Annotated in this window: 38 protein-coding genes (1 of these 38 running past the window's edge); 22 read left to right on the top strand and 16 right to left on the bottom strand. The window is 67.1% G+C overall.

The genetic code is table 11. The features are described 5' to 3' along the window. Positions 1 to 36: 36 nt before the first annotated feature. Positions 37 to 2,034 carry a DUF222 domain-containing protein gene (locus ACFVWG_RS19865; protein ID WP_391544793.1) on the top strand — a complete coding sequence of 666 codons (1,998 nt, stop codon included), beginning with the start codon at positions 37 to 39 and terminating at the stop codon, positions 2,032 to 2,034. A 770-nt stretch (positions 2,035 to 2,804) separates the two neighbouring features. On the opposite strand, the gene ACFVWG_RS19870 is transcribed toward ACFVWG_RS19865, so the two are convergent. After that, positions 2,805 to 3,254, bottom strand: a complete 450-nt coding sequence (locus ACFVWG_RS19870; protein WP_391544794.1) for an Lrp/AsnC family transcriptional regulator — start codon at positions 3,252 to 3,254, stop codon at positions 2,805 to 2,807. Positions 3,255 to 3,412: 158 nt separating this feature from the next. Here ACFVWG_RS19870 and ACFVWG_RS19875 point away from each other — a divergent pair, with 158 nt between their 5' ends. Continuing rightward, on the top strand, positions 3,413 to 6,889 hold the full coding sequence (locus ACFVWG_RS19875) for an indolepyruvate ferredoxin oxidoreductase family protein (RefSeq protein WP_391544795.1): 3,477 nt from the start codon (positions 3,413 to 3,415) through the stop codon (positions 6,887 to 6,889). Here the strand turns inward: ACFVWG_RS19875 and ACFVWG_RS19880 are convergent. Next, on the bottom strand, positions 6,886 to 7,881 hold the full coding sequence (locus ACFVWG_RS19880; RefSeq protein ID WP_391545091.1) for a LacI family DNA-binding transcriptional regulator: 996 nt from the start codon (positions 7,879 to 7,881) through the stop codon (positions 6,886 to 6,888). The genes ACFVWG_RS19875 and ACFVWG_RS19880 overlap by 4 nt on opposite strands. Positions 7,882 to 8,030: 149 nt before the next feature. Here ACFVWG_RS19880 and ACFVWG_RS19885 point away from each other — a divergent pair, with 149 nt between their 5' ends. Next, positions 8,031 to 10,166 carry an RICIN domain-containing protein gene (locus tag ACFVWG_RS19885; RefSeq protein WP_391544796.1) on the top strand — a complete coding sequence of 712 codons (2,136 nt, stop codon included), beginning with the start codon at positions 8,031 to 8,033 and terminating at the stop codon, positions 10,164 to 10,166. Here ACFVWG_RS19885 and ACFVWG_RS19890 read toward each other — a convergent pair. Both ACFVWG_RS19890 and ACFVWG_RS19895 read right to left on the bottom strand, forming a co-directional pair. Next, positions 10,163 to 10,984: an FG-GAP repeat domain-containing protein gene (locus ACFVWG_RS19890; protein ID WP_391544797.1), complete on the bottom strand. Its 822-nt coding sequence runs from the start codon at positions 10,982 to 10,984 to the stop codon at positions 10,163 to 10,165. The two genes, ACFVWG_RS19885 and ACFVWG_RS19890, sit on opposite strands and share 4 nt — an antisense overlap. Before the next feature lie 10 nt (positions 10,985 to 10,994). Beyond that, positions 10,995 to 12,380 (bottom strand): hypothetical protein, encoded by a 1,386-nt coding sequence (locus ACFVWG_RS19895; protein WP_391544798.1) that lies wholly within the window; start codon positions 12,378 to 12,380, stop codon positions 10,995 to 10,997. 267 nt (positions 12,381 to 12,647) lie between these two features. On the opposite strand from ACFVWG_RS19895, the gene ACFVWG_RS19900 reads away from it, so the two are divergent. Together ACFVWG_RS19900 and ACFVWG_RS19905 are read left to right on the top strand one after the other, a co-directional pair. Beyond that, the gene (locus tag ACFVWG_RS19900; protein WP_391544799.1) at positions 12,648 to 13,907 is read left to right on the top strand and encodes a serine/threonine-protein kinase; all 1,260 of its coding nucleotides are present in this window, start codon (positions 12,648 to 12,650) and stop codon (positions 13,905 to 13,907) included. Between the two features lie 122 nt (positions 13,908 to 14,029). Continuing rightward, positions 14,030 to 15,565, top strand: coding sequence for a cytochrome bc complex cytochrome b subunit (locus tag ACFVWG_RS19905; RefSeq protein ID WP_391544800.1), 1,536 nt, complete (start codon positions 14,030 to 14,032; stop codon positions 15,563 to 15,565). Here the strand turns inward: ACFVWG_RS19905 and ACFVWG_RS19910 are convergent. After that, positions 15,492 to 16,409 carry a zinc-binding alcohol dehydrogenase family protein gene (locus tag ACFVWG_RS19910; protein ID WP_391544801.1) on the bottom strand — a complete coding sequence of 306 codons (918 nt, stop codon included), beginning with the start codon at positions 16,407 to 16,409 and terminating at the stop codon, positions 15,492 to 15,494. The genes ACFVWG_RS19905 and ACFVWG_RS19910 overlap by 74 nt on opposite strands. Positions 16,410 to 16,573: 164 nt before the next feature. On the opposite strand from ACFVWG_RS19910, the gene ACFVWG_RS19915 reads away from it, so the two are divergent. From ACFVWG_RS19915 to ACFVWG_RS19945, 7 genes are all read left to right on the top strand, one after another. Further along, positions 16,574 to 19,804 (top strand): discoidin domain-containing protein, encoded by a 3,231-nt coding sequence (locus tag ACFVWG_RS19915; protein ID WP_391544802.1) that lies wholly within the window; start codon positions 16,574 to 16,576, stop codon positions 19,802 to 19,804. Positions 19,805 to 19,817: 13 nt separating this feature from the next. Then, positions 19,818 to 20,540, top strand: a complete 723-nt coding sequence (locus ACFVWG_RS19920; protein ID WP_391544803.1) for a FadR/GntR family transcriptional regulator — start codon at positions 19,818 to 19,820, stop codon at positions 20,538 to 20,540. Further along, positions 20,537 to 21,577 carry an enolase C-terminal domain-like protein gene (locus ACFVWG_RS19925; RefSeq protein ID WP_391544804.1) on the top strand — a complete coding sequence of 347 codons (1,041 nt, stop codon included), beginning with the start codon at positions 20,537 to 20,539 and terminating at the stop codon, positions 21,575 to 21,577. Before ACFVWG_RS19920 ends, ACFVWG_RS19925 begins: the two co-directional genes overlap by 4 nt. 42 nt (positions 21,578 to 21,619) lie before the next feature. Continuing rightward, positions 21,620 to 22,510, top strand: coding sequence for an alpha/beta fold hydrolase (locus tag ACFVWG_RS19930; RefSeq protein ID WP_391544805.1), 891 nt, complete (start codon positions 21,620 to 21,622; stop codon positions 22,508 to 22,510). Positions 22,511 to 22,634: 124 nt separating this feature from the next. Next, a complete protein-coding gene (locus ACFVWG_RS19935) occupies positions 22,635 to 23,564 on the top strand; it encodes an ABC transporter ATP-binding protein (RefSeq protein WP_391544806.1) in 930 nt (309 codons plus the stop codon). Beyond that, positions 23,561 to 24,904, top strand: coding sequence for an ABC transporter permease (locus ACFVWG_RS19940; protein ID WP_391544807.1), 1,344 nt, complete (start codon positions 23,561 to 23,563; stop codon positions 24,902 to 24,904). The genes ACFVWG_RS19935 and ACFVWG_RS19940 overlap by 4 nt, the downstream gene beginning before the upstream one ends. Positions 24,905 to 24,907: 3 nt before the next feature. Beyond that, positions 24,908 to 27,637, top strand: a complete 2,730-nt coding sequence (locus ACFVWG_RS19945) for a phosphoesterase (protein ID WP_391544808.1) — start codon at positions 24,908 to 24,910, stop codon at positions 27,635 to 27,637. A 30-nt stretch (positions 27,638 to 27,667) separates the two neighbouring features. Here the strand turns inward: ACFVWG_RS19945 and ACFVWG_RS19950 are convergent, their stop codons facing one another. Then, positions 27,668 to 28,345, bottom strand: a complete 678-nt coding sequence (locus ACFVWG_RS19950; RefSeq protein ID WP_391544809.1) for a response regulator transcription factor — start codon at positions 28,343 to 28,345, stop codon at positions 27,668 to 27,670. A 323-nt stretch (positions 28,346 to 28,668) separates the two neighbouring features. Between ACFVWG_RS19950 and ACFVWG_RS19955 the strand changes: the two genes are divergently transcribed. Beyond that, positions 28,669 to 29,496: an undecaprenyl-diphosphate phosphatase gene (locus ACFVWG_RS19955; protein WP_391545092.1), complete on the top strand. Its 828-nt coding sequence runs from the start codon at positions 28,669 to 28,671 to the stop codon at positions 29,494 to 29,496. Here ACFVWG_RS19955 and ACFVWG_RS19960 read toward each other — a convergent pair whose 3' ends face one another. Together ACFVWG_RS19960 and ACFVWG_RS19965 are read right to left on the bottom strand one after the other, a co-directional pair. Beyond that, complete coding sequence (locus ACFVWG_RS19960; RefSeq protein WP_391544810.1) at positions 29,497 to 30,732, bottom strand: hypothetical protein; 1,236 nt, start codon at positions 30,730 to 30,732, stop codon at positions 29,497 to 29,499. Positions 30,733 to 30,795: 63 nt separating this feature from the next. Then, the gene (locus ACFVWG_RS19965; RefSeq protein WP_391544811.1) at positions 30,796 to 32,169 is read right to left on the bottom strand and encodes a condensation domain-containing protein; all 1,374 of its coding nucleotides are present in this window, start codon (positions 32,167 to 32,169) and stop codon (positions 30,796 to 30,798) included. A 374-nt stretch (positions 32,170 to 32,543) separates the two neighbouring features. Here ACFVWG_RS19965 and ACFVWG_RS19970 point away from each other — a divergent pair, with 374 nt between their 5' ends. Both ACFVWG_RS19970 and fusA read left to right on the top strand, forming a co-directional pair. Further along, a complete protein-coding gene (locus ACFVWG_RS19970) occupies positions 32,544 to 34,112 on the top strand; it encodes a cellulose binding domain-containing protein (protein ID WP_391544812.1) in 1,569 nt (522 codons plus the stop codon). A 634-nt stretch (positions 34,113 to 34,746) separates the two neighbouring features. Continuing rightward, on the top strand, positions 34,747 to 36,795 hold the full coding sequence (gene fusA, locus ACFVWG_RS19975; protein WP_391544813.1) for an elongation factor G: 2,049 nt from the start codon (positions 34,747 to 34,749) through the stop codon (positions 36,793 to 36,795). A 38-nt stretch (positions 36,796 to 36,833) separates the two neighbouring features. On the opposite strand, the gene ACFVWG_RS19980 is transcribed toward fusA, so the two are convergent. Then, entirely contained in the window at positions 36,834 to 37,187 is a 354-nt protein-coding gene (locus tag ACFVWG_RS19980; RefSeq protein WP_391544814.1) for a winged helix-turn-helix transcriptional regulator, read from the bottom strand. Positions 37,188 to 37,268: 81 nt separating this feature from the next. Here ACFVWG_RS19980 and ACFVWG_RS19985 point away from each other — a divergent pair, with 81 nt between their 5' ends. Next, positions 37,269 to 37,973 (top strand): SDR family NAD(P)-dependent oxidoreductase, encoded by a 705-nt coding sequence (locus tag ACFVWG_RS19985; RefSeq protein WP_391544815.1) that lies wholly within the window; start codon positions 37,269 to 37,271, stop codon positions 37,971 to 37,973. On the opposite strand, the gene ACFVWG_RS19990 is transcribed toward ACFVWG_RS19985, so the two are convergent. Beyond that, entirely contained in the window at positions 37,970 to 41,230 is a 3,261-nt protein-coding gene (locus tag ACFVWG_RS19990; protein WP_391544816.1) for an NPCBM/NEW2 domain-containing protein, read from the bottom strand. The two genes, ACFVWG_RS19985 and ACFVWG_RS19990, sit on opposite strands and share 4 nt — an antisense overlap. Before the next feature lie 11 nt (positions 41,231 to 41,241). Then, entirely contained in the window at positions 41,242 to 42,270 is a 1,029-nt protein-coding gene (locus tag ACFVWG_RS19995; protein WP_391544817.1) for a LacI family DNA-binding transcriptional regulator, read from the bottom strand. 448 nt (positions 42,271 to 42,718) lie between these two features. On the opposite strand from ACFVWG_RS19995, the gene ACFVWG_RS20000 reads away from it, so the two are divergent. The 4 genes from ACFVWG_RS20000 to ACFVWG_RS20015 are packed head-to-tail and all read left to right on the top strand — an operon-like array spanning position 42,719 to position 47,985. Next, positions 42,719 to 43,735: a UDP-glucuronic acid decarboxylase family protein gene (locus ACFVWG_RS20000; protein WP_391544818.1), complete on the top strand. Its 1,017-nt coding sequence runs from the start codon at positions 42,719 to 42,721 to the stop codon at positions 43,733 to 43,735. Positions 43,736 to 43,743: 8 nt separating this feature from the next. Continuing rightward, complete coding sequence (locus ACFVWG_RS20005) at positions 43,744 to 45,612, top strand: glycosyltransferase family 2 protein (RefSeq protein WP_391544819.1); 1,869 nt, start codon at positions 43,744 to 43,746, stop codon at positions 45,610 to 45,612. Further along, complete coding sequence (gene galE / locus ACFVWG_RS20010) at positions 45,609 to 46,664, top strand: UDP-glucose 4-epimerase GalE (protein ID WP_391544820.1); 1,056 nt, start codon at positions 45,609 to 45,611, stop codon at positions 46,662 to 46,664. Before ACFVWG_RS20005 ends, galE begins: the two co-directional genes overlap by 4 nt. A gap of 1 nt (position 46,665) precedes the next feature. Then, complete coding sequence (locus ACFVWG_RS20015; RefSeq protein ID WP_391544821.1) at positions 46,666 to 47,985, top strand: UDP-glucose dehydrogenase family protein; 1,320 nt, start codon at positions 46,666 to 46,668, stop codon at positions 47,983 to 47,985. On the opposite strand, the gene ACFVWG_RS20020 is transcribed toward ACFVWG_RS20015, so the two are convergent. After that, entirely contained in the window at positions 47,982 to 49,298 is a 1,317-nt protein-coding gene (locus tag ACFVWG_RS20020; protein WP_391544822.1) for a right-handed parallel beta-helix repeat-containing protein, read from the bottom strand. The two genes, ACFVWG_RS20015 and ACFVWG_RS20020, sit on opposite strands and share 4 nt — an antisense overlap. Positions 49,299 to 49,578: 280 nt before the next feature. Between ACFVWG_RS20020 and ACFVWG_RS20025 the strand changes: the two genes are divergently transcribed. Both ACFVWG_RS20025 and ACFVWG_RS20030 read left to right on the top strand, forming a co-directional pair. Then, positions 49,579 to 50,520: a universal stress protein gene (locus tag ACFVWG_RS20025; RefSeq protein ID WP_391544823.1), complete on the top strand. Its 942-nt coding sequence runs from the start codon at positions 49,579 to 49,581 to the stop codon at positions 50,518 to 50,520. 103 nt (positions 50,521 to 50,623) lie between these two features. Beyond that, a complete protein-coding gene (locus ACFVWG_RS20030; RefSeq protein ID WP_391544824.1) occupies positions 50,624 to 51,175 on the top strand; it encodes a hypothetical protein in 552 nt (183 codons plus the stop codon). A 30-nt stretch (positions 51,176 to 51,205) separates the two neighbouring features. Here the strand turns inward: ACFVWG_RS20030 and ACFVWG_RS20035 are convergent, their stop codons facing one another. The 4 genes in view from ACFVWG_RS20035 to ACFVWG_RS20050 are tightly spaced (at most 20 nt apart) and all read right to left on the bottom strand, a layout consistent with a single transcriptional unit that may run on beyond the window. Then, positions 51,206 to 52,147 (bottom strand): hypothetical protein, encoded by a 942-nt coding sequence (locus ACFVWG_RS20035; protein WP_391544825.1) that lies wholly within the window; start codon positions 52,145 to 52,147, stop codon positions 51,206 to 51,208. Beyond that, entirely contained in the window at positions 52,144 to 55,314 is a 3,171-nt protein-coding gene (locus ACFVWG_RS20040) for a hypothetical protein (protein WP_391544826.1), read from the bottom strand. The genes ACFVWG_RS20035 and ACFVWG_RS20040 overlap by 4 nt, the downstream gene beginning before the upstream one ends. Positions 55,315 to 55,334: 20 nt before the next feature. After that, on the bottom strand, positions 55,335 to 57,596 hold the full coding sequence (locus tag ACFVWG_RS20045) for a hypothetical protein (RefSeq protein ID WP_391544827.1): 2,262 nt from the start codon (positions 57,594 to 57,596) through the stop codon (positions 55,335 to 55,337). Between the two features lie 9 nt (positions 57,597 to 57,605). Next, positions 57,606 to 57,671, bottom strand: the 3' end of a protein-coding gene (locus tag ACFVWG_RS20050) for a hypothetical protein (protein ID WP_391544828.1). The gene runs 2,124 nt beyond the window's last position; the window shows 66 of its 2,190 coding nt (coding positions 2,125–2,190); its start codon lies beyond the right edge, outside the window — the gene reads right to left on this strand; it ends in the stop codon at positions 57,606 to 57,608.

The raw sequence follows: 57,671 nt of genomic DNA on the forward strand, positions 1-57,671 counted from the left end.
CGGAAACTGTCGGTGGGCGTGGCTATGCTTTTCGGTATGGAGATCTTGGCGATGCGCCCGGTGTGCATGCAGAGTGGCAGCGAACTGCTGACCAATCTCGACAACGTGCACGCCGCCAAGGCCCTGCTGAGCACCTATGAACTGCAGCTCGCGGGGCGGCTGGACGAGATGGGCACCGCCCAAGAACTCGGTGCTCGTGACACGGTCGAGTTGGTGTCGCAGCGGTACCGGCTGAACCCGGCCGATGTCCGCAAAGACCTCAAGTATTCTGGCGCCCTCGGCAAGTATTCGGCGGTGGTGGAGGCGCTGCCTGATCTCACCGACCCGTCACATCCGGCGGTTCTGGATCCGGCGCTGGCCAAGGTGATCGTCACGACCCTGGAGAAGGCACCCGCGTCGGTCCCGGTCGACGTACTCGAGGTCGCCGAACAGCAGATGGTCAACGCCGCACGGATCTCCAACCCCCGCGAACTGGCCAAGTTCGGTCAGGAGGTTCTGGCGCGGCTGGATACCGATGGTGCTGAGCCGGCTGAGGACGAGGCGCGGGCGAAGGAGTCTCTGCGGGTGCGGCAGGTCGATGGTGGGGTGAAGTTTTCCGGGTTCGTGGCCGGTGCCAGCGGCGAGACCCTCCTCACGCAGCTTCACGCCTTGTCCAAGCCGCACAAGACAGTCGATGGTGAGCGTGATCCGCGGCCTCTTGAGGTTCGGCAGGTTGACGGGTTCAAGACAATCCTGGATGCAGCCGCAGGCAACTCTGACTATCCCGGCGTACCGCACATCACCGTCACCATCGACTTCAACGACCTCAAGACCCAGCTCGGCACAGTCACTGAAGCCGCCAGCACCACCACCCCCACACCCACACCCACACCAGCCACGACCGATGGAGCGGCTGCGACGGGCTCGACCACCACACCCGGTACGACGGGTGGAGTAGATGCGCCGGGCGCGACAGCCAATACGACGGGTACACGCAGCACGTCCGGCAGCGCGAGGACGTCAGGTGTCCCCGGCGCAACGGGTGAGGCAGGAACGTCGGGTGTGCCCGGCGCAACGGGTGAGGTGGGCACCACCGACACGGCCGGTACGACCGACACGGTCGGCGCGATGGGTGCGGTGGGCGCGATGGGAACAACCGATACGACGGATGCGGTGGGCGTGCTCGGTTTGCCGGGCGCGGGCGGTGAGTTGGTGTTCGGGGGCAACTTGTCGGCCTCGGCGGTGCGGCTGCTGGCCTGTGATGCCGCGATCCTGCCGATCGTGCTGGGTGGCGATTCGCAGCCGCTGGATGTGGGGACCGAGCAACGGTTCGTGAACCGGTACATTCGCCGGGCTTTGAACAAACGCGACAAGGGTTGTGTGGTGTGCAAGGCGCCACCGTCGATGTGTCATGCGCACCATCTGATTCATTGGGCTGACGGCGGTCCGACGAGTCTGCAGAATCTGGCGTTGTTGTGTGCTGTCCATCATCGGGCGGTTCATGCGGGGCAGTGGAGCGTGTCGATCACTGACGGGGTTGTCCGGGTGACGCGCCCGGCATGGGCCGATCCGCCCTTGACCGATCCTGCTGCCCTGGCTGCGGTCGTTGCGTGGGTGACCCCTGCCCACAGCGAGGGCGACAGCATGGCCAATGCCCACACGAGCAACGCCAGCACCGTCAGTGCGAGCGCGAGCGTCACCAACGCACATGCCAGCTCCGCCTGTGCCGATACCGCCTGCACCGATACCGCCTGCACCGATACCGCCTGCACCGCTACGGCCGATGCCGATACCGCGAGTGTCGGCAGCGCCAGTACTGGCGGAGCCAGTGCGAACGCCGATAGCGGGAGCGCCAATGGCACTGCTGGCGCGGGCAGTGCGAGCGTGAGTAGTGATCCAGTGCACTGGCCGCCGAGCAGCCTCCCCACCGCCAGCACTCTGCCCACCCCGGAAGTGGCTGCTGCTCGTGAAGCCTTCCGGACTCGGCTGCGCTCGCTAGTGCCGAACTTCCGCGACCCCTGGGCGACCGACGCCACCCCAGGAGCCGGGCCGTAACCACCGCACGCCCCAGTGTCTGCGCGGTTGCCGTCTCGTCGTCGCGCAGTGATGCACGCATTTCGTGTACCTGCCTCGGTCACCATCGAGAAGTCTGCGATGGGGCCGGGGCAGGCGGCATGCTGTACGCCGGGCTGGGGCTCGGGTCCTGCCTGCTGCATTGCGAAGTTGCTGACGGGCCGTGACCAGGCAGCATCGGCTTCGTGGAGGCGGGCTCAGCTGTACGGCGACCTCTTGCCCGAAGCGCAACCACAGCCCAGCACCCCAAGCAACGGTAAGGCTGGTCGCGGCCTCACCATCCCCCTCAGCCACCGCATCGCTCAGCCACCCCGTCTTTGATCGGCCGCCGTGGCGATCAGCCACAGCAAGACGTAGCCGGCCGAGTCCCGGTCCCGAAGCCCGTGAGCCACTTTGAGCACCCCTCAACCACGTGGCGCCCGCGGAAACGGTTGAGCCGTGCTCAAGGTCGGATCGCCGGCTCACCTTGAGCACCGATCAACCACGTGGGGCCTGCTGAAGTGGTTGGGCCGTGCACAAGGTTGCGCGACTGGCCTTGAGCGCCCGTCAGGCATCGTCCGGGCCGGGGGCCGGGGGTGTGCACCTGCTGTGGTGGGGGTGAACAAGTTATGACCTGTTCGCGCCCACCGCTTCTTGTTCAAGCCCCCGACTTCTTGTTCAAGCCCCCGACTTCTTGTTCAAGCCCCCGACTTCTTGTTCAAGCCCCCGACTTCTTGTTCAAGCCCCCGACTGGCGGGGTGGGGTGGGGTGTATTAGCCGCGGCGGGTCCAGCGTTCTAGGACTACGAGGGTTTTGGTGCTGGCTACGGCTTTGGTGGAGCGGAGGGCGCTGACTACGCGGCGGAGGTCTTCGACGCCTTCTACTTGGATGCGGACGAGGGCGTCGGGGTCGCCGGCAAGGGTGAGGACTTCCTTGACCTCGGGGATCTGGGCGACGAACTCCATGATCTGGGCGAGGTCCAGGTCGTCGGCGAAGTGGAGCTCGGTCATCGCCTCGATGCCGGTGGCGATCCGGCCGTGGTTGATCTGGACGGTGTAGCGCTCGATGACGCCGAGCTTCTCGAGGCGCGCGATCCGGCGCTGGACCGGCGCGACGGTGAGGCCGACGGCGGTGGCGATGTCGCGCAGGGGGCGGCGGGCGTTTTCCTGGAGGAGATCGAGGATCGCGCGGTCGGTCTGGTCCAGTGTCGCTTGATCGGGCACGCAACAAACAGTACCTGGTACGGCGGATATGTTGCGGGTGAGCGGGACAGAGCGTCGTACCGGTTGCGGATCGTCGCCAAACTCGACGACGTCACTTGTGACCCGGCGCACCCAGACCTCAGGCTCGGGGGAACCGCCGCGGACCCCCTGGAGAGCCGATGACTGCCATCGCCCCCGCCGAGATCACAGTGGAGCGGCTCGCCGCGCCGCCGTACGACCTCGACGATCGTTTCCGGCCGTCTGGTCCGCCGACGCTGCTGACCGGCGTCCAAGCGATCGCGCGGCTGTTGGTCGAGCATCGTGCGCTTGATCGGCGCCGGGGATTGCGGACGGCGTCGTTCGTCTCGGGGTATCAGGGCAGTCCGCTCGGTGGGCTCGACAAGCTGTTGGCCGACCTGCAGGACGTCATGAAGGAGAACGACGTCCGCTTCGTACCGGGTCTCAATGAAGAGCTGGCCGCGACGTCGGTGTGGGGGAGTCAGATCGAGTTGCCGCTCGGTACCGGCACCCACGACGGTGTCACTGGCTTCTGGTACGGCAAGGGCCCCGGCGTGGACCGCGCCACGGACGCGCTGCGCCACGCCAACATGTACGGCGTCAACCCGCGTGGTGGCGCTGTACTGCTCGTCGGCGACGACCCGGCGTCGAAGTCGTCGACCGTGCCGGCCGTGAGCGAGCGATCCCTTGCCGCGCTGGGCATCCCGGTCCTCTTCCCGCGCAACGCGGCTGAGATCGTGACGCTCGGCCTGCATGCGATCGAGCTGTCGCGGACGACGGGTTGCGTGGTCGCGCTCAAGATCGTGGCGGATGTCGCCGATGGCGCCTGGGCGGTTGGCCCCAGCGAGGTGCTTCCCGTGGTGCCCACGATCGAGTGGAACGGCAAGCCGTACGCCTACGCGCAGCGCCCGATGGTCCTCCGCCCTGACGCGATCGTCGCCGCGGAAGCGGACATGGTCGGCCCGCGGACCGAACTCGTTCGCCAGTACGCCGTTGCCAACCGGCTCGACGTGGTCGACATCGACCCGGCCCACGCCACCGTGGGTTTCGTTGCCTCGGGCAGTTGTTACGACTCGATGCGCCAGGCGATGACCGACCTCGGCGTCACTGACTCGGCACTGGCTCAGGCAGGCATCCGGGTACTGCGGCTCGGCCTGATGAGCCCAGTTGCCCACGGCACCGTTCACTCGTTCGCCGAGGGTCTCGACCGGATCGTGGTGATCGAGGACAAGACGGCGTTCGTCGAGACCCAGTTCCGCGAGATCCTTTACGGTACGCCGAACGCTCCGCAGATCCTCGGCAAGCGCGACAACAACGGCCGGCCGCTGGTCCCTGCGGACGGCGAGCTCACCTCGGGCCGCCTGCTGTCCCCGCTGCGGCACGTCCTCAAAGACCTGGTCACGATCACCCCGCCCGCTCCGAAGCGGATCCCGCTACCGATGCTGTCGACCAGCCGGTCGGCGTACTTCTGCAGCGGCTGCCCGCACAACCGCTCGACGGCGCTCCCTGAGGGGTCAATGGGCGGCGGCGGCATCGGCTGCCACGCCATGGTCACCATCTCCGACCGTGACGACAGCGCCGTCACCGGCGTCACCCAGATGGGTGGCGAGGGGGCGCAGTGGATCGGCCAGGCCTGGTTCACCGATGCCGGTCACATCTTCCAGAACGTCGGCGACGGCACCTTCTTCCACTCCGGACAGCTCGCCGTACAGGCTTGTATTGCCGCCGGGGTGAACATCACCTACAAGGTGCTCTACAACGACGTCGTCGCCATGACTGGCGCACAGGACGCCGAGGGCGCGCTCACCGTGCCGCAGTTGACGCACAAGCTGCGCACCGAGGGCGTGCAGAAGATCGTCGTCTGCGCCGATGAGCCGGAACGGCACCGCCGCCGCGACCTCGCGCCCGGCACCCTGCTGTGGAACCGCGACCGCCTCGACGAGGCCCAGCGGATGCTGCGCGAGGTCCCGGGCGTCACCGTGCTGATCTACGACCAGCACTGCGCCGCCGATGCGCGCCGCCAGCGCAAGCGCGGCACCCTGCCGGCGAGGACCCAGCGCGTCGTCATCAACGAGGCAGTCTGTGAGGGCTGTGGCGACTGCGGTGTGAAGAGCAACTGCCTGTCGGTGCAGCCGGTCGAGACCGAGTACGGCCGCAAGACGCGGATCGAGCAGACCTCCTGCAACACCGACTACAGCTGCCTGGACGGCGACTGCCCGTCGTTCGTGACTGTTGAGACTGCCCCCAGCCGCAAGCGCACCCCGGTTCGCAAGACCTTCCCGAAGCCGCCGTCGGTCCCAGCCAGCAGCGCCGAGGAGCGGGTGACCAGCACCCAGAACGTGTTCATGGCCGGCATCGGCGGCACCGGCATCGTCACGGTCAACCAGGTGCTCGCTACCGCTGCGCTCCGGGCCGGGTACGCCGCTGAGTCGCTCGACCAGACCGGATTGAGCCAGAAGGCCGGGCCGGTCACCGGTCACTTGCGGTTTGCCGCCGGCGACCTCGAGCCGGCCAACCGCCTCACCCCTGGGTCCGCGGACTGCTTCCTCGGCTTCGACCTGCTCACGCTCGCCGAGGACCGGAACCTCGCCTATGGCAGCGCCAAGAAGACCCGGATCGTCGTCTCGACCAGCCGTACCGCAACCGGCGCGATGGTCTACGACCCGTCTGTGCAGCACCCCGAGGAGGCCGGGCTGCTGGAGCGCGTCCGCACGGCCGGCGCCGAGCTGTTCGACTTCGACGCTCTAGAGGCAGCCGACCGCCTGTTCGGCAACACGATCGCCGCGAACTTCCTCCTCGTCGGTGCCGCCTACCAGACCGGCGCTCTCCGGATCCCGGCCGCGGCTATCGAGGAAGCCATCACCATCAACGGGACCTCGGTCGCAGCGAACATCGCCGCCTTCCGCTGGGGTCGCGTGGCCGTCACCGACCCGGCTGCCTTCCATAAGGCCGGTACGACGACCAAACCGGCTACCGTCCGCGTCGTACCGCCCTCCGTCGCGGCCGCTGGCCTGCAAGGTGAGCTGCTGCGCCTCGTGAGCCAACGAGCGACCGACCTGGTCGGCTACCAGAACGTCAAGCTGGCCAACCAGTACGTCGACCTCGTCGCCCAGGTCGCAGCCGCCGAACGTGCGGTCACCACCGAGACCCGGTTCAGTGAGGCCGTCGCCCGCAACCTGTTCAAGCTGACGGCCTACAAGGACGAGTACGAGGTCGCCCGCCTCCTCACCGACCCGGAGTTCCTCGACTCCACCGGCGAGTCCTTCCCCGGCGGCACCGTCTCCTTCAAGCTGCACCCACCAGTACTGCGAGCAATGGGCCGCAAGAAGAAACTGAGCTTCGGACCGAAGTCGCACGGCACCCTCCGCGCCCTGGCCCGACTGAAGCCGCTCCGCGGCACGCGACTCGACCTCTTCGGCTACGCCCACCTCCGCAAGGTCGAGCGCACCCTGCGCGACCACTACAGCACCATGGTGACCAACCTGGCCGCCGAGCTCGACTCAGCGTCGTACGAGCGTGCAGTGCAGTTGGCGGATCTGCCCGACCTAGTCCGTGGCTACGAGACGGTCAAGCTGCGCAACATCGACCGGTACGTCGAGGCTCTCGCCCAACTGGGTGTCGAAGGACCCCGGCTCTAGCGGCGTACAGGGCCGGTGCTGTCGCGGATCACGAGCGAGGTGCGTAGGAGCTGAGCCGAGTTGACCGGGGGCGCACCTTCGGTGATCGCCCGCAGCAGGAGAGAGGTTGCCTGCTGGGCCATCTGCCGGGCCGGTACGGCGATCGCGGTCAGCGCCGGGTGCGTCAGGGCCACGGGAGCGGTGTCGTCGAAGCCGATCACCGAGACATCGCCGGGGACCGACCGACCGGACTCCTTCACCGCCTCGAGTACGCCCAGCGCCAGGAGGTCATGCGAGGCGAAGATGGCCGTCAGTGACGGATCTGCGGCCAGCGCCGCCTGCGCCGCGGCGAACCCACCGGCCGGCGTGGCCTCGGTGGGCGTGAACACCCTGTCGTCGCCGATCCGCATCCGGTGCCGCGCGAACGCGGACCGCAGACCGTCCAGCCGCCGCTGGTGCGTCGGCAGCTCGACCACCGCGGAGACTCGCCGGTGGCCCAGGCTGCGCAGGTGTTTGCCGGCCAGGAAACCGGCGTGCTCGTAGCCGATGGTGACGACCGGCAGTGAATCGGGGATGTCGGTCTCCCAAGCGCACAAGGCGATCGGGAACCGCGGGTCCGGAAGCAGCGCGAGCGGATCGGTCAGATCCCGGTCGCCCGCGATCAGCAGGGCGTCGATCAGCCGGCTCGACAGCCCGGCCAGTTGCCGTTTGGCCCGGTCGCCGTCGGCCCGTGTGGTGGCCAGCACGAGGTGGTAGCCGTGCTGTTCCAGGACGTTCTCGACCTCTTCGACGATCTCGGAGTAGAACGGGCTGGCGACTGTCGGCACGATCAGTCCGACGGTCATCGTCGTACCGGTTGCCAGCGAGCGCGCCACCAGGTTCGGTTTGTAGCCCAGATCGGCGATCGCGGCCCGGACCCGGGCGGCTGTGTCGGGGCGGACCGCGGCTCGGCCGGTCACCACGTTCGAGACCGTCTGCTTGGTGACGCCCGCGCGCTCGGCCACGTCCTGCATCGTCACCACAGGCGTACCTCATCCTTTGGACCGGTCAACTGAATCTCCGAGTATCTGCCGCCCGCAGGTCAACGTCAATGAGGACTAGGTCTTGTTTACCGGTCAAATGGAACCTAAGGTTCCGGCAGCCCCCGATGTGAGGAGTTCCGATGCCACGTTCTCGTAAGCCGGCCGTCGTCGTGTTGCTGGCCCTCGGGCTCGCCGCCGGTGCTCTCAGCCCCGCTGCGTCGGCGGCGCCGCCGGACGCGTCGTACACGATCACTGTCGGGACCAAGGGCACGTGGACGACGCCGACCGACACCCCGGCAGCGCCGTACATCGACAAGGACGGGACGTTCTACTTCCAGCAGTCCGCAGCCCTGTACGGCGCCTCGGACCCGCGGAAATGGGATTTCTACACGGGCACGAACTTCGACACCGCGACCAAGTCGTCAGCCATCAGTAACGCAGTGAACCCGGCCAACGCGAGCGACAAGAACAACGACACCACGTGGCGCTGCAACAACAGTCCCACCGGGCTGGAGTCGACCTTCGCCCCGAGCGGTTCGGGGTATGCGCAGAAGAACTACTGCGATCTGGCCGGCGTGTGGGTCGACCCGGACACGGGGGACTGGTACGGCCTGGTGCACAACGAGTTCACGCCGCAACCCTTCGGTGATGGCCTGCACTACGACGCCATCGACTACGCCGTCTCCACCAACCAGGGCAAGACCTGGACGATCAAGAGCCACGTCATCACCTCGCCGTACAGCACGAAGCGCAATGACAGCACGGCGTTCCCGAACCAGACCTACTCCTACGGCGACGGTGACCAACGGCTGTTCGTCGACACCGCGTCAGGCTATTTCTACGTGTACTACGGCTCGCGAATCGTCGACAAGGCGGGCAGTTGGAAGAACTTCCGGGAGCATGTCGCGCGCGCCAAGATGTCGTCGAAGATGGCGCCTGCCTCCTGGCAGAAGTGGTATGACGGCGCCTGGTCCGAACCGGGTGTCGGCGGCCGCGAGAGCAACCTGGTGCCGGTCGACGCGAGCAACCCCGACGGCTACACGCCGCTGGCGAAGGACTACAAGCCCACCAACACCAGTACGGCGGACCAGCAGGTTGCCGCCGGCACCTTGTCCCCGACCTCGCCGTTGTTCGTGATGGACATCGCCTACAACGCCTACCTCGGCCTGTACATCGGCGAGCCGCAGGTCGTGGACCAGAGCGGCAACGCGCCGCAGCAGTTCTACGCCACCGACGATCTGACCAGCCAGAGGTGGTACCCGATCGGTGACACCGGCAACTACACCACGGCCTCCTGGTACCGCTGGTTCGTTGACTCCGGCAACAAGACCAACTCGACCATCATCGGCAAGGACTTCCGCACGTATTGCTCCTTCGGTTGCTCCGGCGGCAAGTCCGGCGAATACGTCAACCTGACGATCGGCTCGACCGCTCCCGCCGCTGCGCCGTTCGACCTGACCAAGGCGTACCGCATCGCCAACGCCGACGGCCGCGTCCTTCCGGCCTCCAACGGCTGGTACTTCGTTGCCGTCGGCGACGGTTCCTACCAGATCCGCGACGCGTCAACGGGTAACGCCCTGGGCGTTGACGCCGGTACGACGGCCAGCCGTGCCTGGGGTACCAAGCCGACAGCTACAGCACCCAGTACGACCGTGGGTCAGCAGTGGTGGCTGATCAAGAATGCCGGCGGTACCTTCCGTTTCGTCAACCGGCACAGCGGTCTCGTTCTCGGTCTGACGGCGGGCTCTGGAGCCGAGACCACGCCGACCCGGGACTGGACCAACGCAACAGGTAATGCCGTAGGCGGCAGCCGCACCGGGGGAGAGCAGACCCTCACTCTCACCGCGGTCGGAACCGCGCCGCAGAACCTCAATGGCATTCATACCGTCTCCACCGGCGGGAAGGCCCTCGACGATCCGGACCGCAGCACGGCGAACGGAACCCAGCTGATCACCTGGACCACCAACGGCTACACCAACCAGCAATGGGCCTTCGCTCAGCAGACCGACGGTTCCTACACCCTGAAGAACGGCTCCTCCGGTCTGTGCGCCGATGTCAACGGCGGTGCGACCAGCGCTGGCACGGCCATCATCCAATGGACCTGCACCAGCGGCGCCAACCAGCGCTGGACCGCAACCAAACTTGCCAACGGCAACTACAAGCTGAAGTCCGTCGGCAGCGGTCTGTTGCTCACGACCGCGGCCGCAATGGACGGTGCCAAAGTCACTCAACAAGCTGACACGAACTCCGCTCTGCAGCAGTGGACCATCGGCTAGGTCTTGATGACCCCCTGACTGCTGGTGCGGTTCCCGTCCCAGTCGCCGATCAGGGGGCGGTCGCCGGTGTCGCCGTACCGGATCTTTTCGGTGGTCTCGGTGGGGTCGATGCCGCTGACACGGAAGTAGAAGGTGGCGTTGGCGGGGTTGTAGAGGCCGGGCTCATCGCGGCCGTCGCCGTTCCAGTCGCCGGTCAGCGGCTTCCAGTAGGGGTCGCCGTAGACGAACGAGCGGGTGGTGCCGTCGGCGAGGCGGAGGTCGAAGGCGGCGTCGGCGGCTCGGTAGACGCCGACGTCGTCGATGCCGTCACCGTTCCAGTCGCCGACCACGGGCGTCCGGTACGGACCGCCGTACGCGAGGGTGGTCGTCGTACCGTCGGCTGCGCGTTTGGTGAAGGTGCCGGTGGACGGGGTGTAGGTGCCGACCTCGTCGGTGCCGTCGCCGTTCCAGTCGCCGACGATCGGGCGGTCGCCGGTGGTACCGAGGGTGATGGTGATCTGGCCGACGCCGCCGTTGAAGTTGTTGCTGAGGAAGAACTTGTGGTCGTCCGGGCTGTAGGCGCCTGGTGTGTCGCCGCCGGCGCCGTCCCAGTTGCCGGCCAGGGGCGTCATCGGAGTGTTGCCGTAGGCAAACGCCGGGATGGTTGCCGTGCTCAACGTTCTGCTGTTCGACAGGTACCAGTTGTAGGTGCAGATGGCAGTGGGCGCTGCGGTCTGAGCGGCTTCTTTGGAGAAGACGTGTGGGACCGCGATGACGGTCGCTGCGACGGCGGCCGCGACGCCACCGGTGATCAATTGGCTGAGGAGCTGGGTGCGCATCTCGTCCCCCTTACGCGTCGAGCCGGTACAGGGCCGCGGCCCCGGGTGCCAGGGTGGCGACGATCTTGGTCTTGTCGGCCTGAGCCGTGTACGTGCGGGTCGCCGGGTCGAAGACCGAGACCTTCGTGACCGTTGCCTGGTTCATCGACACCGTCGTGGTCGCGCTCGCACCGGCCTGCCGGTTGGCGATCAGCAGCCAGCGGGTCTTGGCCGCGTCCGTGGGCCGGAACCGCCCCAGCACCGCGGGACTGCCCGCCGTACCGCTGAGGTAGCTGTCCGGGGTGAAGCCGACCGTGCCGGAGGGTGGGGTTTCGTTCGCGTGGACGGCGATCTCGGAGATCAGCGGTTTGAGCTCGGCGCCGACCGGGCGGAGCCAACCCGTGTTGACCGACTTCGCGGCGTCGTACAGGGGAGTGTGCGTGCCGTCGAGGGTGGTGATGGCACGGCCGAAGCCCTCACCTCGGGCGATGTCGGGCTGCCAGTAGGTGAAGTACTGGATGCCCTTGCAGCCGTAGGCGAGGCTGGTGTTGATGTTCCACAGCAGGTCGGCCTGCGCCGGGAACCGGTGGCCGTTGTACTCGACGCTCTGCACGAACACCCACGACGGAATGTTCGCGCGCAGAGCCTCGGACCGGATGATCGCCCAGTTCTCGAAGTACTGCAGGTCCTGGCCGGAGCTGAGGATCGGGTACCGGTCGAACGACAGCATCGGCGGGTGGCAGGTGTCGACGTACTTGCGGACCACCGTCTGGTACCCACCGCCGCTGCCAGGGACGAGATTCGAGTACGGCGTGTACGTCGGAGCCTGCTCGCGGGCGATCGTGAACGCCTTGCCCAGTGAGGGAATCTGCCCCTCCGACGGCTCGTCACCGAGGCTGAAGCCGGCGAACGAATCGAAGCCGCGGTAGCTGTTCAATGCGTTGGTGAACAAGGTCCGGGCGTCCGCGGTGGTGATCGACATCGGGACCGACCGGTCGTCGCTGATCGTGAACCGGCGCGCCATGTTCTGTACATCGGGATCGCTGGAGACCAGCACCTTCAGACCGACCTGCTCGGCGGTCGCCAGGGTGTGCTTGATGATCGCCTGGTCGTCCAGGTAGTTGCCGGTGATCAGGAAGGTGAAGCCGGCCTCGCGGATCTCGCCGTACCGCTCGACCGTCGTCTGGTACGGCGGCGGTGGCCAGAAGACGCCGATCGGGAACTCGGTCCCACCGACCAGCGGCAGGTCCACACACGCGGCCGCCGGAGCCGTCACCTGCGAGTGGGCGGCAGCGGAGCCGGTGAGACGACTTGCGAACGGAACCACAGGTGCGGCGGCCAGCGCTCCGAGGACGGCTCCACGAAGACCCGCCCGCCGGCCGACCCCAGTGGCCGCCTTGTGTTCAGGAATCATCATGCTCCTTCTCTCTGGTCACGACGCAGACCAGAACAGCCGAAGCAGTGGCGCAGTGCAATCCTTTCAGCGCAGAACGTAGTGAGTCGGCCGTCCAATACCGGACAGCGAATGCACATCAGGGCCTGAGGACGATCCCGTCGGTTCGCGGCGCTCGTCATCGACGCGTTTCGCGCTTGATTCGCGGCGTGTTGATCGCTCCGAGTAACCTCGGAGTTTGGTGCCCGGACGAGCGGGTTGCCGTGTCGACGGGGTGGGTACGAGGAACGGATGCTGATCGCAGGGCGGTACCGGCTGGGCGCGTCTCTTGGGCGTGGCGGGATGGGAGAGGTGCACCGCGCCACCGACGAGGCCTTGGGCCGGGTGGTCGCGGTGAAGACGATGCTGCGCTCGAGGACGGAGCAGTCCGACACTGAGCGCTTCCGCCGTGAGGCGATGGCGGCCGCTCGGCTGAGCGACCCACACATCGTGGCGGTCTACGACTTCGGTCAGTACGAGGACTCGTTCTACCTGGTGATGGAGCTGGTCGAGGGCCGTTCGGTCGCCGGTGAGCTGGCCGAGGAAGGTCCGCTGCCGTGGGAGCGGGCGATCGACATCATCAAGCAGGCAGCGACCGGCCTCACGGCGGCACACGCCGTGGACGTCGTCCATCGCGACATCAAGCCCAGCAACCTGCTGGTCACAGCGGGTGGCACGGTCAAGGTCGCCGACTTCGGCATCGCGCAGTTACCTGGAGCAGAGGCCAGCGAACTCACAGTCACCGGTCAGATCCTGGGAAGCCCTTACTACCTGTCTCCGGAGCGGGCGCAGGGTCTGCAGGCTGGTCCCGAGGCCGACATCTACGCGCTGGGCTGCGTCCTGTACGAGCTGGTCAGTGGCCGGCCGCCGTTCACGGGTGACCATCCGACGGCCGTGCTCTACCAGCACGTGGATGCTGAGCCAGTCCCGCCGAGCGAGCTGCGGCCGGAGCTCGCCGGTCCGTCCGAGGCGCTGCTACTCCAGATGCTCGCCAAGGACCCGTCGCAGCGCCCGACAGCTGCCCAGCTCGCTGCCGGCACCTGGTCGGCGCCCACGCCGCTGGTCGTCGATCGCCCCACCGAGCCGCTCGTCCCGGCCGCGGTACCAGTTGCAGCTAAGCCGGCCCCGCGCCCGATGACCACCTGGCTGATCGCCGCGGGTAGTGCGCTCGTCATCGCGGGCGCGATCACCGCAGCCATCCTGCTGCAGAACCGCGGTACGGACTTGCCACCGACGAACGACGTGGGCCCACAACCGTCGTCAAGCATCAGTACGCCGAACATTCCCAGCAACACTGCGCCTACTCAGCCCACCACGGCTCCCACGACCAGGCCGTCTGCGACTCCGACTCCGACGCCAACCCCCACGCCGACGCCGACTCCCACCCCGACTCCGACGCCAACCCCCACCCCGACGCCGACTCCCACGCCGACGCCGACTCCCACGCCGACTCCCACCCCGACCCCGACACCGTCGGACACGCCTACGCCCTCGGACACCCCGACGCCGTAGATCCCGCCGGGAGCGTCCGCCCTGTCTGACAGGTCACATCCGGCCTGTGCACTGTCACGAAACGGCGTGCTGCGTTGTCTTGAGGGTATCCGCGTTGTGCGGGGCCCGAGAGGAGCGAGTCGATGCAGCGCTCGTGGAAAGACCTGCGGGGGAGGGCGTTCCCCGACCAGTGGTCGCTCATGTTCGGCCAGATCGCTTTCTACAGCTTCGTCGTAGTGCTGGTCACCGGCCTGATCCTGATGGTCCCGTACGACGCGTCGCTGGATCCTGTCGTGTACGACGGCCCGTATGCGCCGCTGCGTGGGGTGACGATGTCGAAGGCGCTGGATTCGACGCTGGCGATCAGCTTCGAGATGCGCGCCGGGCTGCTGGTGCGCCAGATCCATCACTGGGCGTCATTGTTGATGGTGGCAATGATCATGCTGCACTTGTTGCGGCTGTTCTTCACCGGTGGGTTCCGTCGGCCGCGTCGGCTCAGCTGGCTGGTCGTGTTCGGATTGTTCCTTGCCACGTTGGGCGCAGCCCAAACCGGTACGTCGCTGCCGGACGACATGTTGTCGGGTTCCAGCCTGGCTGTCATCGACGGGGTGCTGAAGTCGATCCCCTTCGTCGGGACCTACCTCTCGATGTTCGTGTTCGGTGGAGACTTCCCGGGTGACGTGATCAAGCTGTTCTATCCGTTGCACGTCTACGTTCTGCCTGCGGTGATCGTCGGGCTCTTCGTCGTTGCCGGGGTACTGGCCATCAAGCGCGGACCCGCGCAGTACCCGGGACCCGGTCGGACGAACGACAACGTCGTGGGACAGTCGGCGGCCGTTGCCGCGGTGAAGTCGGCCGGCCTCTTCTGCTTCGTGCTCGGCGTCTCTTTGTTGCTCGGCGCAACGGCAACCATCAACCCGATCTGGCTGTACGGCCCGGCCGACCCCGCAGACGCTTCGGCCGGAATCGGCCCAGCGTGGTACCTGGCGTTCCTGGATGGCGGCCTCCGCCTGACACCCGGCTGGGAAGTCGACGTCTGGGGGAGGACCCTCACGCTCGCCATCCTGCTGCCGGTCACCCTCTGCACGCTGTTCCTGGTCCTGTTCGCGCTCTACCCCTTCATCGAGGACTGGGTTCTGGGCGACCGGAGCGACCAGAACCTCCTTGAGCACCCGCGCAACAATCCGACCCGAACCGGTATCGGCGTCGCCGGCATCACCTTCTACGGCATCCTGTGGGCCGCAGCCGGCGCCGACACCATCGCCCTCAAGTTCAACCTGTCATTCAACGCGCTGATCCACGTCTTCCAGCTACTCTTGATCGTCGGCCCACCAGCGGCATTGCTCCTGACCCGCCGCATCTGCGTCAGCCTGCAGACCCGCGCCCTCGACGAGGCAGTCCACGGCATCGAAACCGGCCGGATCGTCCGCCTCCCCGACGGCGGCTACGTCGAGGACCACCGCTCGCTAGACCCCTACAAACGCTGGAATCTGGCTGGCTATACCGAAGCTCCCGCTGCTTCCCACGCGCACCGCCTACAGACCCGACTCGCCAACCTCTTGAACCTGGACCACGTGACTCCGCCCGTGTCCAGCAAAGCTGAGGTCAGTCGAACTGAAGAACGTAGCGGCCGCGCAGACCGCGCTGCTCGAGGGCGCGGTGAGCTTCCGAGGCCTTGATGGCCGGGAGCTCCCCGGCGACGCGGGTGGTGAGGACGCCACTCGCGGCGAGGGTGGCGACGCGTTGGAGAGCGTCAGCGTTTTGGGCGGCTTGGAAGACGAAGATGGGCGTGACCTCGACGCGGTCGGTGCCGTCACCTGCGTAGCCGCTCACGGTGATGACGGTGCCGCCGTCCTTCACTGCATCCAGTACGGCGGCCTCCTGGCGCGCGGTGTCGACCAAGCCGTCGACACCTGCCGGGTGCTGTTGCCGGACCGCGGCGGCGAAGTCGTTGCCACGGGCCACGATCTCGTCAGCCCCGCAGGCCCTGACGAAGGCCTCATCGGCTGGTGCAGCGTCCGCGATGACCGTGAGCCCGGCGTGCTTCGCCACTTGGATGAAGTAGCCGCCGACGGTCCCTGCCGAGCCGGTGACCGCAACCGTTGCGCCCGCCGGAAGGGCGAGTGTGTCGAGGGCGATCTGTGCAGTCAGGCCGTTCATCGGCAAGGTTGCGGCCTGCGCGGGGGAGAGGCCCGCGGGAAGCTTGACCACCGACAGCGCCGGTACGACGACCTCCGCGCGGTACCCACCGTGCTCACCGTCAGGAACGACGATCGCCATGACCGCATCTCCGACGGCAAACGGCAGGTCGCCGCCGAGCTCCTGGACGACTCCGGCAACCTCCATCCCAGGAACCCTTACGCCGTCGCCTTCCCGGGAGCGGAGCATTCCGTCGACGGGGTTCACGGTGGCGTGGGTGACGCGGATCCTGACCTCACCGTCGCCCAGTGGTTCGGGCGCGAGATCGAGCACGGTCAGTGCGTCCGCGTCGCCGGCTTCGGTCACTCCAATGGCCTGGACCACGATCAGTTACTCCTGTTCAGACCCGTCGAGCAGCAAGAGGTAGGACTGACAGGTTACAGACAGCTGAAGGATCAGATCTATGTGGTGGCCTTCCCAAAGCTGAGCGGCGATGCCAGAGTATGCGCACCGATTGATCTGATCTATCCGTCCAGATAGGTGCCGCCATGCCGCGTTCCGCCCGCCGGCTTCTTGCCGTCCTGGCCAGCCTCGCGCTGCCCGCAACCGTCGTTCCCGTCGCCTCAGCCGCCACTGTCACCACCCTGTACGTCGCTCCGTCCGGCGGCTCGGGTTCCGGGACACTGGCCCGGCCGTTCGGGTCACTCGAGCAGGCGCGTGACCAGGTCCGCAAGCTCACGAAGAACCAGCGCGCGGACATTCGCGTCGTACTGCTGGGCGGTGACTATGACCGGACCAGCACGTTCCAGCTGACGAGTGCCGACTCTGGGCGGAACGGGCATCAGGTGATCTACCAGGCGCAGCCTGGTGCCAAGGTGACGGTGGACGGCGGCCGGCTGGTGACCGGCTGGACGCTCTCCGATCCGGCCAAGGGCATCTACAAGGCGCACGTCGGCGCGATCGACTTCCGCCAGCTCTACGTGAACGGGGAACGCCAGCAGCGGGCTCGCGGTCCTGAGAATCCGCCCGGCTGGTCGAAGACCGCGACCGGCTTCACCGACAGCACGCGAAGCATGGTGGGCTGGAAGAACCAGGGCGACATCGAGGTCAACAGCCGGTGGGGCTGGATGCACTACCGCTGCCCGGTGCAGTCCGTCGAAGGTACGACGGTCACGATGCAGCAGCCTTGCTACTGGAACGCCAACCTGCACAAGGGCGAAGAGATTCAGAACCCGACCTGGATCGAGAACGCGTACGAACTGCTGGACACGCCTGGTGAGTGGTATCTCGACAAGAGCTCGGGCGACGTTTACTACCTCGGACAGAATCCCGCCAACGCGACTGTGGTGGTCCCGCAGGTGCAGGATCTGGTGAACGTCACCGGGACCCTGACGGATCCGGTGCAGAACATCAGGTTCGACGGCATCACGTTCGCCTACTCGAACTGGCTCGACCCGAGCAGCGACGACGGGATGGTCGAGGGTCAGGCCGGCTTCCGGATCAACGGCCCGAACTGGCCCGACTTCGACCACTCGCGTTTGTACTGGGAGAAGACGCCCGGTGCCGTGAACGTGGGCTACAGCCGGAACATCTCGTTCACCGGCAGCACGTTTACCCATCTCGGTGCGGTCGGCCTGAATCTGAACACCGGTTCGCAGGGCAGCACGATTCGCGGCAACATCTTCCGCGACATCGCCGCGACTGGCATCCAGGTCGGCGGCACGGACATCATCGATCACCACCCGGACGACGTACGGGCGATCACCAAGGACAACCTGGTGAGCAACAACCTGATCACCAAGGCCGCGGCCGACTACTCGGGATCGCTGGCCGTCATGGCCGGCTACACCGAGCACACGGTGATCGAGCACAACACGATTCGCGACCTGCCGTACAGCGGGATCTCGGTCGGTTGGGGCTGGGGCAACACCGATGTCGGTGGTGACACCAACTACCCGGGCAACTTCGGGATCCCGATCTACGACACCCCGACCACGGCCAAGAACAACGTGATCCGCGACAACGCGATCAGCGACATCATGAAGCGCCAGGCCGACGGCGGTGCGATCTACACGTTGAGCATGCAGCCCGGCAGTGTTGTCACCGGCAACTACATCAAGGACACCCCGAGTCCGGCGTACGGCGCGATCTACCACGACGAAGGCAGTCGCGACTTCACCACCACCGGGAACGCGTTGTGCAACGTCCAGGGTCTGTGGTTGTTCCTCAACCACGGCCTGAACATCGATGCCCAGCGCAACTTCACCACCCAGCCGCGCTCGGCGACCCAGGCCAACAGCCTGGACTCGACGATCGCGAACAACCCCGTGGTCCCGAGCTGCGACCAATTGCCGGCGTCGATCGTCACCAACGCCGGCCTCGAACCGGCGTACCGGTATCTCGACCCGCAACCCGCGCCGACCGACCAGATCGCGCCGACCGGGCCCGGCAAGCCCGTCGTACGGACGAGCTTCCCGACGATCGCCGACCTGAGCTGGCCCGCGTCGACCGACCAGACCGGCGTCACCGGCTATTCCGTCTACGCGAACGGCAAACTGGTCAGCGCCTCCCAAAGTGCGTCAGCGCGTGTGACTGGTCTGACTGCTGGGCAGGGCTACACCTTCACCGTCACCGCTCGTGATGCCGCCGGCAACGAATCGTGCGTCAGCTCAGCGGTCAGCGTCACCATGCCCGCCAGTGAGGACATTGCCCTGGGCAAGAACGTGACCGTCTCGTCGTTCTCCGAACCGAACCTCCCGGCGCTGGCGGTCGACGGCAAGCTCTCCACTCGCTGGGCCCAGGGCCTCGGTCTCCCGGACCCGTCCTGGCTGCAGGTCGACCTCGGCGCCCAGTACGACGTCAGTGGGGTCGTCACCACCTTTGAGCTCAGCAACGGATATCGCTACAAACTCGAGGTCTCGTCCGACGGGAGTGACTGGATCACCTTCGAGGACCACACGGCCGTGGCGACGACCCAGTCGGACAACTACTCCTCGGTGCCGGCGAGTGTGCGCGGTCGCTATCTCCGCCTGACCATCGTCGGCTCGAACTTCAACGGCGGCAGCATCTACGAGATCCAGGCGTACGGGAAGCTCGCTCCCACGACGCCTGATCAGGAACCTCCGGCCGCACTGCCGAAGCCGACCGTGAACGTGCTGCTGCCGACCACGCTCGACCTCAGCTGGCCGACCGGCACCGACAACGTCGGCGTGACCAGCTACGTGGTCTACCAGGACGGCCAGAAGATCGCCGCCACCCCGCTGAACCAGTTGCGGGTGGATGGCCTGACGGCAGGTTCCCGGCACAGTTTCACGGTGGTGGCACGTGACGCCAACCTGAACGCGTCCCCGGCCAGCCCGGCCGCCGACGTGACCATGCCGGCCGAGGCCGGACTCGCGGTCGGCAAGCCGGTCACAGTCTCGTCGTACTCCGAGCCGAATGTCCCGGGGCTCGGTGTCGACGGTGATCTGAGCACCCGTTGGGCGCAGGGGCTCGGACTGCCGGACCCGTCGTGGTTCCAGGTCGACCTCGGCGCACCGACCGCGGTGAAGAGCATCGTGACGAACTTCGAGTTGCCGAGTGGCTACAAGTACAAACTGGAGTACTCGCTCGACGGCACCACTTGGTCGATGTTCGACGACCACACCGCCGTCGCCACGAGTGCCGGTCGTAATCCGTCGATCCGTACGACGCCCGTCCAGGCGCGATATGTTCGGCTGACAGTGGTCGGGTCGAACTTCAACGGTGGCAGTATCTACGAACTCCAGGTGTATGGATGAGCGCGGTGTACACATGAACGACGGGCCCAGCTATCGGCCGGGGTACGAGGTAGTGGCCGAGCAACTGCTCGCGTACATCGCCGAGCATGACCTCCGCCCGGGGGACCGGTTGCCGACCGAGAAGGGGCTGGCCGAGATCCTCGGGACCGGCCGGTCGGTGACCCGCGAGGCGATCAAGGTCCTCGCGGCGGTCGGGCGCCTCGCCGTACGGAAGGGTGCGGGCATCTATGTGTCCGTGCCCTCCAACGCGGACGCGGACAACCAGGTCGGGTACTTCCAGCCGACCGACCTAGCGCATGTCGCGATGCTGTTCGATCACCGCCGGCTGATCGAGGCCGAGGCCGCCCGGCTCGCAGCGACGCTCGCCCGGCCGGCTCAGGTCCGGACGATCCGAGCTGCGGCCGAGGCGTCCGTCCAGGCGCATCAGGATCATGCTGCGTTCCGGGAGCAGGACAGGTTGTTCCATGACGCGGTGGCTGAAGCCTCGGCCAATGTCTTCCTGCAGGCGGCGGTCACCTCGTTGCGCGACTTCAAGGAACAGTCCGACCGATTGCTGTTCGCCGGCGGACTGCCGGGCTCGCTCGAGGTCGCCGCGCAGCAGCACGTGCACATCGCCGAGGCGATCGGGGCCGGTGACGCGGACAAGGCCGGTACGGCGATGATCCAGCACATCGACACCACCCAGTCCCAGTTCGAGCAGCGGATTCGGGACCGACTGAAGGCGGCACCGCAGTGAGTCTGATCGACCGCGTCGAGGTGGAACTGGTCGACGTACCGGCTATGCATCCGTTCCGCTGGCGGGACGGACTCCCCGGATCCGAGCCCGCGCTGCAGGGCGGCGTACTGAAGATCACGACCCGGGACGGCGTCGTCGGCCAGGCGTCCACACCGCGCGGGGTGATCGCCAAAGACCTGGTCGAGCGGCGGGTGCGCGACGACCTGATCGGCCAGAACGCGCTGCACCGCGAGTGGCTGTGGCACCGGATGTGGGAGCTCGACCGGATCGAGGAGTTCCCGCTGTACTTCCTCGGGCTCGTCGACATCGCGTTGTGGGACATCGCCGGCCAGCTCGCCGGGCTGCCCGTGCACGCGCTGCTCGGGACCTACCGCACCGAGATTCCGGCGTACGCGTCGACTGTCACCTACTCGTCTGTCGAGGAGTATCTCGACATCGCCGACCAGTGTCTGGAGCGTGGCTTCCGGTCGATCAAGCTGCACGCGTGGGGCGACGTACGGCGGGATGCCCTGCTCTGCAGGCGATTGCGGGAGCACGTCGGTGACGACATCGACCTGATGTACGACGGCTCGGCCGGCTTCGACCTCCCGGACGCCATCCAGCTCGGCAAGGTGCTGACCGATCTCGACTTCCGCTGGTACGAGGAGCCGATGCGCGAGTTCAACATCACCAGCCACCGCTGGCTGGCCGAGCGCGTCGGCGTACCGCTCCTCGTCGGCGAGACCAGCGACGGCGCCCACTTCAACACCGCCGATTTCATCCAGGCCGGTACGGCGACCTACGTGCGCACGTCGTCCGGCCTGAAGGGCGGCGTCACCGGCGCCCTCCGCATCGCCCACCTCGCCGAAAGCTTCGGCCTCCGCGCCGAGGTCCACGGCATGGGCATCCCCAACCAGCACCTCTGCATGGCGATCCCCAACACCACCGCCTACGAAGCGTTGGTCTGGGGCAACCCGATCATCACCGACGACTCAGTCGACAAGAACGGACTCCTCCACGCCGCCGAAGCCCCCGGCCTGTCACAAGTTCCTCGCTAATCCGGTCAATTGTTTGAGCACTGACCGCAGAGGAGCAGATTCGTGGACTTGAAGGATGACGCCGTACTGGCTGCGGAGCTGCCGGGGGACTTCCGCAGCGCGTTTGCCGAGGTGAACGGGACGACGCTGCACTACGTGGCTGGTGGGGAGGGTGAGCCGCTGGTGTTGTTGCCGGGGTGGCCGGTGACGTGGCGGGAGTTTCGCCACCTGATGCCGCGGCTGGCGCAGCGGTTCCGGGTGATCGCGGTCGACCTGCGCGGGATGGGGCTCTCGGCGAAGCCGGAGTCGGGCTATGACAAGAAGACGATGGCCGAGGACATCTACGAGCTCGCGCGCCACCTTGGCTACTCGAAGGTCAGCATTGCCGGCCATGACATCGGCTCGATGGTGGCGTTCAGCTATGCGGTCAACCATCCGGAGGCCATCGCGAAGGTGGCGATGATGGAGGTCGGCCATCCGGATGCCAGCCTGTACGGGCTCAAGCTGCTCCCGTCCGACGGTGCGCCGAACCTGTGGTGGTTCGCGCTCAACCAGCTGCGCGGCCTGCCCGAGCAGTTGCTGACCGGGCGGATGCGGTACGTCGTGGACTACGTCTTCGAGGCCCACCTGGTCGACCGCAGCAAGGTCGGGGAGGCCGACCGACAGGCCTATGCGCGGGCTTACGAAACGGCCGATGCGATCCGGGCCGGTGACGGCTGGTTCCAGACTTTCGACCAGGACGTTGCCGACTTCAAGACCTACGGCAAGGTCTCCGTGCCGATGCTGGGTCTTGCCTCACCGAACAACTTCGCAGCGATGCAAGGAGTCTGGACTCAGCAGGGCGATGACGTCCGCGTCGCGATGATCGATGCCTGCGGTCACTTCCTGCCCATCGAACAACCAGAGGCAGTGGCCCGGGAACTCATCGACTTCTTCAGCCCGGATCCGGGCTGATCCCGACCGGGTTTACAACTGTTCACCTTCGAGTCATTGACTGGGCGGTGACCGCGCGGACAATTGGTGACAACGTTGCCCAGGTTGTCCGCCACAATGTTCCGGCCCCCACGGAGTGTTCTTGATGAAGTCTGCGTCGCCCCGCGCTGTCCGAGCCCGGGGGATCGTCAAGTGCTTCGGTGAGGTCGTGGCGCTCGACGGGGTCGAGCTGGAGGTGGAGCCGGGCCGGATTCACGGGCTGGCCGGACCGAACGGTGCGGGGAAGACGACGTTGCTCGGGCTTCTGCTCGGGCTGGCGGTGGCCGACAGCGGGACGCTCGAAATCTTCGGTACGCCGGTCGGCCGGGCGCTCGCCGCTCCCGATGGAGTTACCGGGTTCGTCGACGGGCCCGGGCTCTACCCGTCGCTGACGGCGCGGAAGAATCTCGCCGCGCTGGCCGCCCTGCGTGGGCGTGATGCGCGGTCAGCAGGGATCGATGAGGCGCTCGCAGAGGTCGGGCTGACTGACGTCGCCGATGACCGGGTCCGCGGCTTCTCGCTCGGTATGCGGCAACGGCTCGGGCTGGCGGCCGCCATGTTGACCAAACCACGACTCCTTGTCCTGGATGAGCCGTCCAACGGACTCGACCCAGCGGGCAAGCGGCACGTCCACGGAGTCCTGTCGCGACTCGCAGCCGACGGTACGGCGGTGGTGGTGTCGAGCCACCGGATGGACGACCTCGAGGAGCTGTGTTCCGAGGTCACCATCCTCTCGACCGGGCGAGTCGTCTTCTCCGGTCCCTTGACCAAGTTGGCGGCCGAGACCGGTGAGCTCGACTACCGGCTCGTCACCTCCGATGCCGAGGCCGCCCGCCAGGTCGCTGCGGGAACCCCTGGAATCACGGTCGCGGACGAGACCACCTGGCTGGTGGTGCGGGCGGGAGTGCCGGCCCTCGACGAACTGGTGGTCCGGCTCGTCGGTGCGGGTGTCGCCATCCGTGAGCTCGCGCCGGTGGTGTCGCCGCTCGAGGCTGCGTTCCTCGCCATCACCGACCAGCAGGAGCCGAACCGATGACCGCGATCGCCGAGGCCGCCGTACCGGCAGCCAGTCGAGTTTCCGTCGGGCGGGCCTACCGCTTCGAGCTGGTCAAGCTGATGTCGCAATGGCGAGTCCGTCTGCTGGTCCTTGCCTGCTGGATCGCGCCGGCCGTTTTCGTAGCGGCGGTGAGTCAGCAGGGCTCGCTCCCGGCCGACACATTGTTCGGTCGCTGGATGCATGCCACCGCTTGGGCCGGACCGCTGGTCGTGCTCGGATTCTCCGGGATCTGGGCGCTGCCGTTGCTGACCTCGGTCGTGGCCGGTGATGTGTTCGCCGCCGAGGACCGCCTCGGGACGTGGCGGCACCTGCTCGTCGCCGTCCGGTCGCCGCGGCGGATCTTCGCCGCGAAGTCGCTGGCCGGCCTGACCGTCATCCTGCTGCTGGTAGCCGGATTGGTTGCCTCTAGCATCGTCGGCGGACTCGTTGCAGTCGGCAACCAGCCGTTGATCGGCCTGGATGGGGCTCTGCTGAGCCCGGCGGATGCGGCCGGGCGAGTCCTGCTCGCGTGGGTCTGCGTGCTCGCCCCGACGCTGGCGCTGGCTGCCATCGGGTTGCTCGGATCGATCGCGCTTGGCCGATCACCAACAGGTCTGCTGGTACCGGCGATCGTCGCGCTCGCCATGCAACTCGCTCAGCAGTTGCCGATCCCGGTCGACGTCCGCCTCGCGCTGCCGGGCTACGCGTTCATCTCCTGGAACGGTCTCTTCGCCACCCCGGCACAGGTCGGACCACTGTTGATCGGTATCGCCGTCAGCCTGGCGTGGGCCGTGGTCGCGACTGCCGCGGCGTACCGGCTGTTCCTGCGTCGCGACTTCACCAACCTGATCGATGACGGTTCAGCGCGCCGAGCGATCCTCGGCGGCGTCGTACCGCTCCTCGTCCTGGGCGGTCTGACGACCGGGGTGCTCGCCGCGGCAGGCGCGACCGGTTCCGGTATCACTCAGGACAAGGTGCAGCAGTCGGTCGCCACCGGCTTCGCGCATCTGTATCGCCTGCAGACCAAAGAATTGAATCGCCCCGACGTCACCGAAGCACAACTGCAGACGACAGCAGCCTGTACCAAGGGCGGTGGTCAGCGTGCCGCGGAAGGGCCGGGCAACGACTGGCGCTGCGTCGTCACCTGGCACCTCCCCGGCATCGACGCCGCCGGAACCGCCATCTACCAGCTCGACCTCACACCGAACGGGCGGTACGTCGCCGATGGCGACGGGCCGAAGGAAGTCAACGGCTACTTCCTGGTGCAGACGCCCGCCGGTGACCAGCCGAATCCGCTCTGGCAGTTCGACGGTTCGGTCGAACTCCTCTCGAAGGGATAAGCCATGCAGGTGACACGCCGCAGGCGCTCAAAGGCGCGGACCGGGCGCCGGATCTCACGCTTCACAGCCGGTATGACGGCGGTCGCGCTCGCGGCCGCGGGCTCGAGCCTCGCCGTCGCGAAGACCGACATGTTCGGTCACGACCAGGTCGGTCAGACCACGGACAAGGGTCTGGTCGTGTCCAGCGATCAGTACCTGAAGCCGCTCGGCGAACGCCTCGTCATCAACAACGGCAAGATCATGTCGTCCTCGGTCAGTCCGGACGGCACGCACCTGGCGGCCTCGATCACCGACGGCGGGCTGGCGCTGGCGATCGTCGACCTGAAGGGCTGGAAGGTTCAGCAGACCATCGGCAACAACGCCGCCGCCAACCTGCGCATCCCGGGGAATGACATCGGCCAGGAAGGGCCGACGTACTCGCCCGATGGATCACAGTTGTGGCTGGGACAGACGGACGGCTATCGCCGGTTCACGGTGAACGCGGACGGCAGCCTCAGCAATCCGACGTTCGTGGCGATCCCGGCCGACGGGGCCAAGCATGCGCTGGCCGCCGAGCCGGTGTTCTCGGCCGACGGCGCGACCGCGTACGCCGCCGTCAACGGTCAGAACCGCGTGGTGGCGATCGACACCGCATCCGGCGCGATCCGGCAGAGCTGGGCAGTCGGCAACGCGCCCCGCGATCTGGTGCTAGTCTGCGACAAACTCTATGTCAGTAACGAAGGTGGTCGGCCGGCCAAGCCGGGGGAGAGCACGCTCAACTCCTACAACACTCAGGTCCCGGCCAGTTCGTTCACCGGCGCCACCACCACCGGAACGGTCAGCGTGATCAACGTGGCCGCGGCGAACGCCGTACCGGCAAGCATCCGGGTCGGCCTGCACCCGACGGCGCTGTACGCGAAGAACGGCGCGGTGTTCGTCACCAACACGGCGACGAACGACGTCTCGGTCATCGACACGCGCAAGGACAAGGTCGTGCAGACCATCGCGACGCAGCCGTGGCCGGAAGCATCGGTCGGGTACGAACCCGACGCGGTCACGCTGACCGATGACGGGCATCTGCTGGTAACGCTGGGTCGGGCCAACGCGGTCGCGGTCTACAAGTACCGAACCGCGCAGGAGCCGGTCAGCTACCTTGGCCTGATTCCGACCGACTACTTCCCGGCCGAGATCACCACGGTCGGCAACGACGTACTGGTCTCGAACACGCGGGGCATCGACGCCCGCCGTCCGACGGCGGCGGCCGGGCACGGCACCCACGACACGACCTCGAGCCTGCAGCGGTTCAAGCTGCCGGACGACCACGCGATCCGCAAGCTGACGTCGCAGGTCTTCCAGCAGAACGGCTGGACGAAGGGTTCGGTCCTGACTGGCCGCGGTCACCAGAAGCCGGTGCCCGTGCCGAGCCGGCTCGGTGAGCCGTCGACGATCAAGCACGTCTTCCTGATCGTCAAGGAGAACCGGACCTACGACCAGCTGTACGGCGACATTCCGCAGGGCAACGGTGATCCCGCGCTGGCGCAGTACGGCGAGAACGTGACGCCCAACCAGCACGCGCTGGCCCAGCAGTTCGGGCTCTACGACAACACCTACGACATCGGCACGAACTCCGCCGAGGGGCACAACTGGCTGATGCAGGCCGACAACCCGGAGTACACGGAGTCGTCGGCCGGTGAGTACCTGCGCAGCTACGACACCGAGGACGATGCCCTCGGCCACCAGCAGAGCGGCTTCATCTGGACCGGCGCGCAGGCGGCGGGCAAGTCGGTCAGGAACTTCGGTGAGTTCCTGTCGATCGAGCAGAAGCCGGCCGGCGCGACCTGGCAGGACTACTACTGCGACACGAAGAACATGGTCGCGACCGGCGCGGACACGCAGTACCCGATCAAGGTCGGTTCGGCGATCCCGTCGCTGAACAACGTGTCCGTGCAGGGCTTCCCGCAGTTCGATACCAGCGTCCCGGACATCTACAAGACCGAGATCTGGAAGCGTGACTTCGAGAAGTTCGGTCCGGCCAACCTGAACATGTTCTGGCTGTCCAACGACCACACCGGCGGCCCGCCGAACGGCGCCGCCCAGGTCGCCGACAACGACCTCGCGGTCGGCAAGATGGTCGACACGATCTCGCACAGCAAGTACTGGAAGGACTCGGCGATCTTCGTCGTCGAGGACGACTCCCAGGCCGGCCTCGACCACATCGACGGGCACCGGGCGCCGATCCAGATCATCAGCCCGTACGCGCAGCACGCCGCGGTCGACAGCCGGTACTACACGCAGATCACGATGATCCGGACCATCGAGCAGATCCTCGGCATCCACCCGATGAACCAGAAGGACAGCGCCGCCAGCCCGATGACGACGGCGTTCACGGCCAAGCCGGACTACACCCCGTACGCCGCTCTGCCGAACCGCACGTCGTTGACCGCCGGACTGAAGACCCTGCCGCCGTGTGGTGCGGACGTTCCCGCCGCGCAGAACCCGGCGGCCGCGCCCGCGCCGACGGCGACCGTCCCGGCCGACCAGCAGGCTCTCGCGGCCCAATGGGAGACCTGGAAGTCACAGCAACGGCTGACCGGTCCCGACGCCCGGGCCGACTTCGCCAACCCCGCGCAGATGAACCACTTCGACTGGTACCAGGCGCACGAATGGTCGAAGCCCTACCCCGGCGAGGACAAGCTCTACGCCCCCGCCGACGTCCCCGGCGCCGCCATCCCAGCCCCGGAATCCGACGGCTGACCTCTGAGTACGGCGAGCGCGGTGGCGATGTCATCCACCGTGCTCGTCGAGGCGGTAGCCCATGCCGCGAACGGTTTCCAGGGCTTGCCGCCCGAAGGGTGCGTCGAGCTTCAGGCGGAGGTACCGGATATAGACCTCGACCACGTTGTCGTCGCCGTCGAAGGCAGGGTCCCAGACGTTCTGCAGGATGTCGGCCTTGCTGACGACGTCGCCGCGGTGGCGCATCAGGTACTCGAGCAGACCGTACTCGCGGGGTGTCAGCACGATGGCCTGTCCGGCCCGTTCCACGCGTTTGCGGGCGGGGTCGAGGACCAGGTCGCCGGCTGTCAGTACGACGGGGCGCTCCGGACCGCCGCGCCGGATCAACGCGCGCAGCCGGGCGACCAGGATCAGGAAGCTGAACGGCTTGGTCAGGTAGTCGTCGGCACCGAGGTCGAACGCGTCGGTCTGGTCGTACTCGCCGTCCTTGGCGGTCAGCATCAGGACCGGGGTCCAGACGCCGCGGGCCCGGAGTTGTTCGAGGACCTTATAGCCGCTGACCTTGGGCAGCATGATGTCGAGGACGATGACGTCGTAGGTGTGCTCGGTGGCCGCCCAGAGGGCGTCTTCGCCGTTGTGCACCATCTCGACCACGAATCCGGCGTCACTGAGGCCGCGGCGTACCGTCTCGGCCAGCCGGACTTCGTCCTCCACGATCAGCACCCGCATACAGCCAGTGTCGTCGCTGCCCGCTGAGAATCGGCTGAGTGACGCGGTCGATCAGTCCATCGGCAGCGTGACGGTCGCAGTGGTGCCGCCCTGAGCGCGGCGACGAGGGCCATCGCGACGGGGACTGCCGCCGCAGTGGACCGGCTGCGCACGCTGGATCTGCGCAACCGGCCGACGACCGTTCGCAGTACTGACACCGGACACCGCCCTTCCTGATCCGAGACTAGTCGGTGACGTCCTCTCAGCTGATGCTCAGCGGGCGTTGATTACGGTCGCGCCGGACAGCCGTACCGGAAGCTTGGAGAGAGCAGTTGACACACCTCGTGACGATCTGGGACTCGATCATCCTCGGCATCGTCGAAGGACTGACCGAGTTCCTGCCGGTCAGCAGCACCGGCCATCTGACCATCGCGTCGAAGTTGCTGGGGCTGCGGATCGACGACCCGTCGGTCACCGGCTACACGGCGGTGATCCAGGTCGGTGCGATCGCGGCGGTTGTTCTCTACTTCTGGGGTGACATCCGGCGGATCGTGGTGGCCTGGGTACGCGGGCTCGCGGACTCTGGCCGGCGGGAGGAGTTCGACTACCGGATGGGCTGGTACGTGATCGTCGGCTCGGTGCCGATCGGCATCGTCGGATTCCTTGCCAAAGGCATCATCTCGGGTCCGCTGCGCAGTCTGTGGTGGGTGGCCGGCGCGTTGATCGGGTGGTCGGTCGTCATGGTCGCGGCCGAGCGGTTGAGCCGGAAGACCCGTCCGCTGACCGCGATCACGATGCCGGATGCGGTGGTGATGGGACTCGTGCAGTGCATCGCGCTGATCCCCGGAGTGTCCCGCTCCGGTGCGACGATCTCGGCGGGCCTGTTCCGCGGTCTCGACCGGGTGGCAGCGACCCGGATCGCCTTCCTGCTCGGCATCCCCGCTTTGGCCGGGGCCGGTGTGTACGAGCTGAAGGACGCCCTGCACGGCGGCGTCGGCGCGGGCGCGCTGATCGTCGGCACAGTCGTGAGCTTCATCGTGGCTTACGCCTCCGTTGCCTGGTTGCTCCGCTTCGTCACGAAACACTCGATCGAGGTCTTCGCCCTCTACCGCGTCCTACTCGGCATGGCTCTGCTCATCCTCCTGACGGCCGGCACGATCAGCGCGACCTGATCACCCGAGGGTCTTGAGCAGGGCTTGTACGGCGGTCTTCTCGGCGGCGGGATCCTTGTTGTCGCGGACCGCGGTGAACAGGCCGTCGTTCTGGCCGTCGATGAAGTCCCAGGCGGTGCCGTCGAGCGGTTGGAGCTTGTCCTGGTCGTCGTCCCAGGCTTTCTCGTAGGCGTCGACTGCGCTGTTCAGTGCGGGCTGGTCGTTCTTCGCGAGGTCGTCGTTCATCCCTTTCACCAGCGTGCGGAACTGGGCGATGTCGGTCGCAGGGAAGTGGGCAACAGCCTCGGCCGGGCTCAGATGGACATTGGTTGCCGGGCCCTCCTTTTCCGCGGCGGCGTTGGCGTGCGGTTGGGCCGACGCCCAGTTCAGGAGTACGGCGGTTGCGATCGTGGCGGCGGCCATGACGCCGATCAGCGGCCACTCGCGGTGGCGGCGGTGGTACTTGGCCACCTGGTCGTCGTACTGGTGCTCGTCGATGACGTCGGACTTGGTGAAGGTCAGATAGACGACGGTCGCCAGGATCGCGCTCAGGAAGATGACACTCGTGGCCAAGGTGCCGAGGCCGAGTCCTCGGTCGGGCACCGTTGGCGCGGCGAGCCAGTCGCCGAGGTTGGCGCCGAGCGGGCGGGTCAGGATGTAGACGAGCCAGAAGGTCAGGACCGGGTTCGCACCGAGTCGCCAGCACGCGGTGACGATCGCGATCAGGGCGAGGGGGAGGAGCACCGAGACACCGGGGCTCCAGCCGGTGAGCTCAAGCGTCCAGTCGCCGGACGCCGTACCGAGTGCGAAGGTGACGAGCACGGCGAGCCAGTAGAAGGCTTCGCGGGGGCGGGTGACGATGCTGTGGATCGACAGGGTGCGTTCGCGGACCCACCAGATGCCGAAGACGACCGCGAGCGCGACGGCGAAGACCGTCGTACTGATCCACAGCGGTACGCCGAGCTGGTCGGTGAGGATGTCGGTGTAGAGCGTGCCGGTCACGCTGACGACCACGACGGTGAGCCAGTACGCGGCCGGGCGGTAGCGACGGGTCCTGACCTGCCAGGCCAGGACCGCGGCGAAGGCGACGGTGAAGATGACAGCGGTGGCGACGAGGCCGACACCGAGCTGCATGTTGATCCAGTCGGCGAAGCTCTCGCCGACGGTTGTGCAGAGAATCTTGATCAGCCAGAACCAGATGGTGACTTCAGGCACCTTGTTCAGCAACATCCGTGGTGGCGCGGTAGTTGTGGTCATGCGGGCCAGACTCGCGCCACCACGCTGAGTGCACGCTGAGAACCGGGCGGCTCTACATCGCGTTCAGCCTGCTGCGAGCATCAGGTCGCGGAGGCGCTCGACGTACAGGCTCATGCTCTTGTAGGCCGCGTCGGTGTCGGGGTAGCGGCAGGCGAACTGCAGGCCTTCGTGGACCCGGCTGATCCACACGCACACCTGGTCGCCGTACGAGACCCTGATGAGGCCGTAGGCCTTGAGCTCCTGCCACCGCTCCGATCCCGCGACGCTGCGGCCGTCGGCGAACGAGACGATCGAGTACAGGTCGGGGGAGGTGGGACGGAAGTCGGTGCCCAGTAGCTGGAGCACGCGGGCGACGGGCACTCGCGACATCGGCCGGTTCCGGCGAAGCTCCTTGCGGACCGAGTCGAGCGCGCCGTCGAAGTCTGTTGCCTCGGAGACCGAAATCTCGAGCGGCGCACCACCGACATACCAACCGACCGATTCGGACCACTCCGACTTGACCCTGGTGTGGAACGGGGCGACGGTGCGATAGACCTCTTGGCCGGTGAGGTCGCGCACGATGAGGGCAGTGGCTGCGAGCACTCCGACCAGACTGCCGCCGTACGGGCGACAGCGGTTCTCGAAGGCTGCCGCGTCGGCGTCGTCGACGAGCATCTCCTGGAGGAACTTCTGGGTGGGCAGTGGGCCTTCGGGATCGAGACCGAGGTCGAGGGGGAAGTTCGGGAGCTTCCCGTCGCAGTTCGCCACGAACTCGCGCCAGCGATCGACGATCGGATCGTTCACCTCGACCTGATCGGCCTTCGTGCGTTCGACGGCGCTGAAGTCGACGTAGCTGGCGACCGGCACGGCGTCCTCGGTGCGGCCGTCGAGGCCCGCTGTGTAGAGCTCGTGGATCTCGGTGGGGATGCGATAGATCGAGTAGGCGTCCACGTTGCTGTGGTCGAACGCCAGGTAGACGCTCGTGCTGTCGTCCCGGACGACGGCCGTGTAGATGAAGTTCGGCCAGCTCAGCGCGTCCGCCGCGACGTCGAACCGGTCTTGCATGTACTGCGTCAGCACCTCGGCGTCGGGAAAGTTGCCGACGTCCTGCCGGTGCAGCTGCAGGGAAGCTGCCTCCAGCGTGAAGCGCCGCATCTCGCCGTCGACCGAGCGGAAACCGCTGCGCATCGTCTCGTGGCGCAGCGTCCAGAGGCGAAGCGCTTCCTGCAGTACGTCGAGATCGACCGGCCCCGGGATATCGAACGCGGTGCCCAGCCAGGTCGGCACGAACAGGCCGCCGTCGCGCACCGAACGCGCGGTCTGCACGTGGGACTCCTGCACGTAGCTCGGTGGGCGGGAATCCTCAGGTAGGCCGGTCGCGGCCTCGATGGTGGACGGATGAACAGTCCACTCCACGAGATGGCCGGGCCGGACCTCACAACGCTGGATATCAGTCATTCGCATAGATGTACTCCGGTTCGCAGGGCGTCGAAACGCGAGCAGGGCAAGGGAAAGTAGCCGCCGGACACCAGGGGATGGGGGAACCCGTTCAGCGCCGGTCGAACGTCGACAACTGTCGAGGGGAACGCGGACGCGGGTCAAGCGAAAACGACAATTACCTACGCTGATCTAACCCGGCGGAGTTCCGCACTACTTGCCCAAGGCCCCCAAGGGCCGCGCCTCGTCGGCGGCGATGAGCTTGCCGCAGGCAAGCGAAAGTATCGCCGTCGGGCAGCTCGGCCGGCCCGGGCCGGCCTGCGCGAGCTCTTGACTGGAAACCTTATTTAGAGAACATTGCTTGTTAATATTTGAACAGTTGCCCGGAGGCACCCATGATCCGCCCCAGATCACGTGTTCTGCTCACTGTCCTCGCCCTCCTGCTCGCTCCGTTCGTTGTCGCGCCTTCGGCGACAGCGGCCGGCTCGGTCACGGCGGCGTATGCCCTGACCGGTGAGTGGGACGGCAACTTCCAAGCCGCCTACACGATCACCAACGGCACCGCGGCCACCATCAGCAGCTGGCGGGTCGAGTTCGATCTCGCGACCGGAACGGATATCACCAGCTCCTGGGACTCCGTCATCAGCCGCAGCGGGAATCATGTCGTCGCCAACAACGCGAGCTGGAACGCTCCGCTAGCGGCCGGTCAATCTGCGACCTTCGGGTTCATCGCCCACGGTCCCGCCCGGCCGGCGAACTGCCGGGTCAACGGCGGCCTCTGCGCCGGCGGGGCGGGCGACACCAGCGCGCCGACCGCGCCCGGCAACGCCCGCGTCACCGCGACCAGCACCAGCACGGTCTCGCTGGCCTGGAACGCATCCACCGACAACGTCGGAGTCACCGGGTACGACGTCTACTCCGGCGGCGCCGTGCTGATCACCACGGACGGAACCACCGGCACGGTCGGCGGGCTCAGCCCGGGTACGGCGTACACGTTCACTGTGAAGGCGCATGATGCCGCCGGGAACTCGTCGCCGGCCTCCAACACGGTCAGCGCGACGACCGTGTCCGGCCCGGCTGGATCGCTGGTACCAGTTGCGCCGTACGTCGATAGGGGTGCTTGGCCGACGCCTTCGCTCACGGCGATGGCCACCGCAGGCAATCTGCGGTCCTTCACGCTCGGCTTTGTCACCGGGAGCGGCGGCTGCAAGGCGAGCTGGTTCGGCGCTTACGATCCCCGGACGGCCTGGGGCAAGGACCAGATCGACGCGATCCGGGCTCGCGGTGGTGACGTGAAGATCTCCTTCGGCGGCGCCGCTGGTAGCGAACTCGCTCAGGTCTGCTCGTCCGCCCAGGCGACCGCGGCCGAGTACCAGGCAGTCGTCGACGCCTACCAGTTGCGCTACCTGGACGTGGACATCGAAGGCGGCGCGGTTGCCGATCCGGCATCGATCGCCCGGCGCTCCCAAGCGCTCGCCATCCTGCAGAGCAACCGGCCCGCACTGAAGATCTCGCTGACGCTGCCGGTCCTGCCCGAGGGCCTCGACGCGAACGGGTTCGCGGTCCTCAAGTCCGCTCGTGACAACGGCATCAACCTCGACCTGGTCAACATCATGGCGATGGACTACAACCGATCCTCCGGCAACTACGGAGACTTCGCCGTACAGGCCGCGCAGAGCACCTTCAACCAGATCAAGTCACTCTGGCCGGCTCTCACCGATGCCCAGGCCTGGCTCAAGGTCGGCGTCACGCCGATGCTCGGGAAGAACGACGACGGCGGTACCTTCAACCAGACCCACTCCACCCAGCTGGTGAACTTCGCCCGCACCAAACACCTCGGCATGCTCTCGTTCTGGGAGATGACCCGCGACCGCAACGCCTGCAACGGCTCGCTCGTCAACTGCACCAACGTCCCGCAAACGCCGTACCAGTTCAGTCAGATCTTCGCCGCCTACACCGGCTGATCCGCGTTAACGTCCGAAGGACCGGAGGGCCCGTCTCCGGTCCTTCGGACGTTAACTGGTTTGGCGCGTGGCGTGGCGGCTGCGGTCGACGGCGCACGTGATGCCACGGGTGGTGGCGTGAGACATCTTGCGGCGGCTGGAGACCTGCTACCCGTGATCCCCGGCCCCGGTTTCCTGTCTCCAGCCGCCAGTGGTGGCGTGAGACAGGGGCGCGGAAACGGGCCGAGACCAATCCGGTTTGGGGAGGATCCCGGACTGATTCGGGGGGTGAATCCTCCCCACAGTGGTGTGCCGGGGGAGCGCGCACTCCCCGAACCGGTTTGGGGAGGATCCCGCCCATCGCCTGCAGCGTTGAAAATCCGGTGGTGGGGCGTGAGCGGCCGCCGTACCCTGGGATCGAACTGAGCGCCGCCGATGGCGCATCGACGAGTGAGGGGAGCCCGGCCGTGCGTTACCGCATCGCTGCGAGTGCTCCCCGGTCACGGTACGACGTGATCCTGGTGTCTTCGGGTGTTGGGTGCCGACTGCGCGGTCGGCACCTGTCCGCGACGAACTGACCCAGCCTGTCCTGCAGGCTGCTGTTCGTCGCCGAATCGCGTTGTCCTTTTCCGGATCATCCGAAAGGCCATCGGCCATGCGTACCAACCTTGACCACCGACACCACAAACACCCGCTGTCCGGCCTGCGCAACGTCGGCATCCTCGCCCATGTCGACGCGGGCAAGACCACTGTCACCGAACGGATCCTGTACCTGACCGGCACCACGCACAAACGCGGCGAGGTGCACGACGGTACGACGGTCACCGACTTCGACCCGCAGGAACGCGATCGTGGGATCACGATCTTCGCCGCGGCCGTGAGCTGCGACTGGGACGGGCACTCGATCAACCTGATCGACACCCCGGGCCATGTCGACTTCTCCGACGAGGTGGAGCGTTCGCTGCGGGTGCTCGATGGTGCCGTCGCGCTGTTCGACGCCGTCGCCGGTGTCGAGCCGCAGAGCGAGTCGGTCTGGCGGCAGGCGGACCGGCACGGGGTGCCGCGGATCGCGTTCGTCAACAAGATGGACCGGCCCGGCGCTGACCTCGGCGCAGCGGTGGACTCGCTTCGCGAGCGGTTGCACGTGACCCCGCTGGTGGTGCAGATGCCGATCGGAGAGGAAGCCGAGTTCAGTGGAGTGATCGATCTGCTCACGATGCGCGCGTACGTCTGGAATGACGGGCTGGTGGAGAGTCCGGTGCCCGATGCCCTTGTGGAACAAGCGATGCAACGTCGCCGGTTGCTCGAGGAGACGGTCGCCGAGCTGCACCCCGTCGTACTGGATGAGTTCTACGCGCAGTCAACGGTGTCGGCGGAGACGCTGGCTGCCGCACTGCGGGATCTGACCCTGTCCGGTACCGGCGTGGTGGTGCTGTGCGGATCGGCGTACCGCAACCGCGGTATTGAGCCGCTGCTGGATGCCGTCGTCGCCTATCTGCCTTCACCGGCGGAGGTGCCGGCAGTGCGCGGTACGGCGGACGGTGTGGTGGAGGAGCGAGTGGCCGATCCGAAGGCGCCGTTCGCGGCGTTGGTGTTCAAGGTGAACTCGACCGCCAGCGGGCGGCTGACGTATCTGCGGGTGTATTCGGGAACGATTCGGAAGGGAGAAACGGTGATGGACGCGGGCGTGGGACGCACTGAGCGGATCAGCCGGATCCTGCGTGTGCAGGCCGACCAGCACGCTGAGGTCCAGCAAGCTGTCGCCGGTGACATCGTTGCGGTCGTCGGGCCGAAGTTGGCCCAAAGCGGCGCAACCCTGTGCGCACCGGCTGCACCGTTGGTTCTCGAACCGCCGGTCGTGACCGACCCGGTCGTCTCCGTGGCAGTCGAGGCTCGCAAGAGCACCGACACCGACAGGCTCGCGTCGGCACTGACTCGACTGGTCGAGGAAGACCCTTCGCTCACGGTCCGGACCGATTCCGAGACCGGTCAGACGCTGCTGTCGGGCATGGGCGAGCTGCATCTCGAGGTCGCGGTGGAGAAGATCCGTCGTGCTCACGGGCTGGAGATCGGAGTCGGCCGGCCGCAGGTCACCTACCGCGAGACGGTCGCGCGTGGGGTGTCCGGGCTGGTGTACCGGCACGTCAAGCAGGACGGCGGAGCCGGTCAGTTCGCCCAGATCACCCTCGACGTCGAACCGCTGGAGGACACTGATGACGACTTCGCGTTCCGCTCGGTCGTCATTGGTGGCCGGGTGCCGCAGGAGTATGTCCGCGCAGTCGAGGCAGGCTGCCGGGATGCTCTGGCCGAGGGTCCCCTCGGCGGGCACCGGGTGACCGGTGTACGGGTCACGCTGACGGATGGGGCGACCCATCCGAAGGACTCCTCGGAGCTGGCCTTCCGTACGGCGGGCCGGCTGGGGCTCCGGGATGCCTTGCGTGCCAGCGCGATGGTGCTCCTGGAACCGGTCGCCGAGGTCACGGCGACCGTGCCTGAGGACGCCATGGGCGGCGTGCTCGGCGACCTGGCGGCACGGCGCGGCCGGATCTCGGGTTCGACCGCACGGCCGGGCACGATGGTGATCGTCGCCACCGTTCCGCTGGCCGAACTGTTCGGGTACGCAACCCAGTTGCGCAGCCGCACCCAAGGCCGCGGAACCTTCACCACCCGTCCCACCGGCTACGTCCCCGCCCCATCCGGCTAGAGCCAGTGAGCAGACCCCGCCCCCGCGGCGGGGTCTGTTCATGGCTGACGGGCTCGGGCTGCTTCGATGTCCGGGACGTGCTGTTCGGCCCAGAGCCGGACGGCGCGGAGGGGGATGAGCAGGGAGCGGCCCAGGGGTGTCAGGGCGTACTCGACGCGCGGCGGGTTCTCGTCGTACTCGTGCCGGCTGATCAGGCCGTCGGCTTCCAGAGAGCGCAGCGTTTCGGTCAGGACTTTCGGGGTGATGCCCTGGATGTGCGTCTTGAGTTCGGTGAAGCGGCGCGGTCCCTCGTCCAGGGCGTTGACGACGAAGACGGTCCAGCGGGCGCCGATGCGGTGCAGCACGGTGCGGCTCGGGCAGGTCGCTGCCATCACGTTGTACGCCTTGCCCATGGGGGTGCTCCCAGTTCCGTTGAAGATACCGGTATCAAAACCATACCGTTACACCCGATCCTACGAGAAGGAGTGACGGAGATGGAACGAATCCTGGTCATCGGCGGGGCGCGGGCGCTCGGCGCGGCTGTGGCACGGCGAGCAGCGAAGGACGGGTACGACGTTGTCGTCGGTGCACGCGATCTGGCGGCGGCCGACGTACTGGCGCACGAGATCGGCGGCACCGCGGTGCGGGTCGACCTGCAGGACGAGTCGACGATCGCGGCCGCGGCAGAGCAGTTGAAGGACGGAATCGATCACCTTGTGATGACCGGTTCCGCGCCGCACGACGTACGGGCGACCGAACTGGATCGCGACAAGCTGCTGGCTGCGTTCACAGCCAAGGTGGTCGGCCCGTTGCTGGTCGCCAAGCACTTCGCCCCAGTACTACGGCCGACCGGGTCGGTGGTGATGTTCTCCGGCGTCGTCGGGTGGCGGCCTGGGCCGGGCTCGCTGGTCAAGGGAATCACCAACGGCGCAGTCGAGTACGCCGCGCGCCACCTGGCCGCAGATCTCGCCCCGGTGCGAGTCAACGCCATCTCGCCCGGGGTCGTGGACTCCGGCGCCTGGGATCGCCTTGGTGACAAGAAGTCCGGACTGCTGGCCAAGAGCGCAGCCGGAACCTTCGTCGGACGGCACGGCGAGACCGAGGACGTCACCGACGCGGTGATGTGGCTCCTCCGTGCCGGCTTCGTCTCCGGCGAGACGATCCACGTCGAGGGCGGAGCCCGGCACAAATCCACCTAGTGCACTTGATGCAGTACGGCGTTCGCCCAGTCGGCGTGGTCGGAGTTGTTGCCGTCACCGGCGTCGGTGACGCGCAGCAGCAGCTTCTGGACTCCCATCACGTCGAGGTCGATCTGCTGGGGCGCGGAGTCGCCCCGGAGGACGGGGGACTCGTAGACCAGCTTGCCGTCTGCCTCCACCTGAAAGACCACGGACGAGTACGGCGACCCGCGCTGGAAGTCGTCAACACCAACCAGCGCGGAGAATCGCACATCCTTGGGACTGAGCTGGTACACGATCTCGGACGCGGCGTGGGTGCCGATCCCCGTTGCGTACTCGACGCCCGCCAGGGAGATCGGTCCTCCGGATACCGACCGGTTCTTGGTCAGCTGGCCCCAGCCGATACTTGCTGACGCCCAGGTGCGATCAGCGAGTGCTGAGTCCTTCAGGTCGGAGGGGAGCGCCGCCTCGTCAGTGGTTGCTGCAGGCCCCTTTCCGCGCTCGTTCCCGGAGGCGACGCGGTACTGCCAAGGGCCGCCGCCCGCGTTGAGGTCGACCCAGCCGTCGCCCGTCACAGACGGTGCAACCACGGCGAAGTCGCCTGATCCGGCCCGGGCTCTCTCCACGGTGGCGGTTAGCGCATCGGGTGCACTCTGCCAGCTCAGGGCGACTCGGTCTCCGGATCTGTAGGCATGCAGACTCGCTGGAGCTGCAGGTACAGCCGCAGGCATCGTCCGGAACGTATGCGGCCCGGAGCGCACCGGCAACTGTTGGCCAGTACGCGCGTTCACCGCGGTGACCGACCAATAGAACTGGCGACCCGGCGTCAGCCCCTTGATGACAGCCGAGGTGCCTTTCACGGTCGTGCGCAGTACGACGTCCTTGAGCAACGCATCGCGAGCCACCGTGACGACGTACTCGGTGGCGTTGTTCGACTGGCTCCACTGCAGGACGGGATTGCGGGGATCGATGCGGTCGGCGCCATCCGCGGGGGAGACCAGCTGGAAGTCCGCGGGGTGGGTCGTCATCGCGTCGCCCCAGCGCTTCTGGTCGTTCGGCCCGGTAGTTTCCGCGACAACCTTGCCGCCCGGCGGGAGCGTGACCGTGACGGAGCTGACCGACTTCCCGCGCTGCAGAGTGTGGTCCGCGGTGACCGTCTTTCCGTTCACCTTGAGCTTGGCGTAGCCGCCGTAGAAGCTGATCGTGGTCTTGAACGGCCGCGGTCCGGCGTTGTGCGTCACGGTCGTCTTCGTGCCGCCGTCGTGGCGCACGTTGATGTCGTGCGCGCCGACCATGACGTGGTTCAGATCCAGCCAGCCGATGTCCTCCGGCAGCCGCGACAGCGTCGAGACCGCATGCGAGGGCGCGTCGGGGACGATGCCGGCCAGACCTTCGACCGTTTGCGACACGAGCGTGAACGGCACCTCGGGGTAGTCGCCATTGGTGCCCTGCTGGACGACCTCGTGGGGCTTGTCCAACTGGTCGATGATGACGTTCTTCATCCACGACCAAGCCTGCTCGGACCGGCCGTAGGCGAACAGCACGTCCGGCACGTAGGTGCTCGACTCGATGTTCGACGGTGTCCGTTCGGAGTACATCTGATACAGGTAGCTGAGGAAGTTGTCGGTCTTGCGGCTGTTCGGATCGATGATGTCGTCGTAGGCCATGAACATCGAGTTCTCCTGGCCCCAGCCGGCGACCTGCGTGCCGTCGGGGTTGCGTCCGCGCGCGTACTCCCACGCCCCGGGCGCGATGCCCCACTCGGTGTTGAAGTAGTCGTACAGGTCGCTGGCCCGCTTGTCGAACTGCTTGGCGACCGTCTTGTCTCCGCGAGCCCGCGCAAGTTCGGCGTACCCGCGGAACGCCTGGTACTGCGTCGCGATGCCGTCGCCGGCTTCGACCATCTGGGCATCGGATCGCTCGTTGTAGCTAGCAGCGCCGTACCAGATGCCCCGCCCGGTGCCCTCGGCGACGCCGTTGGGAACTTGCGTGTCATGCCGAGTGATGAACTCGGTCACGGCCTTCGTGTAGAAGTTCCAGAGCGTCGGGTCGTTGAGGTAGGAGGCGTCTCCCGTCCAGCGGTACTGCTCGGCGGCTTTGTCGACCAGCTCGAACACCGCAGGTACCTCGCGGACGAAGTACGAGTCGCTCGGGTTGTCGACGAAGTACGGGCTGCCGTCGAAGTTGAGCGCCCACAGCGGATACCAATCGCGGGCCGCCGTCGACGTCGCGGCGTACGCGCCGAGCATCGACTTGTTCTCCTGGTCGAGGCCGAGCAGATGCGCGCCGGACGACTGGTGCGCGTAGTCGCGGATGTAGAAGGCTGTCCGGTGGGCATAGCCGGCCCAGTACGACGGGATGTAGTCGGCCTGCTTCGCATTCGGGGGAACCGGTCCCTCGACGTCGATCGGCCCCCGCTTGCCGGTCTGGACGTGCTGCCTCGCCCGCCACTTGGCCCAGTTGAAGGTCTCGACCAGCTTGTTGTTGGAGCTGGAGATGACGATGCTCTTCTGCTCGGAGACCACGCTGACCGTCCAAGTCGTCTTGTTCCCGGCGCGATCGGTGATCACAAACGTTCTCGGCTGGGTGTAGTCCAGTGGGGTCGCGGGATCCGGTGAGATCGTGGCGCCTTCGGGAAGTTTCACCGTGGCGACGAGACTGCTTCGAGAGGCCTCGTACGGCACCTGGATCGCAACGGTGCGTTTGGTGTGGTCGATTGCTGATGGCCCCTGCTGTCCCGCGATCGCGAAGCTGATCAGCTCCCGAATGTCGGCGCTCACCGAAACGTCATCGAAGTTCACCCAGTTCTCGGTGCTGCTCCCGACGAAGACCGCTACCCGTTGGCCGACGGTCAGCTGCACCGGATCCAGCGTGTAGTGCCGGTAGTTCCCGTCGACCGGCAACGCCCGGGACGCGAGTACTGCACCGGAATCGAGATCACGAAGTCCAAAGGTTCCACCGGCGCCGTTCGCCCCGATCCAGGCTGTCGCGGTGTAGTTGCCCGCGACATCGACCTGGAGCTGTTGACTGACCTCGTATCCGCTGCCGGCGTCGAGGTACGCGAGCGCCTGCCCGGAGTGCGGGTTGTTGGTCGCGCGTCCGGATCCGGCGGAGAACACCCAGGGATCGCCGCCCGTCTCGAACCCACCGTTCACGACGAGTTCGTGCAGACCGTCGTCTTGTCCTGCTGCCGTCGCGCCCGCAGCAGGCGGGATCACGAGGGCGAAGGCCAGCAGGCCGGTGACGACGATCTGCCGAGCTTTCCTGATGTATCGCATGGCGAACTCCTCTAGCTGGGCAGAGCCATCACGGTCGCGCGGCGGGTGAGACGGGTTGGTACGAGCTCGAGGCGTTCCACGCCTTCAGCGGGCTGGTTGAGTAATTCGAAGAGGGTGCGGATGGCGGACAACGAGACCTCGTGCGGATCCAGCGCCACATTCGAGACCTGCGGTTCGGCGTCGGCGGCATCGTCATCCGTCGCCAGCGCGATCAACGAGAGCTCCGCCCCGGGACTGAGCCCGGCCGCGGAGAGCATCGGCACCAACTGGTCGAGGGAGTGGCTTCCGGCGAGAAACACGCCCAGCCGCTCGTCCGGAGAATGCAACGCCCGGATCTGTTCCACAGCTGAGCGCGCACCGGCACGCCCGAACTCGATCGGCGAAATCTCCGTGTGCCGCAGACCACGAGCTGCTGCCTGCGCCCGTGCCGTCGTCAGCAGCCGGTGAACGAAGCTCAGACCCACGTCCGTCATCGCCGCGGGATACCCGATGACGGCAACCTGGTCATGCCCGGTGTCGGCGAACTCGTCGATCGCCAGCCGCGCCGCGCTCTCGAAGTCGAGATCGACACACGTCAGGCCCTCGTGCTCGTCGGGAACTCCGATCAGAACCACCGGTACGCCGAGCTCCGCGGCGATGGCGATCCGGTCGTCGACGGCCTTGATGTCCATCAGGATGATCCCGTCACACAACCGGCGACCGGCGATCCGGCTCAGTCCCCGGGTGCCCTCGCGCGCGGTGACCAGGAGGAGGTCGTAGTCCTTCTCGCGCAGCGTGCTCGCGATGGTGTCGATGAACGGCAGCAGGCCGGCCTTGTCAGCCGCAGTATCGAACGGCACCACGAGACCGATCACCCGGGTCTTCTGACCGGCAAGAGCCCGCGCCCCGTGATTCGGCTCGTAGGTGAGCCTCTCGATCACCTCCTGCACACGCCGCCGCGTGTCCTCGGAAATCGGCCGGCGTCCGCTCATCACATACGACACCGTGCTTTGCGAGACGCCCGCGATCCGGGCCACGTCTGCTGCGGTGTACGGCTTCATCGGGCGGTCCTTCGGCAGTCATCGATGCGCATCGATGACACACCGTAGGGCCGCCCTCCGGCGATGGCAAGACCTGGCGCCTGGCGACCGGCCGTAACGCAGGCCGGCGCCCGCGATGAACACGGTAACTTCGCCGAAACATTGAATTTCGAGAATGCCGGTCCGTTATATTGCCGAGGATTAACAATTCCGTGGGTTAAACCTCTATTGTGACTCGGGTCACAGCAATCTCCGGTGCGATCGTATCGCTTGTTTCGCTACGATCGGCATCGAAAAGTAAGCGAACGTATGACCCCTGCACCGGCGCCCTGATCCCGCGTCATCCCGCAGGTTTCTCCCTATTCAGTGGGCGAAAGACGTTGCAGCGCAAGGTCTTTCGGTACGTCCGCTGCCAGTTCGTTGCGCTTTCCCCTTCACCGCCCCGCACCATCTTTCGGAGGGTATTGTGATGCGCGTTCTCGTCACCGGCGGAGCCGGTTTCCTCGGCTCCCATATCTGTGACTTCCTGATAAATCGCGGCGACTCGGTCATTTGTGTCGACGACCTGTCGACCGGTCGCCCGGCCAACATCCGGCACCTGCTCGAACTGCCGGCCTTCGAATTCGTGAAGGCCGATGTCAGTGCCGGCCTGGACATCGACCGTCCGGTCGATGCGGTGGCCCATTTCGCCAGCCCGGCCTCGCCGCCGGACTACCATCAGCGTCCACTCGAGACCCTCGCGGTCGGCAGTCGCGGCACCGAGCACGCACTGCGCCTGGCGGACCGGAACCAGGCCCGCTTCGTGCTCGCGTCGACCAGTGAGATCTACGGCGATCCCGCGGTGCATCCCCAGCGTGAGGACTACTGGGGCAACGTCAATCCGATCGGTCCCCGCAGCGTGTACGACGAGGCCAAGCGGTTCGCCGAGGCGCTGACGATGGCCTACCGGCGGACCCTCGGCGTCAATACCGGAATCCTGCGGATCTTCAACACCTACGGCCCGCGGATGCGCCCGCACGACGGCCGCGTGGTCACCAGTTTCATCACCCAGGCCCTCAACAGCGACCCGTTGACCATTTACGGCGACGGGAGCCAGACCCGCAGCTTCTGCTACGTCGACGACCTCGTCCGCGGGATCGTCGCCATGATCGATTCATCGGAAGCGGGTCCGGTGAACCTGGGTAATCCGCGCGAACGGACGGTGTCCGAGCTGGCGGAGCTGGTCCTGGCGATCACGGGGTCGCCCTCGGCCGTCGAGTACCACCGCCTGCCGGTCGACGACCCGACCCGGCGTCGCCCCGAGATCGCCAAGGCGCAGCGCGAGCTGGGCTGGCTGCCGCAGGTCGACGCGGAGGAAGGACTGCGCCGTACCGTGGACTGGTTCCGCAGCAGGCCGGACGAGGTCGCCGCAGCTGCAACCTTGGTCGCGGGTGAGCAGGTCGGCGGCAGCGGCGCGGTTGCCTTCGGCCAGCTCCAGGCAAGCTAGGCCCGCCGGTGAACCTCTCGGATACCCGGTTCGCCGCCCCGCCCGCTACCACGCCGAAGGACAGCGGCACCGACCAGCTGGAGCTTGCCGCGGAGATCAGCCGGCTGTCCGTCGGCAACGTCGTCGCCATCGCGCCCAGCGGGCCGGAATTCAGGCCGGACGTCGCCCGGCGTTCGGTGGATCCCGACACGTTCGTTCCCGCGCTGGGCCTGCGCGACAGAGCGGGTATCGCGGTCCTGACCGTGGGCTGGATAGCCTGTGTCATCTGGTTCTGGGTCTGGTGGCTGCGCCCAGAGCACCGAGTGAGCTGGGCCGGCCTGATCATCAACAGCGCGCTGCTGCTCTATCTTTCGTGCCAGCCGATCTACTTCGCGATCGCGGTGAACCGCCTCCGCCAGGTCGGACGCGCCTCGGCGATCCCGGTCTTGCGGGTCGCGTTCGTCGTCACCCGAGCGCCGTCGGAGCCGTGGGCGGTCGCCCGCGCGACGTTGAGCGCGATGCTGAAGCAGGACTTCCCTTACTTGTACGACGTGTGGCTGTGTGACGAGCAGCCGACGCCAGAGATCACCCAGTGGTGTGATGAGCATGGCGTCAGGATCTCCACCCGGTTCGGGGTTGCCGCCTACCACCGGGACGAGTGGCCGCGCCGGACGCGTTGCAAGGAAGGAAATCTCGCCTATTTCTACGACCATGGCGGGTACGAGGAGTACGACGTCGTCGCCCAGCTCGACTGCGATCACGTCCCTGCCCGGACCTACCTCGCCGAGATGGTGCGTCCTTTCACCGACGAAGCGGTCGGCTATGTCGCTGCACCCAGCGTGTGCGACGCGAACGCGACCGTGTCCTGGTCGGCCCGCGGCAGGTTGCATCGGGAGGCCAACTTCCATGGCCCGGTCCAGCTGGGGCACAGCCGCGGTCTGGCACCGATCTGCATCGGCTCGCATTACGCGGTCCGCACGCGGGCGGTCCGGGACATCGGCGGCATCGGGCCCGAGCTCGCCGAGGATTTCTCGACGAGCTTCCTGCTCAACTCCGCCGGCTGGGAGGGCGCGTTCGCGATCAGCGCGGAAGCGCACGGGGACGGCCCGCTGACGTTCCCGGCGATGCTCGTCCAGGAGTTCCAATGGTCCCGCAGCCTGACGACGGTGCTGCTCGGGCTTGTCCCGCGGCATCTGCACCGCCTGCCGTGGCGGCTACGCCTCCGCTTCCTGTACGCGTTGTCGTTCTACATCTTGATCGCGCTGACCACCGCCTGCGGGCTGGCGCTGCCTCCGATCGCGGCCATCACCGGCGTCCCGTGGATCACCGTGAACTACCTGACGTTCCTGTTGCACTGGTGGGCCATCTCGGTCTGGCTGGTCCTCCTGACCTTGCTCCTTCGCCGGCGCGGTCTGCTCAGGCCGGTCGACGCCCCGATCCTGAGCTGGGAGAACTGGCTCTACTGTCTGACCCGGTGGCCGTTCGTCGCCTGGGGCGTCTGCGCCGCCGTACTACAGCAGATCCGGCCACGGCGGGTCACGTTCAAGGTCACGCCGAAATCCGTCGACGGGCTCGAACCGTTGCCGGTCCGACTGATCGCGCCGTACGCGGTGATCAGTGTGGTCATGGCTGCCGCCGCGCTCGCCGGAGAGCACACCGGTCGGGCGGCCGGGTACGTCTTCCTGTGCCTGCTCGGCGCCTTGGTCTACACCACCGTGACGTTCGCGGTGTGCCTTTTGCACGCTTCCGAGTCGGCCAAGAGGAGCGCGGTACGACGTCGCCGCGCGCTCACGGAGACAGTCCGCGCACCGCTCTTCGTCGCCGCGCTCACCGTCCCGTTCCTCGCCGCCGGGATTGCGCTCTTCCCCACCTATGTAACGGAGGTGTTCCAGTGGTGATCCCTTCGACAGAACCCGCCACAGTGCTGGTCACCGGCGGAGCCGGGTTCATCGGCAGCCACACCTGTGTGGAGCTGCTGGCGCGCGACTACGAGGTCGTCGTCGTCGACGACCACTCCAACAGTTCCCCCGGTGCGATCGACCAGGTGCAGAAACTGGCCGGACGCCCGCTGACCTTCTACCGGGCCGACCTGCGTGACCGGGCGGCGCTCGACGCGGTGTTCGAGGCGCACCCGATCGATGCGGTGATCCACTTCGCGGCGAAGAAGGCCGTGGGGGAGTCGATGCGGATTCCCCTGGACTACTTCGACATCAACATCGGCGGGACCACGAGCCTCCTGCGCTCGATGCACGCCCACGGAGTGCACCAGTTGGTGTTCTCCTCCTCCTGTTCGATCTACGGCTCCAGTGCCAAGGTGCCACTGGCCGAGGACGACCCTGCGGCGCCGACGAATCCCTACGCCCGATCGAAGTGGATCTGCGAGCAGCTCCTGGCCGATGCCTGTGCGCGGTACCCGGAACTCGCGGTGATCGCGCTGCGCTACTTCAACCCGGTCGGCGCGCACCCGAGCGGGAAGCTCGGCGAAGACCCGCTCGGGCTGCCCAACAACGTCATGCCGTACCTGATGCAGGTCGCCGTCGGCAGGCTGCCCGAGCTGCCGGTGTTCGGGAACGACTACCCGACACCCGACGGAACCTGCGTCCGGGACTACATCCACGTCACCGATGTCGCCGATGGTCATCGCCTGGCCGTCGAGCATCTCGCCGACGAACCGGGGTTGCGGGTGTTCAACCTCGGCACCGGCACCGGTGTCTCGGTTCTCGAGCTGGTCAAGGCGTTCGGCGAAGCCTGCGGCCGGCCGATTCCGTACCGGATCGAGGGCCGACGTCCGGGCGACGTCGCCAGGCTCATCGCCGATTCGACCCGGGTGGAGCGGGAGTGGGGCTGGCACACCACTCAGGACCTCGCCGCCATGTGCGGCGACGCGTGGCGGTTCCAGAAGCTCAACCCCCATGGCTACGGCAATCTTTCGTCCTCTGAGGAGCTCTGACATGCGGATCACAGTCATCGGAACCGGCTATCTGGGCGCGGTGCACGCCGCCTGCATGGCCGACCTCGGCCACGACGTCCTCGGCGTCGATGTCGACACCGCGAAGATCGAAGCGCTGGCCGCCGGCCGGCCACCGTTCTTCGAACCAGGACTTTCCGAAGTGCTCTCCCGAACCGTCGGGTCGGGCAAGCTGAAATTCACCACCTCGCTCGCCGACGCTGCCGCCTTCGGAGATGTCCACTTCGTCTGCGTCGGGACCCCGCAGAAGCCCGGATCGCACGCCGCCGACCTGAAGCACGTCAACGCGGTGATCGACGGGCTGGCGCCGCATCTGGACCGGGAAACCCTGGTCGTCGGCAAGTCCACCGTTCCGGTCGGTACGGCGGCCGCGGTGGCAGCCAGGCTGGCCGAGCTCGCCCCGGCGGGCGCCGGAGCGGAGGTGGCGTGGAACCCGGAGTTCCTCCGCGAGGGTTTCGCGGTGGACGACACACTGCGCCCGGACCGCTTGGTGGTCGGCACGGTGTCGGCGAAGGCGGACGCGATCCTGCGCGACGTGTACGCGCCGATCCTGGCGACCGGTACGCCGTACATCCGCACCGACCTGGCCACCGCGGAGCTGGTGAAAGTCTCGGCGAACGCGTTTCTCGCGACCAAGATCTCGTTCATCAACGCCATCGCCGACGTCTGCGACGCGGCCGGCGGCGACGTGGTCACCCTCGCCGAGGCCATCGGGTACGACGGCCGGATCGGGCACCGGTTCCTGTCGGCGGGACTCGGCTTCGGCGGCGGCTGCCTGCCGAAGGACATCCGGGCCTTCATGGCGCGCGCGGAGGAACTCGGGGTGCACGACGCGCTCGCGTTCCTCGGCGAGGTGGACGAGATCAACATGCGGCGGCGGCAGCGGGTCGTCGGTCTGGCGCGCAAGCTGGTCGGCGGCTCGTTCCTCGGTCGCAATGTCGCCGTCCTCGGCGCGGCGTTCAAGCCCAACAGCGACGACGTCCGGGATTCGCCCGCGCTCAACGTGGCGGCGACCATCCAGCTGCAGGGAGCCAATGTCCGGGTGCACGATCCCGAGGCGATCGAGAACGCGCGGGCCGCGTTCCCCAGCCTGGACTACGCGCACGAGGCCGCGAAGGCGTGTGAGAAGGCCGATGTCGTCCTGCACCTGACCGAGTGGCAGGAGTACCTCGACATCGATCCGGAGGAGCTCGCGCAGGTCGTCAGTCATCGCCGGATCGTCGACGGCCGCAACGCACTGTCCCTCGACCGCTGGCGAGCAGCGAGCTGGACGGTCCGGGGACTCGGCCGGGCCAGCGCCTAACGCCGTACCCCCGAAGGACCGTAGTAGGCGTTGTTCTGGAGGACGTAGGCGGAGCTGTCCACACCCTCCGCAGCGATGAACGGCCCGTTGTCCCCGGCGACCAGGACGTTGTCCCGGACCACGATGCTCGACAGTGGTCCGGACAGCCGGACCGCGGGCCGTTCACCGGTGGCTGCTACCACCGCCTTGTTGCCGTACACCTGCGCTCCGCTGACGTGCCCGGCCACCGTGATCCCGCCGTACCAGCTGCCTTTGCGAGGGGAACCGCTGCTGACGTTGTAGCGCACCACGTTGTTCTTGTTGTGCAGGCCGGAGTGTGCGGCGTAGAGCAGGAATCCGGCACCGTCGTTGTCGTAGGCCAGGTTGTACTGGAGAACCGAGTCCGAGGTGTTCTGGTCCAGGTCGAACCCGTCGCCGTCGACCGTCCCTCCGGTCAGGTTGCGATAGGCGACGTTGTGCTCGATCACCACGCCGGTGGAGTCGTAGGCCCAGATTCCCGCCGGACCTTCGCCGGCCGTGCACAGCCAGCCGTTGTCGTGCGCGCTGGACCGTGCGACCGTTCCGCCGTGCACGCTGCCGAGGATGATGCCGCTGCCGGTGTTGCGGGTGGTGTTGGTCGCGTCGCCGGCGTTCCGGAACGCCTCCACCGAGGTCACTGAGACATTCGCATTCGCGTACCGCGGGGCGCTGGGGTCGAACGGGGGACCGTAGGTGACCAGACCGGCTTCCCGATTGTCGTGCACGACCCCCCGGGTGACCACCACGTTGTGGAAACCGGCGCGCGGGCCACCGATCTCGATCCCGTTGTTGAATCCGCTCACCTCGACGTCGCTGATGGTGACGCCGGGAAATGCCCGCCCGCTGCTCGCGTCATTGTAGAAGACAATACCGCCGGCCGTGTTGTACGCCGCCGCGTCCCCGGCAGCCACCAGGTCGCGAATCCGGACGGCGGCGGCATTACGGACAAAGACCGCCGGACCGGCCTGGCTGTTGATGGTCGCCCGGCCCCCGCCGTACGCCCCGATCGTCACCCCCTGGAGAGCTTTTCCGGCGTCGCCACCGTCAAGGTGCAGCGTCCCGGTGAAATGCGCTCCACCACGCAGGAGAAGGCTGTCTCCGGCCGAGAACCTCGTGCTGTTCGCCCGGTCGAGGGATTGCCAGGCGGAATTCGGCGACAGGCCGTCCGACGTGTCCGACCCGGACGGATCAAGGTAATATGTGCGGTTGCGCGAAAGCGGTGCGGTTATTGCGGGAACCATGCTGGCGGCGGTCAGAAGTGCGGTGGCAAATCTCGCCCACTTGATGATGGTCATCCGACAATTCTGCGGAACACTGTGGATTCGATGCTGCGAAATTGTGAACAGTGTGAAAATTGCGGCATCCACGCGTCTCCCGACCGGCCTCGCTATCCAGCCCATGGCCGCGGCACTGCCCACAGCGCCGCACGAACTGACCGGTCATGTCGACGCCCTCGCTCACTGAGGGTGGTCCTGACCGGGCAGGTCTTTCGGCACCTGAAGGGGTGACTAGCGGCTCTGCCGGTGACCGGCCGGCGGGAGACACGATCAGACTCCCGCAACGGAAGGATCCATCGTGTCCTCCACCATGTCGTCACCCGGAACCGTCGTACCGACTCCTGCACAACGCGAGTCGGGCCAAGCCACGATGCCTGTCCGGCCGGTCATCCAGGTCGGGATCGACAAAGCCTGGCGCGAGGCCGGAGCGCTCACCTGGGCCTTGCAAGAGTCCCTACTGCGCCGTGAGCCGCTGCACGCCGTCCACGTCGTCGAAGAAGACAGCAAACGCACCCGGTACTACGAGCCGGTCGCCACGGCGCAGGGCGAGGCGGAGTTGGTCGACGACGTCCGGGAGTGGATGAAGCTGCAGGGGGAGGATCTCGACCACGAAGCGGTGCTGGTCGAGGGCTCGCCCGCGGTCGCACTGGCCACCGCGGCCGAGGGCAGCCGGATGCTCGTGGTCGGACGACGCGGAATGGGTACCTTCAAACGCCTGCTGCTCGGATCCACCTCCGAGGCGGTCTCGAATCTGGGCCAGGAGCCGGTGGTCGTCGTACCGGTCGGCTGGACCGCGCCGGAGAACCACGCGCCGGTCGTCGTCGCGCTGGACGACTCCAACGATGACGAGGCGGCGGTCGAGTTCGCCGTCGAGCTGGCAGTTGAGCGCAATGTGCCGTTGTGGCTGGTTCACGTCTGGGATCTGCCCGCCGTCTACGGCTGGAACCCGGCCATGGTCATGACTGTCGAAAGCGACTGGACGGCCACCGCTGATCTGCACTACGCGGCGGTCGCGAAGCACTGGCGCCACAAGTATCCCGAGCTGGAGTTCCAGCTCGACGTACGGCGTGGGCATCCGGTCGAAAGCCTGCTGGACGTGACCGAAGCCGTCCAGGCGCAGATCCTCGTCCTCGGTGGACACCACCGCCGGCACCTGTCCGTCGTCCTCCTCGGCTCCGTCTCCCGAGGCGTCCTCCAGCACGCGACCTGCCCAGTCGCGATCGTGCCGTCGAGGTCCTGACCTGTCAGGTCTTCCGGCACCTTTGCCGGGGACCACGGGCCCTGACGGGGACGGCCCCGCGACGACAGCATTCAGGTGTCACATCGAATCTCAAGGAGCGCTCATGACCATCACCCCGAACCGCCACCGCACCCCGGCCTCCGCCGACTTCCTGGTCACCGCACCCAAGGCCGGTACGACGGCCGGCCGCGTGCTCGCCGTCCTTCGGATCGCGTTCGGACTGACGTTCTTCTGGGCGTTCGTCGACAAGGTGTTCGGCCTCGGATACGCCACCCCGTCGGGCAAGGGATGGATCGACGGCGGTAACCCGACGGCCGGATTCCTGAAAGGGGCCGAAGGCCCGTTCGCCGGGTTCTACCACTCGCTGGTGGGTGACTTCTGGGTCACGCCGCTGTTCATGATCGGCCTGGCCGGCATCGGGCTCGCCCTCACCCTCGGCGTCGCCCTGCGCTTCGCCGCGGTGGCCGGAGTCGCGCTCTACCTGATGATGTGGGGCGCTTCGTTGCCACTGACAACCAACCCGGTGATCGACGACCACATCCTCGGTGCCATCACCTTGGTCGCCTTGACTGTGCTCGCCGCCGGCCGCACCTGGGGCCTGGCCGACCGCTGGAACAACCTCGCGATCGTCCATCGCTACTCCTGGCTACGCTGACGGCGAGCCAACCGCAAAGGCTCTGGCCGGTCAGGTGGGACGGAGGCCGGTCTGGAGCCAGGTGCCACCGGCTCGGTCGACTCCGATACCGACCATGCCGTGCCGCCAGCGGCCGTCGTCCGGTCCGGATGCCAAGGTTCGGTACAGGTCGACCGAGCCAGCTGCGGGGTTCACGAGCTCAGTCGTCCGCAGCACAGCCTCCTGGACTGCGGCGTCGTTGGACCAGATCAACTTCGCGATCGCGAACCAGGTCACCGCGACCGGCGCGCCCGACGGATCCAGGACGAGACTGAGTCCGGATGGTCGAGGTGGCGCCGCGCGGTTGTGCTCGATGAGCTCGCGGACCAGAGCAGAGAGGTTGCCCTCGGCACCGATCAGGTTGGCGGCCGCGGTCAGGTCCGGCCAGGTCAGCTCCGGCGTCCGTGCGTAGAGCTCGACCGAACCGTCGTCGTTGACACCCGCCATCCGCCAGGTCAGATCGCCGAGCCGCGCGGCGAACTGCGTGCAGGCTTCGGACCACGGACCGGCCGCGACTTTGCCGGACGGCAGTTCGAGGTAGACCTTGGCCCGCTGCACATTGTCGAGCTGCCGCAGCCCCAGCCAAGCTCCCCAGCGCAGAGGCCTGCCAGACTGCAGCTCACTCCATCGCGCAAGGTCTAGCCGCACTCCTGCGAGCTTCAGCGCCAGCTCCTCCGCGATCCCGAGCCGGTCCACCTCGGGCACCTCCGGACCCGCCACCTCAGACGTCCACCGCAGGGCGAGGTCTCGCGACGTCCAAGCCAGTTCGACCGGATACCCGGTGGCGGTCAGTACGCCGTACCGCCAGGCGATCTCCGGCCAGGTTGAGCTGGCGAGCGGGCGGAGCGCCTCCAGTACGGCGTCCTCGGCCGCGTCGGCATCCGTGGTCCGGATGGAGCGCAGCCGGCCGAAGGCTCTGTGCACTGCGGGCGCTCCAGGTGGCAGCGCGCTCATCGGATGGCTATTACCTCCTCGGTCGTCTTCACGAAGGCTCGTTGGTCGAAGCCGGCCGGACCGGTGAAGGTGAACCGGACGCTGTATTCGCGCAGGGCCGGGTCGCGCAGCGGGATACGCAGGCGCAACGGCTCGGTGGTGGTTCCGGGCAGTTCGTGGCGCAGCACGCGGTCGTACTTGTGCGGCTTGTCGTGGTACTCGATATCGATGATGACGCGGTCCACCCCGGCGGCCGGGAACGACGGTACGAGGACCAGGTTCAACGCGTCAGTGAAGAGATCGTCGACCCGGACCAGCGAGTCCTCGACCGGCATGGCCTCGGTGCGCTCGACCGTACCGTCGTTGAGCGTTTGCACGAAGACGACCGTGACCTTCCGATCCGCCGGCGCCGGAAGTGCTCCGCGCAGCCGCCAGACCTGATTCGCGCTGTCCCGTCGCAGCGTCACCAGATGCCGCAGGTCGCGATCGCCGTACCCGGTCGCTTTCAGCTGCACGTCGATCAGGTCGACCACGTCCCAATCGATGTCACCCGGCTCGATGCGGATCGTCCGCAGGTCGAGGTGCTCGTACGGGTTGATGACAATGTCGCGGTCGGTCGAGCCCGGTAGCGGGATCGAGTACCGCAGCGCGTCACCCTCCCAGCCGGTGGTCGCGTCGAACGTGAGGTCCAGGCGGGCGTCGTACGTGAGGGTCAGCTTGTCGTCGAGGAACGTGGTGAACGTCTGCGCGGCGGTCTGCTGCGGTGTGAACACCAGGTCGCCATGACGGATGTGGCTGGCCGGCCCGTAGTCGATGGACAACTGCGCTTCGGTCAGCCCGAGGTCGCTGATCTCGCCGGGCATCCGGGCGGTGACATCCAGTTGGCGGAAGAACTTGTGGTCGAGGTCGATGAGCGTGACGACCTTCTCCGCGGCGTCCAGGTCACCGGCGAGCAGACCGACGAATCCCTGTGGTGCAAGGGTTTTGCGGACCGCCTCGGTTCGTTGGTAGTGCAGGGTGAGTTCGCGGCGCTCCTCCTGCCGGACGAACCGGAGCTTGAACGCCGCCAGCGTCGGCAGCTGCGTCTGGCCTGGGTTCGGATTGGGTGCGGGGTTGGGCCCCGGGTTCGGGGTCGGGGTGGGATTCGGAGTCGGGTTCGGGTTCGGTCCCGGGGTGGGATTCGGCGCGGGGTTGGGTCCGGGGTTCGGATTCGGCCCCGGGTTCGGTCCTGGATTCGGTCCTGGGTTGGGGTTCGGGCCGGGGTTTGGGCCAGGGTTTGGGGCGGGCGCGGCTGCGCGGTGGAGGACGCCGCTCCAGGTCGGGCCCGTCGCGGCACCGTGCAACTGGATCTGCGCGACCCTGTTGTCCGGGTCGCCGCCGAAGGGCCCGTGACTGCCTGGTCGCGCCGCAGCCACGGTGTCACCGAGTGCTTGCTTGACAACGGGGTCGCCGCCGGCTCGCCGTACCAGGGCAAGTGCCACATCGAGCCGGCGTTGGGAAAGCCGCAGGTTGTACGCGGCCCGGACGGGATCGGCCTCCGGACTCGTGTGCTCGTGGCTCGCATAGCCGCGCACCTCTACCTGCCGGGGCGGTGGCAACTGAGCGATCCATCGGGCCAGCCGGTCGGCACCTTGTTCGGGACCGGTCCACGCGCCGTCGCCCTGCATCTGCTGAATGCCGGTCGCCGACCGGAAGCGCGGGTCGGTGGTCGTGTTCTCCACGTACGCACGGAATTCGGCGTTCGGAGGCTGGGTGGACCAGCCGTTCACGGCGGGCTTGTCCATGTCGAAGAAGAGGCAGAAGATCTCGCCAGCGCCGGGCTGGTCCCAGCTGACGTCCACGCGGACCGACTCGCCGGGGTTCACCACTCGCGTCACCGTGCCGTCTGCTGCCAGGGGCATGTCCTGCCCGGCCAGGCGAACGTGCGCGCCGGCACCGGCGATCCGTAGCGTCTCGGTGCTGCCCGCGGTCGCCGCCGTGTGCGTCACCGACAGGCCGGCCGGCAGTGGGTTCGGTGAGCTCGACTCTTGCTGCAGTACGGCGGCCGGCAGCGGCGCCTCGGGAATCGCGATCGTGACGCCGCCCGTCGGCTGTGCCGCGGCGACGACAGGCGGCGGACCAGGATTGGGTTGCGGATTCCCACCGGGAGGCGGTGCCGGCTTGGCAGGCCCGGCCGGAGTCGGGTTCGGGGTGGGAGCGGGCGCAGGGTTCGGATTCGGGCCAGGGTTGGGTGTCGGGGTCGGGTTGGGCGTCGGCGTCGGCGTCGGCGTCGGGTTCGGTGTTGGAGTCGGGTTCGGCGTTGGATTGGGCGTTGGGTTCGGGACGGGATTGGGCGTCGGCGTCGGCGTCGGCGTCGTACCGGCGGGCAGCTTGCCGGGGGAGAGGGTGGGCTTGAACCAGTCGCCGAGCAGATGGTCGGTGAAGAGCTGGAGGGCCCACTTCTCCTGTTCCTTCTGGTCGGCGTCGTCGGTGAACCTGTTCACCTTGATGTCGATCACGCCGGTGGAGTGCAACCACTCCAGCGCAGCTTCCAGCCCGACCTTGAAGTACATGTACTGACCCTCGATGCCGGCCGTCAGCGCCGTGTACACCTGGTCGAGACGCGCCGTGATCGTGACGTCGAGGGTTGGCCGCAACGCCAGGTACTGCAGCGAATACACGACCCCGACCGGTGTCAGGCCCACCTTGAGGGCCTGCTCCATGATGATCGCGCCCTCCTGGCTGAGCACGAGGTTGAAGGCTGCCCGGTTGGCCGCGTCCATGGTCGGCACGGTGGCGCCGAGAATCTGTTCGGTCGCCCGGAACGAGCCTGCCGGGGGCGCCGTGGCCGTCGTACCGCCGGAGCCTTGCAGGTCGAGCGCGATGCACTGCACGGTGCCGTTCTCGAACGGCGGGGGAGAGATGGTGACCGGAAGGACGGTTCCCGGCTCCGAGCTCACCTTGGACTCGATCTTGCGAAGAGTTGCCTTGGGCAACTCGATAGTGCTCTCGAACATCATGTACCCGCCGCCCTTCGAGACCCCGCCGGCCTCGGCCGGCCGGTAGGTCAGGAGGGACAGCGCGGGTGCCCCGTCACTGCGGTGGGCCAAGGCGACCCGGCCCGGTAGGTACCAGAACCGGCTGGGGTCGGCGTGGTCGCGGTAGACGGTGATTCCGTCCACCACCATGGGCTTCTCCAGGCTGAGCATCGTCGGTCTCCGATCGCCGGCTACGGGAGCCGGGGCGTCAGAACGGGGTCGGCCGACGCCGTCCAGTTCGTGAGGTGCCGCAGGCCGTTCTTGAACAGGACGACCGACTTCCACTCGTAGCGGTTCCGGGTGACGTCGGCATAGTCGAACTCGAACCGGGCCCGGCTGTCCGGTCCGTCGAGCTCGAGCAGGGCGGCGCTGTTCAGGTTCTCGACGAAGTCCTCGAAGCGCAGCTCCAGCGAGATCTTCTCGACGCCTCGCGCCTTCCAGTCGTGCGGAGGGCGGACCTCGACGACTCGGTGCCCGTGCGTCTTGGGATCGACGATGATCCGCGGTTCGTAGGTCACCGACGGTGGAAGCTGTTTCACCCGGCCGTCGACATAGCTGAAGGTGACCGTGTACTCGATGGCCGTCCGGGTCGGGTCCCGTAAGTCGACGACGAACGGCGGCGCGTCCTGGCCGCGGCTCAGATGCAGGGTGTCCTCGATCAGTACGTCGTTGTCCGGGTCGGCGTAACGCACGTCGACGAACACGTCGCGGATCTCGTCCCACGACACGCTGGCGAGCACGCTGAACGTCCGGGCCCGGAACGGGTTGCGGACGGCGACCTCTGGTTCGTCGCTGATCGCCCAGCCGCTGTCGACGTCGTTGCCGTCGACGGCCCGCATCACAGTGCGCACCTCGTACGACGTCTTGTCCCGATCGACCACGAACATCGGCCAGCCGGCGGTCGGCGCCTTCTCGGTGAGCCGGAACACCTCCTGCTCGTCGATCTTGTGCGGCTCGTCGCGGTGCCGCAGGTGAACCTCGACCGAGTCGAACCGCTTCCAGGGGATCCGCTCGGCCACCAGGCTCACCGACCTGATCATGAAGACTTCGTCCTCGGGCAGCAGTGACGCCGTCTCGGCGAGGGCTGTCTCGCGACCGCTGCTCAGTTCGCCCGGGCGCTCCGACGTGTCGACGTCCTTGAACCGGACCTTGTAGGAGTAGTCGACCTCCGGCCGCATGACACCGGCGTCGTCGAGGTCACTCATCCACTCGAAGCTCGTGCTCCACGTGTCGGGCGCGAGCAGCCCGTTGCGCACGATGCCGCCGTACTGGGCCCGGACCTCGATGCTGTCGATGTACGGCGCGCCGCGGTTCGGCCGGTAGTACGCCTGGAGCTTGCGCCGGGCGAAGAACTCGCTCGGTTGCACCTCGCGCACCAGCCGACCGAGCAGCTCGGGTGACGCGGCGATCGCCGCGAACAGCGAGGCGAGATGGCCCTGCGGATAGATCGAGCGCCGGACCGTGGTGCGCTCGGAGAAGTTGACGTTGAGATGCTTGCGATCGATCCGGGTGTAGTCGGTCTTCTTGTAGCTGAAGGTCACCGGCTGGTTCTGGACCGCGGGACCGCCCGCTGCCCACGCTGCCTGCTGAGTGGCGAAGTCGCCGATCGCCTTCAGCGCCCGCTCCCAGTCCGACGGCTTCTCCGGGGTCCACGGCGGCAGGCTCGGTTCGAAGAAGGCGGTGGTGATCATTGCCTTCACCTGGGCGAGCGCGGCATCGCGGCGATCGATCACCCCATCGGTGTCCTCGGCAACGAACGTGTCGGCGCGCAGGTCGATCGCCTTGGACTCGTCGAGTTCGTCGACCACCTTGGAGATGTCGGCCGAGAAGATCCACGCCTTGGTACCGAAGGACTCGTCGAGATGCTTCTGCACCCGGTCCCAGTCGATCGTCAACGACACCTGGTACGCCGGCCGCAGCGCGAGGTAGTCCAGGGAGTAGACGACGGCGATCGGCAGGATCGCGGCATCCAGCGTGGCCCGGACCAGTGCGTAACCCGGCTCGTCGAGCAGGACCGAGAACGAGGCCTGATTCTCGTTGTAGAGCGAGGGTTTGGCGTTGTGGACCGCCTTCACCACGAACTGCGGCTCGGGTACCGGCTCCCCGTCGGGCGGAGCCGCTGCCGAGGTGTCCGTGCCCATGATGATCAGATGCACGGTGCCGTCCTCCAGCGGTACCGCGGCGAGCCGGGGATCGTCGTCGAGGTCGAACTGGGACCGGATCCGCTGCTTGAGGGCATCGATGCGGGCCTGCTCGAGGCCGACGTTGCAGTCGAACGAGAGCAGCCCGCCCTGCTTGGCGCCGCGGAATCCGATCAGCTGGAACATCGGCGTACCGTCGAGGACCGTCAGGTGCGGCTGGGTCGGCAGGTAGTACCACTGCAGCGGGTCGACGTGGTCGGGGAAGATCGAGATGCCGTCCAGTACGGCGCAGCGTGAGTCCAGCAGCAACATGGCGCGGCCTCAGGCCGGGATCTCGAGGAAGATGGACTCGGTCGTGACGTCCTTCAGCTCCTCGGTCTTCCGGGT

This window comes from Kribbella sp. NPDC058245 (assembly GCF_042882005.1).
Classification (GTDB): Bacteria; Actinomycetota; Actinomycetes; order Propionibacteriales; family Kribbellaceae; genus Kribbella.

Coding starts and splice junctions, on each gene's coding strand:
- ACFVWG_RS19865 (WP_391544793.1), top strand. CDS start 37: ATGGAGATCTTGGCGATGCGCCCGGTGTGCATGCAGAGTGGCAGCGAA.
- ACFVWG_RS19875 (WP_391544795.1), top strand. CDS start 3,413: ATGACTGCCATCGCCCCCGCCGAGATCACAGTGGAGCGGCTCGCCGCG.
- ACFVWG_RS19880 (WP_391545091.1), bottom strand. CDS start 7,881: ATGCAGGACGTGGCCGAGCGCGCGGGCGTCACCAAGCAGACGGTCTCG.
- ACFVWG_RS19885 (WP_391544796.1), top strand. CDS start 8,031: ATGCCACGTTCTCGTAAGCCGGCCGTCGTCGTGTTGCTGGCCCTCGGG.
- ACFVWG_RS19890 (WP_391544797.1), bottom strand. CDS start 10,984: ATGCGCACCCAGCTCCTCAGCCAATTGATCACCGGTGGCGTCGCGGCC.
- ACFVWG_RS19895 (WP_391544798.1), bottom strand. CDS start 12,380: ATGATGATTCCTGAACACAAGGCGGCCACTGGGGTCGGCCGGCGGGCG.
- ACFVWG_RS19900 (WP_391544799.1), top strand. CDS start 12,648: ATGCTGATCGCAGGGCGGTACCGGCTGGGCGCGTCTCTTGGGCGTGGC.
- ACFVWG_RS19905 (WP_391544800.1), top strand. CDS start 14,030: ATGCAGCGCTCGTGGAAAGACCTGCGGGGGAGGGCGTTCCCCGACCAG.
- ACFVWG_RS19915 (WP_391544802.1), top strand. CDS start 16,574: ATGCCGCGTTCCGCCCGCCGGCTTCTTGCCGTCCTGGCCAGCCTCGCG.
- ACFVWG_RS19920 (WP_391544803.1), top strand. CDS start 19,818: ATGAACGACGGGCCCAGCTATCGGCCGGGGTACGAGGTAGTGGCCGAG.
- ACFVWG_RS19935 (WP_391544806.1), top strand. CDS start 22,635: ATGAAGTCTGCGTCGCCCCGCGCTGTCCGAGCCCGGGGGATCGTCAAG.
- ACFVWG_RS19940 (WP_391544807.1), top strand. CDS start 23,561: ATGACCGCGATCGCCGAGGCCGCCGTACCGGCAGCCAGTCGAGTTTCC.
- ACFVWG_RS19945 (WP_391544808.1), top strand. CDS start 24,908: ATGCAGGTGACACGCCGCAGGCGCTCAAAGGCGCGGACCGGGCGCCGG.
- ACFVWG_RS19950 (WP_391544809.1), bottom strand. CDS start 28,345: ATGCGGGTGCTGATCGTGGAGGACGAAGTCCGGCTGGCCGAGACGGTA.
- ACFVWG_RS19960 (WP_391544810.1), bottom strand. CDS start 30,732: ATGACCACAACTACCGCGCCACCACGGATGTTGCTGAACAAGGTGCCT.
- ACFVWG_RS19965 (WP_391544811.1), bottom strand. CDS start 32,169: ATGACTGATATCCAGCGTTGTGAGGTCCGGCCCGGCCATCTCGTGGAG.
- ACFVWG_RS19970 (WP_391544812.1), top strand. CDS start 32,544: ATGATCCGCCCCAGATCACGTGTTCTGCTCACTGTCCTCGCCCTCCTG.
- fusA (WP_391544813.1), top strand. CDS start 34,747: ATGCGTACCAACCTTGACCACCGACACCACAAACACCCGCTGTCCGGC.
- ACFVWG_RS19980 (WP_391544814.1), bottom strand. CDS start 37,187: ATGGGCAAGGCGTACAACGTGATGGCAGCGACCTGCCCGAGCCGCACC.
- ACFVWG_RS19985 (WP_391544815.1), top strand. CDS start 37,269: ATGGAACGAATCCTGGTCATCGGCGGGGCGCGGGCGCTCGGCGCGGCT.
- ACFVWG_RS19990 (WP_391544816.1), bottom strand. CDS start 41,230: ATGCGATACATCAGGAAAGCTCGGCAGATCGTCGTCACCGGCCTGCTG.
- ACFVWG_RS19995 (WP_391544817.1), bottom strand. CDS start 42,270: ATGAAGCCGTACACCGCAGCAGACGTGGCCCGGATCGCGGGCGTCTCG.
- ACFVWG_RS20000 (WP_391544818.1), top strand. CDS start 42,719: ATGCGCGTTCTCGTCACCGGCGGAGCCGGTTTCCTCGGCTCCCATATC.
- ACFVWG_RS20015 (WP_391544821.1), top strand. CDS start 46,666: ATGCGGATCACAGTCATCGGAACCGGCTATCTGGGCGCGGTGCACGCC.
- ACFVWG_RS20020 (WP_391544822.1), bottom strand. CDS start 49,298: ATGACCATCATCAAGTGGGCGAGATTTGCCACCGCACTTCTGACCGCC.
- ACFVWG_RS20030 (WP_391544824.1), top strand. CDS start 50,624: ATGACCATCACCCCGAACCGCCACCGCACCCCGGCCTCCGCCGACTTC.
- ACFVWG_RS20035 (WP_391544825.1), bottom strand. CDS start 52,147: ATGAGCGCGCTGCCACCTGGAGCGCCCGCAGTGCACAGAGCCTTCGGC.
- ACFVWG_RS20040 (WP_391544826.1), bottom strand. CDS start 55,314: ATGCTCAGCCTGGAGAAGCCCATGGTGGTGGACGGAATCACCGTCTAC.
- ACFVWG_RS20045 (WP_391544827.1), bottom strand. CDS start 57,596: ATGTTGCTGCTGGACTCACGCTGCGCCGTACTGGACGGCATCTCGATC.